This is a genomic window from Lactobacillus sp. ESL0261, assembly GCF_003693025.1.
In the GTDB taxonomy this organism is placed as follows: Bacteria; Bacillota; Bacilli; order Lactobacillales; family Lactobacillaceae; genus Lactobacillus; species Lactobacillus kullabergensis.
Genome location: NZ_REHN01000002.1, coordinates 1 through 57,671 on the forward strand (window position 1 = coordinate 1; position 57,671 = coordinate 57,671).

General features: G+C 36.3%; 57 protein-coding genes, 3 tRNA genes, 1 rRNA gene and 1 riboswitch. Of the genes, 31 read left to right on the top strand and 30 right to left on the bottom strand.

The features are described 5' to 3' along the window. Positions 1-8 precede the first annotated feature (8 nt). Both rrf and F5ESL0261_RS00415 read left to right on the top strand, forming a co-directional pair. Positions 9-125 (top strand): 5S ribosomal RNA (gene rrf / locus F5ESL0261_RS00410). 10 nt (positions 126-135) lie between these two features. After that, positions 136-208 (top strand) — tRNA-Asn (locus F5ESL0261_RS00415). A 57-nt stretch (positions 209-265) separates the two neighbouring features. On the opposite strand, the gene F5ESL0261_RS00420 is transcribed toward F5ESL0261_RS00415, so the two are convergent. Further along, positions 266-1,192, bottom strand: a complete 927-nt coding sequence (locus F5ESL0261_RS00420; RefSeq protein WP_045927340.1) for a LysR family transcriptional regulator — start codon at positions 1,190-1,192, stop codon at positions 266-268. Positions 1,193-1,310: 118 nt separating this feature from the next. Here F5ESL0261_RS00420 and F5ESL0261_RS00425 point away from each other — a divergent pair, with 118 nt between their 5' ends. After that, on the top strand, positions 1,311-3,191 hold the full coding sequence (locus tag F5ESL0261_RS00425) for a flavocytochrome c (RefSeq protein ID WP_122051952.1): 1,881 nt from the start codon (positions 1,311-1,313) through the stop codon (positions 3,189-3,191). 44 nt (positions 3,192-3,235) lie between these two features. Here F5ESL0261_RS00425 and F5ESL0261_RS00430 read toward each other — a convergent pair whose 3' ends face one another. From F5ESL0261_RS00430 to F5ESL0261_RS00440, 3 genes are read right to left on the bottom strand one after another with little or no spacing between them, the layout of a single operon-like run. Then, a complete protein-coding gene (locus tag F5ESL0261_RS00430; protein WP_122051754.1) occupies positions 3,236-4,057 on the bottom strand; it encodes a triphosphoribosyl-dephospho-CoA synthase in 822 nt (273 codons plus the stop codon). A gap of 10 nt (positions 4,058-4,067) precedes the next feature. Beyond that, positions 4,068-5,063, bottom strand: a complete 996-nt coding sequence (locus F5ESL0261_RS00435) for a nitronate monooxygenase (protein ID WP_122051755.1) — start codon at positions 5,061-5,063, stop codon at positions 4,068-4,070. Positions 5,064-5,086: 23 nt separating this feature from the next. Beyond that, complete coding sequence (locus F5ESL0261_RS00440) at positions 5,087-6,001, bottom strand: LysR family transcriptional regulator (protein WP_122051756.1); 915 nt, start codon at positions 5,999-6,001, stop codon at positions 5,087-5,089. Between the two features lie 361 nt (positions 6,002-6,362). Between F5ESL0261_RS00440 and F5ESL0261_RS00445 the strand changes: the two genes are divergently transcribed. The 12 genes from F5ESL0261_RS00445 to F5ESL0261_RS00500 all read left to right on the top strand — a co-directional run bounded on the left by F5ESL0261_RS00445 (position 6,363) and on the right by F5ESL0261_RS00500 (position 19,974). Next, the gene (locus F5ESL0261_RS00445; protein WP_199699932.1) at positions 6,363-7,613 is read left to right on the top strand and encodes an acyl-CoA dehydrogenase family protein; all 1,251 of its coding nucleotides are present in this window, start codon (positions 6,363-6,365) and stop codon (positions 7,611-7,613) included. Between the two features lie 102 nt (positions 7,614-7,715). Next, complete coding sequence (locus tag F5ESL0261_RS00450; protein WP_122051757.1) at positions 7,716-8,960, top strand: CaiB/BaiF CoA-transferase family protein; 1,245 nt, start codon at positions 7,716-7,718, stop codon at positions 8,958-8,960. A gap of 8 nt (positions 8,961-8,968) precedes the next feature. Beyond that, the gene (locus F5ESL0261_RS00455) at positions 8,969-10,114 is read left to right on the top strand and encodes an acyl-CoA dehydrogenase family protein (protein WP_122051758.1); all 1,146 of its coding nucleotides are present in this window, start codon (positions 8,969-8,971) and stop codon (positions 10,112-10,114) included. A 12-nt stretch (positions 10,115-10,126) separates the two neighbouring features. Then, positions 10,127-10,867: a hypothetical protein gene (locus F5ESL0261_RS00460; protein ID WP_122051759.1), complete on the top strand. Its 741-nt coding sequence runs from the start codon at positions 10,127-10,129 to the stop codon at positions 10,865-10,867. A gap of 4 nt (positions 10,868-10,871) precedes the next feature. Next, the gene (locus F5ESL0261_RS00465; protein ID WP_122051760.1) at positions 10,872-11,795 is read left to right on the top strand and encodes an electron transfer flavoprotein subunit alpha/FixB family protein; all 924 of its coding nucleotides are present in this window, start codon (positions 10,872-10,874) and stop codon (positions 11,793-11,795) included. 9 nt (positions 11,796-11,804) lie between these two features. Beyond that, a complete protein-coding gene (locus F5ESL0261_RS00470) occupies positions 11,805-13,334 on the top strand; it encodes an AMP-binding protein (RefSeq protein WP_122051761.1) in 1,530 nt (509 codons plus the stop codon). Then, positions 13,324-13,773, top strand: coding sequence for an acyl-CoA thioesterase (locus F5ESL0261_RS00475; protein WP_122051762.1), 450 nt, complete (start codon positions 13,324-13,326; stop codon positions 13,771-13,773). Before F5ESL0261_RS00470 ends, F5ESL0261_RS00475 begins: the two co-directional genes overlap by 11 nt. A 298-nt stretch (positions 13,774-14,071) precedes the next feature. Continuing rightward, positions 14,072-15,271 (top strand): MFS transporter, encoded by a 1,200-nt coding sequence (locus F5ESL0261_RS00480; protein ID WP_122051763.1) that lies wholly within the window; start codon positions 14,072-14,074, stop codon positions 15,269-15,271. Positions 15,272-15,292: 21 nt separating this feature from the next. Continuing rightward, complete coding sequence (locus F5ESL0261_RS00485) at positions 15,293-17,062, top strand: FAD-dependent oxidoreductase (protein WP_122051764.1); 1,770 nt, start codon at positions 15,293-15,295, stop codon at positions 17,060-17,062. A 46-nt stretch (positions 17,063-17,108) separates the two neighbouring features. Beyond that, on the top strand, positions 17,109-18,023 hold the full coding sequence (locus F5ESL0261_RS00490) for a shikimate dehydrogenase (RefSeq protein WP_122051765.1): 915 nt from the start codon (positions 17,109-17,111) through the stop codon (positions 18,021-18,023). Positions 18,024-18,038: 15 nt separating this feature from the next. Continuing rightward, complete coding sequence (gene aroD / locus F5ESL0261_RS00495; protein ID WP_122051766.1) at positions 18,039-18,797, top strand: type I 3-dehydroquinate dehydratase; 759 nt, start codon at positions 18,039-18,041, stop codon at positions 18,795-18,797. 151 nt (positions 18,798-18,948) lie between these two features. Then, on the top strand, positions 18,949-19,974 hold the full coding sequence (locus F5ESL0261_RS00500) for an alpha-L-fucosidase (protein ID WP_122051767.1): 1,026 nt from the start codon (positions 18,949-18,951) through the stop codon (positions 19,972-19,974). A 108-nt stretch (positions 19,975-20,082) separates the two neighbouring features. On the opposite strand, the gene F5ESL0261_RS00505 is transcribed toward F5ESL0261_RS00500, so the two are convergent. The 11 genes from F5ESL0261_RS00505 to F5ESL0261_RS00555 all read right to left on the bottom strand — a co-directional run bounded on the left by F5ESL0261_RS00505 (position 20,083) and on the right by F5ESL0261_RS00555 (position 27,448). Further along, complete coding sequence (locus tag F5ESL0261_RS00505; protein ID WP_046331422.1) at positions 20,083-20,403, bottom strand: type II toxin-antitoxin system RelE/ParE family toxin; 321 nt, start codon at positions 20,401-20,403, stop codon at positions 20,083-20,085. Continuing rightward, positions 20,403-20,636, bottom strand: coding sequence for a type II toxin-antitoxin system prevent-host-death family antitoxin (locus F5ESL0261_RS00510; protein WP_046331423.1), 234 nt, complete (start codon positions 20,634-20,636; stop codon positions 20,403-20,405). The genes F5ESL0261_RS00505 and F5ESL0261_RS00510 overlap by 1 nt, the downstream gene beginning before the upstream one ends. A 166-nt stretch (positions 20,637-20,802) precedes the next feature. Continuing rightward, entirely contained in the window at positions 20,803-21,033 is a 231-nt protein-coding gene (locus tag F5ESL0261_RS00515; RefSeq protein WP_034981697.1) for a cytochrome b5 domain-containing protein, read from the bottom strand. 70 nt (positions 21,034-21,103) lie between these two features. After that, positions 21,104-21,991: a lysophospholipid acyltransferase family protein gene (locus F5ESL0261_RS00520; protein WP_122051768.1), complete on the bottom strand. Its 888-nt coding sequence runs from the start codon at positions 21,989-21,991 to the stop codon at positions 21,104-21,106. Beyond that, on the bottom strand, positions 21,988-22,935 hold the full coding sequence (locus tag F5ESL0261_RS00525) for a glycosyltransferase family 8 protein (RefSeq protein ID WP_122051769.1): 948 nt from the start codon (positions 22,933-22,935) through the stop codon (positions 21,988-21,990). The genes F5ESL0261_RS00520 and F5ESL0261_RS00525 overlap by 4 nt, the downstream gene beginning before the upstream one ends. Before the next feature lie 20 nt (positions 22,936-22,955). After that, entirely contained in the window at positions 22,956-23,795 is an 840-nt protein-coding gene (locus F5ESL0261_RS00530) for a glycosyltransferase (RefSeq protein ID WP_122051770.1), read from the bottom strand. 10 nt (positions 23,796-23,805) lie between these two features. Then, entirely contained in the window at positions 23,806-24,570 is a 765-nt protein-coding gene (locus F5ESL0261_RS00535) for a 1-acyl-sn-glycerol-3-phosphate acyltransferase (protein ID WP_122051771.1), read from the bottom strand. A 229-nt stretch (positions 24,571-24,799) separates the two neighbouring features. Further along, entirely contained in the window at positions 24,800-25,636 is an 837-nt protein-coding gene (locus F5ESL0261_RS00540) for a PTS system mannose/fructose/sorbose family transporter subunit IID (RefSeq protein WP_045927366.1), read from the bottom strand. 15 nt (positions 25,637-25,651) lie between these two features. Next, positions 25,652-26,497, bottom strand: coding sequence for a PTS sugar transporter subunit IIC (locus tag F5ESL0261_RS00545; RefSeq protein ID WP_045927367.1), 846 nt, complete (start codon positions 26,495-26,497; stop codon positions 25,652-25,654). A gap of 18 nt (positions 26,498-26,515) precedes the next feature. Further along, positions 26,516-27,010, bottom strand: a complete 495-nt coding sequence (locus F5ESL0261_RS00550; protein ID WP_045927368.1) for a PTS sugar transporter subunit IIB — start codon at positions 27,008-27,010, stop codon at positions 26,516-26,518. 24 nt (positions 27,011-27,034) lie between these two features. Then, on the bottom strand, positions 27,035-27,448 hold the full coding sequence (locus F5ESL0261_RS00555) for a PTS sugar transporter subunit IIA (RefSeq protein ID WP_045927369.1): 414 nt from the start codon (positions 27,446-27,448) through the stop codon (positions 27,035-27,037). Between the two features lie 160 nt (positions 27,449-27,608). Here F5ESL0261_RS00555 and deoC point away from each other — a divergent pair, with 160 nt between their 5' ends. Both deoC and F5ESL0261_RS00565 read left to right on the top strand, forming a co-directional pair. Further along, positions 27,609-28,316, top strand: a complete 708-nt coding sequence (gene deoC, locus F5ESL0261_RS00560; RefSeq protein ID WP_045927370.1) for a deoxyribose-phosphate aldolase — start codon at positions 27,609-27,611, stop codon at positions 28,314-28,316. 128 nt (positions 28,317-28,444) lie between these two features. Then, positions 28,445-29,164 (top strand): GntR family transcriptional regulator, encoded by a 720-nt coding sequence (locus tag F5ESL0261_RS00565; RefSeq protein ID WP_122051772.1) that lies wholly within the window; start codon positions 28,445-28,447, stop codon positions 29,162-29,164. 55 nt (positions 29,165-29,219) lie between these two features. Here the strand turns inward: F5ESL0261_RS00565 and F5ESL0261_RS00570 are convergent, their stop codons facing one another. The 7 genes from F5ESL0261_RS00570 to F5ESL0261_RS00600 form a co-directional block, all read right to left on the bottom strand. Then, entirely contained in the window at positions 29,220-29,954 is a 735-nt protein-coding gene (locus tag F5ESL0261_RS00570; protein ID WP_122051773.1) for a DUF4097 family beta strand repeat-containing protein, read from the bottom strand. 205 nt (positions 29,955-30,159) lie between these two features. Continuing rightward, positions 30,160-31,050, bottom strand: coding sequence for a DUF4097 family beta strand repeat-containing protein (locus tag F5ESL0261_RS00575; RefSeq protein WP_122051774.1), 891 nt, complete (start codon positions 31,048-31,050; stop codon positions 30,160-30,162). Positions 31,051-31,137: 87 nt separating this feature from the next. Next, positions 31,138-31,947 (bottom strand): DUF4097 family beta strand repeat-containing protein, encoded by an 810-nt coding sequence (locus F5ESL0261_RS00580; protein WP_122051775.1) that lies wholly within the window; start codon positions 31,945-31,947, stop codon positions 31,138-31,140. A gap of 2 nt (positions 31,948-31,949) precedes the next feature. After that, complete coding sequence (locus tag F5ESL0261_RS00585) at positions 31,950-32,594, bottom strand: DUF1700 domain-containing protein (RefSeq protein ID WP_122051776.1); 645 nt, start codon at positions 32,592-32,594, stop codon at positions 31,950-31,952. Next, the gene (locus F5ESL0261_RS00590; protein ID WP_122051777.1) at positions 32,578-32,901 is read right to left on the bottom strand and encodes a PadR family transcriptional regulator; all 324 of its coding nucleotides are present in this window, start codon (positions 32,899-32,901) and stop codon (positions 32,578-32,580) included. The genes F5ESL0261_RS00585 and F5ESL0261_RS00590 overlap by 17 nt, the downstream gene beginning before the upstream one ends. Positions 32,902-33,055: 154 nt before the next feature. Further along, positions 33,056-34,141, bottom strand: coding sequence for a DUF4097 family beta strand repeat-containing protein (locus F5ESL0261_RS00595; RefSeq protein WP_158595173.1), 1,086 nt, complete (start codon positions 34,139-34,141; stop codon positions 33,056-33,058). Positions 34,142-34,235: 94 nt separating this feature from the next. Then, entirely contained in the window at positions 34,236-35,114 is an 879-nt protein-coding gene (locus tag F5ESL0261_RS00600; protein ID WP_122051779.1) for an alpha/beta hydrolase, read from the bottom strand. Positions 35,115-35,257: 143 nt separating this feature from the next. Here F5ESL0261_RS00600 and F5ESL0261_RS00605 point away from each other — a divergent pair, with 143 nt between their 5' ends. Continuing rightward, positions 35,258-35,767 (top strand): zeta toxin family protein, encoded by a 510-nt coding sequence (locus tag F5ESL0261_RS00605; RefSeq protein WP_122051780.1) that lies wholly within the window; start codon positions 35,258-35,260, stop codon positions 35,765-35,767. A gap of 73 nt (positions 35,768-35,840) precedes the next feature. On the opposite strand, the gene F5ESL0261_RS00610 is transcribed toward F5ESL0261_RS00605, so the two are convergent. Both F5ESL0261_RS00610 and F5ESL0261_RS00615 read right to left on the bottom strand, forming a co-directional pair. After that, positions 35,841-35,916 (bottom strand) — tRNA-Lys (locus F5ESL0261_RS00610). 359 nt (positions 35,917-36,275) lie between these two features. Continuing rightward, positions 36,276-36,348: transfer RNA gene (locus tag F5ESL0261_RS00615), tRNA-Lys, on the bottom strand. 140 nt (positions 36,349-36,488) lie between these two features. Between F5ESL0261_RS00615 and yycF the strand changes: the two genes are divergently transcribed. The 8 genes from yycF to F5ESL0261_RS00655 all read left to right on the top strand — a co-directional run bounded on the left by yycF (position 36,489) and on the right by F5ESL0261_RS00655 (position 46,114). Then, on the top strand, positions 36,489-37,205 hold the full coding sequence (gene yycF / locus F5ESL0261_RS00620) for a response regulator YycF (RefSeq protein WP_045927377.1): 717 nt from the start codon (positions 36,489-36,491) through the stop codon (positions 37,203-37,205). Between the two features lie 61 nt (positions 37,206-37,266). Next, a complete protein-coding gene (gene walK / locus F5ESL0261_RS00625) occupies positions 37,267-39,120 on the top strand; it encodes a cell wall metabolism sensor histidine kinase WalK (RefSeq protein WP_122051781.1) in 1,854 nt (617 codons plus the stop codon). Beyond that, positions 39,110-40,444, top strand: coding sequence for a hypothetical protein (locus F5ESL0261_RS00630; RefSeq protein ID WP_122051782.1), 1,335 nt, complete (start codon positions 39,110-39,112; stop codon positions 40,442-40,444). Before walK ends, F5ESL0261_RS00630 begins: the two co-directional genes overlap by 11 nt. Before the next feature lies 1 nt (position 40,445). Next, complete coding sequence (locus F5ESL0261_RS00635) at positions 40,446-41,273, top strand: two-component system regulatory protein YycI (RefSeq protein ID WP_122051783.1); 828 nt, start codon at positions 40,446-40,448, stop codon at positions 41,271-41,273. A 14-nt stretch (positions 41,274-41,287) separates the two neighbouring features. Then, positions 41,288-42,085 carry an MBL fold metallo-hydrolase gene (locus F5ESL0261_RS00640; RefSeq protein WP_122051784.1) on the top strand — a complete coding sequence of 266 codons (798 nt, stop codon included), beginning with the start codon at positions 41,288-41,290 and terminating at the stop codon, positions 42,083-42,085. A gap of 66 nt (positions 42,086-42,151) precedes the next feature. Next, a complete protein-coding gene (locus F5ESL0261_RS00645; RefSeq protein WP_122051785.1) occupies positions 42,152-43,357 on the top strand; it encodes a S1C family serine protease in 1,206 nt (401 codons plus the stop codon). A 491-nt stretch (positions 43,358-43,848) separates the two neighbouring features. Next, on the top strand, positions 43,849-44,328 hold the full coding sequence (rlmH, locus tag F5ESL0261_RS00650) for a 23S rRNA (pseudouridine(1915)-N(3))-methyltransferase RlmH (RefSeq protein WP_122051786.1): 480 nt from the start codon (positions 43,849-43,851) through the stop codon (positions 44,326-44,328). A 370-nt stretch (positions 44,329-44,698) separates the two neighbouring features. Then, a complete protein-coding gene (locus F5ESL0261_RS00655) occupies positions 44,699-46,114 on the top strand; it encodes a sucrose-6-phosphate hydrolase (RefSeq protein ID WP_122051787.1) in 1,416 nt (471 codons plus the stop codon). 39 nt (positions 46,115-46,153) lie between these two features. On the opposite strand, the gene F5ESL0261_RS00660 is transcribed toward F5ESL0261_RS00655, so the two are convergent. Together F5ESL0261_RS00660 and F5ESL0261_RS00665 are read right to left on the bottom strand one after the other, a co-directional pair. Continuing rightward, positions 46,154-46,807, bottom strand: a complete 654-nt coding sequence (locus F5ESL0261_RS00660) for an energy-coupling factor transporter transmembrane protein EcfT (RefSeq protein WP_122051788.1) — start codon at positions 46,805-46,807, stop codon at positions 46,154-46,156. Between the two features lie 9 nt (positions 46,808-46,816). Beyond that, a complete protein-coding gene (locus F5ESL0261_RS00665; protein ID WP_122051789.1) occupies positions 46,817-48,175 on the bottom strand; it encodes an ATP-binding cassette domain-containing protein in 1,359 nt (452 codons plus the stop codon). A 40-nt stretch (positions 48,176-48,215) separates the two neighbouring features. Continuing rightward, positions 48,216-48,306: riboswitch (TPP riboswitch) on the bottom strand. 141 nt (positions 48,307-48,447) lie between these two features. On the opposite strand from F5ESL0261_RS00665, the gene F5ESL0261_RS00670 reads away from it, so the two are divergent. Continuing rightward, a complete protein-coding gene (locus F5ESL0261_RS00670) occupies positions 48,448-49,386 on the top strand; it encodes an AraC family transcriptional regulator (RefSeq protein WP_122051790.1) in 939 nt (312 codons plus the stop codon). A gap of 35 nt (positions 49,387-49,421) precedes the next feature. Here the strand turns inward: F5ESL0261_RS00670 and htpX are convergent, their stop codons facing one another. The 3 genes from htpX to F5ESL0261_RS00685 form a co-directional block, all read right to left on the bottom strand. Further along, entirely contained in the window at positions 49,422-50,318 is an 897-nt protein-coding gene (gene htpX, locus F5ESL0261_RS00675) for a zinc metalloprotease HtpX (protein WP_122051791.1), read from the bottom strand. Positions 50,319-50,335: 17 nt separating this feature from the next. After that, positions 50,336-50,896 (bottom strand): LemA family protein, encoded by a 561-nt coding sequence (locus tag F5ESL0261_RS00680; protein WP_045927388.1) that lies wholly within the window; start codon positions 50,894-50,896, stop codon positions 50,336-50,338. A gap of 107 nt (positions 50,897-51,003) precedes the next feature. Beyond that, the gene (locus F5ESL0261_RS00685; protein ID WP_122051792.1) at positions 51,004-52,104 is read right to left on the bottom strand and encodes an SLC13 family permease; all 1,101 of its coding nucleotides are present in this window, start codon (positions 52,102-52,104) and stop codon (positions 51,004-51,006) included. Between the two features lie 189 nt (positions 52,105-52,293). On the opposite strand from F5ESL0261_RS00685, the gene F5ESL0261_RS00690 reads away from it, so the two are divergent. From F5ESL0261_RS00690 to F5ESL0261_RS00705, 4 genes are all read left to right on the top strand, one after another. Beyond that, on the top strand, positions 52,294-52,653 hold the full coding sequence (locus F5ESL0261_RS00690) for an iron-sulfur cluster biosynthesis family protein (protein WP_045927390.1): 360 nt from the start codon (positions 52,294-52,296) through the stop codon (positions 52,651-52,653). A 178-nt stretch (positions 52,654-52,831) separates the two neighbouring features. Continuing rightward, a complete protein-coding gene (locus F5ESL0261_RS00695) occupies positions 52,832-52,972 on the top strand; it encodes a hypothetical protein (RefSeq protein WP_122051793.1) in 141 nt (46 codons plus the stop codon). 120 nt (positions 52,973-53,092) lie between these two features. Next, entirely contained in the window at positions 53,093-54,010 is a 918-nt protein-coding gene (locus F5ESL0261_RS00700) for an HNH endonuclease (RefSeq protein WP_122051794.1), read from the top strand. A 47-nt stretch (positions 54,011-54,057) separates the two neighbouring features. Next, positions 54,058-56,016 carry a BspA family leucine-rich repeat surface protein gene (locus F5ESL0261_RS00705; RefSeq protein ID WP_158595174.1) on the top strand — a complete coding sequence of 653 codons (1,959 nt, stop codon included), beginning with the start codon at positions 54,058-54,060 and terminating at the stop codon, positions 56,014-56,016. Positions 56,017-56,085: 69 nt separating this feature from the next. Here the strand turns inward: F5ESL0261_RS00705 and F5ESL0261_RS00710 are convergent, their stop codons facing one another. Then, a complete protein-coding gene (locus F5ESL0261_RS00710; protein WP_122051796.1) occupies positions 56,086-57,609 on the bottom strand; it encodes an SLAP domain-containing protein in 1,524 nt (507 codons plus the stop codon). Positions 57,610-57,671 lie beyond the last annotated feature (62 nt).

Consider the following 57,671-nt stretch of genomic DNA (forward strand, 5'->3'; position numbering starts at 1 on the left):
AGAAAAAGTACGGTGGCAAGAGCAAGAAGGAAACACCTGTAACCATGCCGAACACAGCAGTTAAGCTTCTTCACGCCGAGAGTAGTTGGTGGGAGACTGCCTGCGAGGGTAGGACGCTGCCGTGCTTTTTAGCAATCCGGCTTAGCTCAGTTGGTAGAGCGCTTGACTGTTAATCAAGATGTCGTCAGTTCGAGTCTGACAGCCGGAGCGAGCAAAGAGAGAAAAGAGGACCTGCGGGTTCTCTTTTTTTGCTTAAATTTAATAATTAACTTATATTTGGTTCAATCTTTAGTTTCTTAAATGCTGAAATTAAATTCTTAAGCCCGGGTTTCAGTTTTTGCCCATGTTTAACTGCAATAAAATATTTAATTTGAATCAAATTATGATCAACTGGAAGTAAGTTAATAGGTGTTTGAGCCATTCGCTTGATAATGCTGGCAGCTGAAATAGTTAGTCCTACTCCTTTTATTGCTAAATTAGTTGCAGTAATAATACTGCTGCTTTCCAATATAATATTAGGTTTGATATGAAATTTCTGAAATGCACCATTAACTTGATGACGGATTGCAGAATTGCTTGAACTAACAACGAACGGCTCTTGTAAAATGTCTTTAATATCATATTCATTTGGCTCAAGTATAAATCGACCTTTTTTAAAGTATTTTGATCTTGGTGAAATGATTACAAAATAGTTTTCTCCACCGTTAACATAAAAATCCAATCCTTGATTAAGAGACTCAGGTGTTTGACCCAGATAACAATCAATTTGCTCATGTAAAAGATGAGCTTCACTTACTCTAGGAAAGTTTTCTGATAGCTGAATTTTAATATTTGGATGTGTAAACATAAAGTGAGGTAAAAGCTCTGGCAATAAAAATGTTCCCAGGCTTTCTAAAACTCCAATTCGGATTAATTCTTTATTCGGTGATGCATAGGGAATTAACTGTTCAGCTAACTTTTGCTTGTTACTAATTTTTGTTTCCAGATAATTGTAATAAATTACCCCAGCTTCCGTTAATGTAAATGGGATCGTCTCACGATTAATTATTTCAGTTCCCAATTTATGTTCAATTCGCTTAATTAGTTGAGTCAAATATGGCTGTGATATATATAGTTCACTAGCCGCTCTGGTAAAATTACTTTCTTTTAATAGCACATCAATAAAATGTAGGACGGTTTCAGGATTGTTCATATTTTGCCTCCAATAACAATTTTATTATAGCCCGTTTACTAGAAAACTATTTCATTTTAATCAGAAAAGTTAGTAAAATTTAACTAATGAGCATTAAAAGAAAGGAAGTATATTAATGATGAAATCAGGAATTTATGAAGTAAAAGCTAAAGGTCATGGTTCTAGTTTTATGCCTATGAAGGTGTCACTTTCTGAAGATAAAATCAAGGAAATAGATATTGATTCCAGTGGTGAAACTGCTGGAGTAGCAGATGAAGTCTTTAAACGTCTGCCCAAGCAAATTATTGCTAATCAAACTTTAAATGTTGATGCTGTTAGTGGAGCTACAATTTCCAGTCATGGCGTGATAGATGGTGTGGCTCAGGCGATTACAAAAGCTGGTGGAGATGCACAAGAATGGCTTAACAGACCAAAGCCAAAAACTGCTAATGCTTCTGACAGAGAATACCAAACTGACGTTGTAGTTATTGGTGCCGGTGGTGCTGGTCTGACTGCAGCTGCTAGAACAATTCAAAATGGTAAAAAAACAATTGTACTGGAAAAATTCCCTCAAATTGGTGGTAATACCACCAGAGCGGGTGGACCTTTAAATGCTGCTGAACCTGAGTGGCAAAATCAATTTAAAGCTTTGCCAGGTGAAAAAGAAAGTTTGGAAAAATTAGCTGCAACTCCAATTGATGAAATTGATCCAGAATATCGTGATGACTTTAAAGAACTGCAAAAGCAAATTAAGGCTTATGTAGATTCTGGTAAAAATTATCTGTTTGATTCAGTATTATTGCATGAAATACAGACTTATATAGGTGGTAAAAGAACTGACCTGAATGGTAATGAAATTCATGGTAATTATGCCCTGGTTACTGAACTTGTCAATAACGTACTTGATTCAGTTAAGTGGTTGACAGATCTAGGCGTAAAGTTTGACCGCTCTGATGTTACCATGCCGGTTGGAGCCTTGTGGCGTCGCGGTCACAAGCCAGTTGAACCTATGGGCTATGCCTTTATTCACGTTTTGGGTGATTGGGTAAAAGACCATGGTGCTACAGTTTTAACAGAAACCCGGGCACAGCACTTAATTATTGAAAATGGTAAAGTTACCGGTGTTGTAGCTCAAAGTAGTGAGGGCAATAAAGTTACCATTCATGCGCAAAAAGTGATTTTAACTTCTGGCGGTTTTGGTGCCAACACTAAAATGGTGCAAAAGTATAACACTTATTGGAAACACATTGATGATGATATTGCTACTACTAATTCACCAGCAATTACTGGTGACGGTATTGCCTTAGGTCAAGAGGCTGGTGCTGATTTAGTGGGTATGGGCTTTATTCAATTAATGCCTGTTTCAGATCCTAAGACTGGTGAATTATTTACTGGTATTCAAACTCCGCCCGAAAACTTTATTATGGTCAATCAAAAAGGTGAGCGCTTCGTTAATGAATTTGCTGAGCGTGATACTTTAGCTAAGGCCGCTATTGCCAATGGCACTTTATTCTACTTAATAGCCGATGAAAAAATAAAAGCAACAGCTTATAACACAACTGAAGAATCACTTGCTGCTCAGGTAAAAGCTGGTACTTTGTTAAAGGCAGACACTTTGGAGGAATTAGCTGAAAAAGCCGGTATGGATCCAGCCACTTTGGTTGATACTATTAAAAAATATAATTCATATGTTGATGCAGGTAGTGATCCAGAATTTGGTAAGAGTGCGTTTAACCTTAAATGTGAGGTTGCGCCGTTTTATGCTACTCCGCGTAAGCCGGCCATTCACCATACAATGGGCGGCTTGAAGATCAATCCGAAAGCGCAAGTAATAAACAAAGATGGACAAGTAATTACTGGTCTTTATGCAGCAGGGGAAGTCGCTGGCGGACTACATGCTGGTAATCGTCTTGGTGGTAATTCACTAGCTGATATCTTTACCTTTGGTCGGATTGCTGCTGACACTGCTTGCAGTGAGATTGCAGATAATGATGCGGTGACAGGTGCATCAAAAGAATAAATATTATTTTGCTTTTAAAAAAGGAAGGCCCAGGTCTTCCTTTTTTATATGTATCCACGTTCTAGAGCTACAAAAATGGTAACAATTAATAAATCTGCACAGCCACCTAAACTATAATTGTGGGCCAAACAGTCATCATTTAATTTTTGCAGGCATTTTTTACCGGCTGGAGAAACATAACCACCTAAATCTAAATATTTTGTGGCCATTTGATGCAGCCAATCAATTACATCATAATTTCCAGCTCGTTTAATCAAATTACTGTCAACCGTAACTGTTGCTATCTTCATTAAGGTATCAAGGAGTCTCGTTTGGAGCGTTCCCTTAGTGTTTTTTAAAAAGGGTAAAGCAACTTCACGTACAATGGGATAGCCTTGTTCCGCTTGAGCACGAGCCCCACCAATATGATACTGTTCAAATTCTTTTTCACCGGCTGTTTGTAACTCATTATTTTGAATCAGATCATGTTGCACAAGTCCTTTACACATCTCGGTGATAGTAAGGAACAATTCAGTATTGTTTGTCATACTGTAGCTTTCAGCACAGACAAAAATGCCTAAAGCAAAAATTGCTCCTTTATGTGTATTAGCACCGTGCGTTGCAGCAAACATTTCTTTTTCAGCAGTGATGCCTCTTTGTCTTAATTGCTGAAACATTTGCGTTAAATCAGTCGACTGAAAGTTTTGCCCAATTTCAACAGCAGCAGCAAAATATTCCTCTAAACTTAAACTGCTGTCAATAAAAGTATAAATATTCATATCGGGATGCGGGCCTTGGCTGATAGGATCTACTAAACCAGGTTTTGGTGCGGTAACAACTTCATATAAGAGTGAGCGTAGAGCATTTTTCGTAATTGAATTAGTCATATGTATAAATTTAATTGTTATTAGTTAATTCTGCAATAATTTCGTGAGCAGTTTTAATAGTTTTGATGTTATAACTGTCTGCTGCAATATCAGTATACCCCATTTCAAGATCGCCTTCTGCCATACCGTTTATTAATCCCTGATAACCGTCTGCAGCAGTAAAAATTTGCTTTCCGTCTTCGTTATCCTGTGTTAGTTTTGCCAGTTTCTGGGGCAATTTTCCAGATAAAGAATAGATAGTCCGCGAGTTCATTTTAAAACTAATTATTTCATGTTTTTGCGCATTTATAATTTTGTCTTTGATTATTGGTGAAGTTGGAGCTTCTTTAGCAAGTGCAAAAACTGTCTTAAGAAAAACCCCTTGTGCACCTTTTGTCAATGCGTCTTTCAAAACATGCAAGTCAGTAGTATCATACCCAGCTAAAACCGGTGTTTTTCCTGCTTGATGAACAAAATTTGCCAGCTCGATGTTACTTTTGCAGATTAAAATGTCAATACCATTACTTTGAGCTGCACGAATATTATTAATATTATTAATAACTTGCATAATTTTAATGCCACTATTATGTAGTAGATTTACCCATGCTTTAGATGCAACTCTTCCAAAACCTTCAAACAGTGCAATAGTCAACCTTCTTTTTCGCATTAATTCTACTAATTCGGTTGCTCTATGATCATCTTCTGGGTTAGATGAGGTGCTAGCAATTTCCACTCCAAAAGACCTAAAGGTATTAGATAGAGTTTGATCAATTTGCTCATTCATCAAGTTTCTTTCTGTCATGGCATCAAGCAAAGAATTGTTGCTAATAGTACCTATTTTATTTGAATTAGAAATAGAAGCGCTTGATGTCGCGTCACTTCTAACCTTATAGCCTGCATTAATACCTAAAATGCCCAGTGCACCAGATTCTGAAATAGCAGCAACTAGTTTGCCATCTGTTAAGGTGTGGATAGGTTCGTGAACAATAGGGTAATTTGTTCCCAATAATTGACAAATTTTATTCATTAGTTTTATACCTTTTTAAAATCTTATTTGACAGGAATATTATCGACAATTTTCTGAATATCTGGTTTATGACTTTTAAGAAAGTCAATAAAATCAACTATTTCTGGTGAAAAGTTTTGACTTGAATCATATACCAGGTAAACCTGACGAGTATTTTTGGGCAAGTCAAGTTTGATGATGTGGATGTCGAAACCGCTCAAATAAATAGTTTTTGCCACTACACCAACGATATCGTTGGTCAAAACTTGTCCTGCAATTGCCAGCTCATCATGAAGCCTGTTCGTAATATTCAGATCAGAGGCATTGGCCAGTAAAGCATTAGTGATGTCTTTTCCAATCTGAATTTTTTTAGAGTAGGTAATAATTGACTCACCTTGTAATTCTTCGGGCGAGATTTCATTTATTTTTGCCAGGTTATTTTCCTTTGAAACAATGGCAATGATTTCTTCAGTGTAAAGGGGAATATAAGTAAAATAGCTAAATTCAGGTACAAATGAAGAAATTCCAATATCATACCAGCCATTTTTGATGCCTTCGCAAATCTGATATGAAGGGTTATCGTGGTATATAAAATGAGGTGAAATATTACTTTCTTGTTGATATTGCTTAGTTAAGTTAGGCAAAATAGTTCCAATTGCAGTGGGTATACCAGCAATATGTATATTGCCTTCATCCTGACTGATACGCTGTTCAATTTTCTTTTTACCACGATCTAAAGAGTCTAAAGACTTAGTAACAGTATCGTAAAAGATACGTCCATATTCAGTTAATTGCACGTAATGACCGTTGTGTTTAAACAGTTTGCAGTGTAATTCTTTTTCAAGTTGTTTAATCGATACTGAGAGGGTAGGCTGACTGATAAATAAGCTATCTGCTGCTTTAGTGTATTGTTTTTGATCTGCCAATTCACGAAAATAGTAAAGTTGATTTAGATTCATGATATTACCTCAAAAATTATTTTAATATTCAATACCTATATAAATAAATGCTATACCTATTTTTTATAAAACGCTTACAAAAATTATTTATAATAATATTGATAAAATTAATATTAGTTTATTAGTGTTGATTTTATAGTGATTTGACTCCCGATATTTGGTGAGTCTTTTTAATTTGTACAGTTAATAATGCTAAGAATCCCGCCTTTTTTAATATATTTAGCCATAAAGGTATTTATAAAATTAATAGTTATGACTTTGTTATCAATTTTACAATCTAAACTTTTTAAAACATAATACAACTGTTGATAGAAAAACGCTTTCAGAAGCATTTACTAAAAGTTAAAAAGGAGATTGTATTATGACAGAACAAAAGAAGTTGCATGTATTACCAGCATATGAAGAAACTCCAATTATGCACAAAACTAAACCCGGTGAATCAATGCCTGAAGAAGACTTTGAAAACTACTTAAAAGAAATTCGTCACTTGGCACAAAACGAGTTTGACAGGATGACCCCATACATAGAAGAAAATCGCAAGTTTCCGCAAGACTTTTTCCCAATTGCAATTAAGCATGATTTATATCGTTTTGCACTACCTAAAGAATACGGCGGCTGGGGTCTTAGTGAAAAACAAATTCTGCAAGTTCAAGAAGAATTTTCAAGAACTCAGGGTGGAATTAGAATGCACTTGCACCATGCTTCAGATATGAACTGGCGGATTTTGGATAATTTTGGTAGTCAAGAACTTAAAGATAAGTATATGAACAAGTTCCAAGACAAATCAATCTATGCTAATTTTGCTTTAACCGAAAAGAGTGGTGGTACTGGAGCAGACCTTCATACTTTAGCTGTTAAGGACGGCGATGACTGGGTAATCAACGGTGAAAAAACATTGATTTCTCATGCAGATGTTGCAGACTTTACCTACTTAATTGTAGTTACTGACCCAGATAAAGAAGGAGATGAAAGATTATCAGCTTTCTTTGTTCCAACAAATACACCGGGATTTGAATCCAACGAAATGCCTTTAATGATGGGCTGTCGTGGTGCTGGACACGCTGATTTGAAGTTCACTAATATGAGAGTACCTGATAAGTATATGCTTGGCAAGAGAGGAGAGGGTATGAAAGTAGCTATTTCTTCGCTTTCACTTTCTCGTGCCCATATTGCTGACTCCAACTTAGGTATGGCTCAACGGATGTTAGAAATGTCCATTGCTTATTCTAAGGATCGTGTAACTTTTGGTAAGCCACTGTGTAAACGGCAATCAATCATTTTTGAAATTGCTGACATGGGGGCACGCATTCATGCTCTTAGATTAATGCTGTGGGACTTGGCAAAAGATTATGACGAAGGAAAGGATATTACTAAGAAAGCTTCTCTAGCCAAACTGGAAAGCATCAATACTGTCAAATTAGTTTCTGATTACATGCTTGAAATTTTCGGTGGTATTGGCTACTTCCAGGACAATCCTTATGGACCTGCTGAAAGACTTTACCGTGATTGTCGTGCTATGTGGTTAGAAGAAGGACCTCGTTCCGTTCAAAGATTAACTGCAGGTCGTTTATTAATTAAAGACGGTGGCAATACACCAATAACAAGTCTTTAAGGCAATCAATTAAATTAATTTGAGTAAATCAGGGAGGGCTGAATCTAAAACTTACTTTGCAAGGTTCAATCCTCTTTGTTGTATATAGTTTTGGAGAAAAAGATGGCTAACGAAATATTATCAGGAATAAGAGTTATTGATCTCACACAATTTTTGGCAGCTCCAACCGTAGGACGAGTCCTTGGCGAATGGGGAGCTGATGTAATTAAAGTTGAAGCTCCTAAAGGTGATGCTGGACGGACCCAAGGTGCAGTTTTTGGCATGAAGTATGAAGATGATGAAAATTTGGGCTTTGATGTTTCTAATATGAATAAAAGATTCATCACTTTGAACATGAAAACTCCTGCAGGGATGCAAGCCTTTAAAGACTTATTAAAAACCGCAGATGTATTTTTAACATCTGTGAGGACAAAGAGCTTAGCTCATATGGGAATCACTTGGGAAGGACTGCATAAAGAATTTCCTAAATTAGTGTTTGCACAAGATCGCGGCTATGGCGAATTTGGCCCTAAAAAAGATTCTGCTGGCTATGATGCAACTGCTTATCAAGCACGTGGTGGAGTTCAAGGAACAACGGTAGATAAAGGAGGAAATCCATATAATCCAGTAAATGGCTATGGTGATTTCCAAGTATCAATGACCTTAGCCGCAGGTATTTGTGCAGCCTTACTGAGAGCTCAAAGAACCGGGAAGGGTGATAAGGTTGTTGTTAACTTGAATCACGCAGCGATTTTTATGCAAAATATCGCTATGGTTTCTGCACAATATGGCAATGTATATCCTAAGAGTCGTAAAGAGGTTACTAATCCATTTAATGATACCTATAAAACTTCTGATGATCGCTGGTTCGTACTATGCGTTCCTGAATATGATCGTGATTTTGACAAAGTAATGCATGACATTGGTCGTGATGATGTCAAAGGCGATGAAAGATATAACAAAATGGACACTTTGAATGCTAATGGTACCAGCAATGAAGTGATTGCCATTTTAGAAGACGCTTTTAAGAAAAAACCGTTGCAGTATTGGATAGACCTCTTTAATAAGGAAGACTTACCGCTTGAAGCTTGTCAGATACCGACGGAAATATACCAGGATCCTGAGGCTTTGGATAATGACGAAATTAGACTAATGGAATTTCCATCTGGAAATAAGAGATTTATTCCTACTAATCCAGTACGTTTTTCGTCTCAAGGCAAGCCTACGCTAACTCCTTCTCGTGCTCAAGGATCTGATACACGTGAAGTACTCAAAGATGAGTTAGGCTACAGCGATGAAAAAATAAGTGAGATGTTTGCCAGTGGTGCTGCCAGTGGCCTGCGTCATATAGGAGACCCAATTAAATAGGTATTAAAATGACATTACTTTATACACAAGCACAAAAAGAATATATTCATTTAGCACAAGAATTTGGTAATCGGTATCTAACCCCTGAAATTATTAAGAAATACGATTTAAAAGGTGATTGTCCTTCCAGCTTGTTTGAGCCTGCAATTAAAATTGGCCTTCATATGCTTGAGATACCCAAGGAATATGGTGGTGCTGGCCTTTCTTATGAAGATTCTGCCCTCGTTTTTGAAAAACTGGCGGAATATGATGCAGGCTATGCACTGACTCTAATTACTTCATTTGTTGCACTGCGGTGCGTAATGCTGGCCGGTACTGAAGAACAAGCACAAAGATTTGCCGATGTCATCAGACCTGGTCGTTTTGCTGCCTTTACAATGTCAGAAGCAGATGCTGGTTCTGACGCAGGTTCTGTGAAAGCAACAGCTGTTCGGCAAGGCAATGAATATATTTTAAACGGAAATAAAGCTTTTGCTACTAATGGTGGAATAGCAGATATTTTTATTGGAATTTTTAGAACTTCTAATAATGGTAATCACGGCTTATCTGCTTTCATGATTGATAAAAATACGCCAGGTATTTGGGTAGGAAGGCATGAAGATAAAATGGGGCTGCGTTTATCAAATACAGTACCGTTAGGATTTAAAAATGTACACGTGCCAGCCGAAAATCTGATTGGTCAAGAAGGAAGAGGGATTAATATTGCGTTAAACAGCCTTAACCTTTCACGTGCGTATGTTTCTACTTTGACCGTTGGTGTTATGCAACGGGCACTTAATGAAGCTGCCAAGTATGCCAATCAGCGTGAACAATTTAATCAACCGATTTCTCAATTTGAATCTGTGCAAAATATGCTTGCTAATATGGCAACGGCAGTAGAAACAGCCCGCTTATTAGTCAACAACACAATGAAAATGATGGATAAAGATTTATCTGTACGTCAAGAAGGTGCAATGACCAAGCTTTATGTGACTGATGTAGCACAAAAAGTAACTTCTGATGCAGTTCAGATTCTTGGTGGTTACGGTTATACCCGAGCTTATCCGGTTGAAAAGCTAATGCGTGATGTCAAAGGATTTCAAATTCTGGAAGGAACTAATGAAATTCAGAGAATGACAATTGCACGTGAAGTTAGCAAAAAATATCAGGACTAGGAGGGTACCATAATGAAAATCGCATTAATTGCCAAGGCTGAAGCAGATAATCCTAAAACTTATACTTCTCATAAGAATAAAGTAACTTATCATCCAGAAAATTTATTTCTGAGTGATGAAGACAAAAATGCCCTCGAGTTGTCCCTGCAATTAACAGAGTTAAAAAAAGGTGCTATTGATGTCTTTACTTTTGAACAAGGTGAAGCAGCCGAACGGATTTTGCATGAAGCACTGGCTATGGGAGCAACAACAGCTACTAAAATTTCAGCAGGTAATGTCAATGATCCTTTACTGCAAAATCAAATTGCAAGTGAATTTGTCCATTACTTAAAAGAAAATAATGAAAATTATGACTTGATTTTAACAGGAAAAACAACATCTTCAGCTTTTCCGGCTACTATTGCTACAGGATTGGGAATATCATTTTATGACTATGTTTCTATGATTGATACTTCCCTCAATTATGAAATGAAACTTGAAAAAGGCAAAATTACTGGGCAATGTGCTTTGCCAGCTGTAATTGCCACGTTAGATTCAATCAATGTGCCACGCCTTGCTAGTTTTACGTCGTTAAGTACAGCAATTAATTCAAGTATTAGTAACGTAAGTTTTAAAACTAGTTATGAAGGCGTTACAAGTGAAATTGTAGCTAAACCAGTTAAAAATGAAAAAACTATTTTCAATCTGGATCAAGATCCTAAAGCTACGCAAAAACTGGTTGAAATACTTAAGCAAAATGGGATGTTGAGGTAGAAAAATGGTACCAATTTATTATATTCAGTTAGAAGATAAGAATATTGATGAAGGTCATAACAGTAATAACTTAGCAGGTCTTGACAGCAATTTTAAAGGTAAGAAAGAAGTACTGGTTTTCAGTAATCATGCTACTGAAATTAAGGATAAATATGCTTCTTCAGGAGTCAAGACTACCATATACCAAAATGAGAATTTTAGTGTGACAAACTTGCCAGCTGTGACTAATACCCTTAGAAAAATTTTTGTCGATAAGGCAAATAGTTTAATAGTATTTGATAAGAGTAATTTAGGTAATAGTCTTGGCAGTCAATTAGCTGCTGTACTAAATGTCCCATTTATTTATAATGCCAAAGATATTTGCTGTGATCAAGATCATATAATAGTTAACCAGGATATCGGCAAAACACAAGCCTTAAGAAAAGTCACACTGGATGACAAGGCGGTAATATCGCTTTCTTGTAATGGTGTCGTGAGTCATAGTAAGAATGAAGTTGACATAATTGACTGGGAATGTGCAGAAACTAATAGAGCAGCATATGTACCCGAAGCTAACTCTGACAATGATTTGGCATATGCAAAGGTAATTGTAGCTGGTGGCAAAGGTCTGGGTTCCCCAGATAAATTTAAACCTTTAGCTACTTTAGCCCAAAAATTAAATGCCAGCGTGGGAGCAACTAAAGCAGTTACAGATCAAGGCTGGATTGATAAGAACCGCATGATTGGAATATCGAATTTGTCTGTTGCACCAGATGTTTACTATGCTTTCGGCATTTCGGGAGCCGTCCAGCACACTGCGGGAATGACTAAATCAAAATGTGTCATTGCTGTCAATACTGATGAAGCAGCACCAATTTTTAAATTAGCAAATTATGGCATTGTTGGGGATGCTAACCAAGTAATAAAGCAATTAAATGAGCTTTTGTAAGGTATAAAAATGACTTCTAGCAAAAAGGTGCAAACCTTAAATGATTTATGGCAGGAGCGCTTAAAGCAAAGTGCTCAAAGTACTTTTGTCACTGAAGATGGTCGTAAATACAGTTATCGAGAAATAGATTTTTTAGCCAATAAGCAGATGGAGTTGCTTCGGAATAATGGCATCAAGAAAGGTGATTTAATTGCAATTCAGTTCGAACTGGATCTAGCAAATATTGTAACGATTATTGCCTGTATCAAAATGGGAGTGGTTATTAATCCACTAAACCCGCATTTTGATATTGATGAGATTAATAGCATGATTAACAGGTTTAAGCCATATGCTATCATTTCGCAAAAATCCGTGCGTGGGCGTGACACTCTTAGCAATATTGCTAATTTGGATAATTATCAGACTAAAAAAATCGCGGACCTGGTATTCTTTACCAGAAAAAAGCATTTACCATCTGAATTTATTGGAGGTGACGGATCAGATACTCCTGCACTGGTTCTCAATACTTCGGGTACTAGTGGACTTTATAAAGGTGTAGTTTTAACCAATAAAAATATTATTAGTGCAGAAAGTGCATATAACGACGCTTTTGGCATCACTAAAAATGACATGACTTTAATTCTTTCGGGAATGTATCATGCAATTGGATTTCATCATGGCTTAATATCAACGATTATGGCAGGAAGTCACTTGGCAATAATTAAACATTATAATATTGAACAAGTGGCAAAAATGCTTGAAGAAGAGCCAATTACATATATTGATAGTTTGCCTACAATTATGTATGATCTGCTATTTAAAGTTCAAAATTTGGGTAAGCTGCGGATGCTCATTTGTGGTGGTGACAAAATTAAAGAAAGTATTTTAGTTCAGGCTAAAAAAAGAAATATTCCCCTTTACAACTGTTATGGTCTGACAGAAGCAGTTCCATTTAGTTATACTCCTCAAGATTATTATTTAAGTAAAGGTGCAATGACAACGGCAGTCAAGCCAATGGCCAATATTAAAGTCAGACTTGTAAAGAACAAAAATATAATTACAGATAGCAACAAACAAGGACAAATTGAAGTTGCAGGACCGATCATTTTTAAGTGTTATTTGGCTGATCCTGAAAAAACAGCTAAAGCATTTGACGGTGAATGGTTTGTTACTGGAGATGTTGGCCATTATAATGAAGATAACTTATTGGAAATAGATGGACGCAATAGCGATAAAATTATTCGTGGTGGTGAAAATATTTCCGCTCATATGGTAGAAGACAAGATCAAGGGTTGCCAAAATATTGAAGAAGTAGCCGTTTTAGGAGTCCCAGATGTTCGTTTAGGACAGAGAATTGGTGCCTTTATTGTTCTAAATCATGGTCAAAAAGTATTAACCAAAGCGGAGTTGATTTCAGAATTAGAAAAGCAGCACGTTGATAAGAAATTATGGCCTGAAAAGTTATGGGTTGTTGATTCATTACCAAAAACGTCAAATGGCAAAATAAAGAAGTATCTTTTAAAAAATTGGCTGGAAGGTAAAAAAGTAAATGAAGAATAAATTTTTTAAACGTCAAATGGCAGATTATTTTGTAACCCCAAGGATGCTTAACCATATGGAAATTACTCATGGTGGTACGCTCTTAGATAATGCAGACTCAGCAATGGGCTTGTTTGCAAATTCATATTGTCATACACGTACGTTAACTGGCCGAATAGATAAATTTATTTTTCACAAAAAAAGTTATGCAGGTGATCATATTTGCTTTTGCGTAACTTTATTAAAAACGACAGCAAAGACAATGACTATTTATGCGGAAGTGAATAGAATTTCTCTTGATAATTCAAGTTCAGAATTAATCGGTGAAGCGGTATTTACCTATGTTGCAGTTAATGCAAACTTGGAGCCGATCTCAGGCTCTATTGAGCAATACCGTGTTACTGATGCAGAAGAAAAAGAATATATTGAGTCAGTCAAAAAGAGATTTGGCATTAAATAGAATTGTTTTGAGTTAGGGTCCTTGTTTAATTTTGATTAGCATAACTATTAATTTTAACTATTTAAGTATTAAATTATTTAATAAATGATGAGCCGAGTTAAAGCTATTAATTTTAAATTAAACACCAAAATCTAGATTCTAACTTTTTTATAAAGCAATAAAGAATTGATTTATCAGTGCTTGTGATTATAGGTATTTTTTATAATTGCGCAATCATAAATAATTATTCATATCCATTTTAATAAGATATATTTATTTATGAAATTATTAGCAAATCTTAATTTTGAAAGGTAAAGCTATGAAAAAAGAAAAAAGTTATGTTGGCGTTGCTGCCTCTGTGTACATCCATTTTGCGGTTGTAGGAGCAGCTACCTTATTTATTAGTCAGTATAGAGAAATTCTGGCACATTCCTGGAATGCCAGTGCGACCCAAGTTTCACTGGTAATTGCAATGGTAGGCTTGGGTAGAATTATTACAATTTTATTTGCTGGCGCTATTTCAGATAAAATTGGTCGTAAAAGGACTTTGTTAATTGCATTGCTAAGTGACGCAATTTTCCTTCTTGGCGCTGTTTTTGCTAACAATGTCTGGGTAGCCGGCTTAGCGGCAATGTTTTTCGGTGCAACTAATTCATTTGGTGATACAGCTGGTTATCCTGCGCTTGCAGATGCTTTTCCAGATAAAACAGCTACAATGAATTCATTTGTTAAAGCCGCAATGCAAGTAATGCAGATGCTGTTTCCTTTTTGTGTAAAACTAATTAAAAATCCAAAGATTACAGCATTTATATTAGTCATTATCATTTTACTAGACGTTGTATACACAATGAAGACGGCCTTTGCTCCTCAAGCTGAAGCAAAAGAGACTACTGAAACAGTAGAAGAACCAGAAACCAGCGTAAGTGGTCAAAACCAACCTAAATTGGCTGTTGATGGTCTAATGATCATTGGGTTGGGCTTTACGCTTTGCTTCACATTTTATATTTTTTCACTCTATGCTCCTTACTATGGACAGTATGTTTTAAATGAATCTGCTGCTAATGCCAATCAGCTTGTATCATGGTATTCAATCGCTTCCTTAATATCTGTATTTGTTACATCAGCTCTAGTTACTAAGGTAAAGAGATTGAATTTAATTATGGTTTATTCAGCTATTACTGCTCTTGGCCTGCTGTTTATGGTCCTAAAGCCATCCCTATTAGCTGGGGAAATAGGCGCATTAGCTGTTGGCTTCTTTACTGCAGGAGGAGTATGGCAAGTTGGACTTTCAGTTTTAACTTCTTATTTCCCCCAAAGTCACGGAAAGATTACATCATACTACAGTTTTGCACCAGCAGTAGTTTACTTCGTAGCACCACTTGTAGCAGCATTTGTGTTAAAGGCCAATGCTACAAGTACATTAATGGTATTTTGGATAACTACAGTGATAACGATTATTTCTGTAGTTCTGTGTGTTGTCTTAATTAGTCGTGGAAAAAATTTCAACATCAAAAATTAATATAAAGCAGAAGGTGGAGTTATGTCAGAAAAAACAATTAAAGCAACGGCAGAAGGAAGAAATGGTCAAATCGACTTTGACATCAAAGTTGAAAATAATCAAATTGCAGATATTAATGTAACCAAAACTGCAGAAACGCCAGGTATTTTTAACCAGGTGGTAGGTAAATTAAAAAAGAATATTATTAATAATCAAAGTTTTGATGTCGATGCTATTTCTGGTGCTTCGATTATGACACAAGCCATGCTTGATTCTGGAAAGAAAGCCTTAAAAGCAAATGGTGTAAATATTATTTCTCAGCCTAGCGAGCAGTCACATCAAGATATAACTTATGATGTGGATGTAGCTGTAATTGGTTCGGGTATGGCTGGCTTGATGGCAGCCTCTCGGGCACTATCAATGGGTAAAAATGTTCTTTTAGTTGAAAAGAATGGCTATCTCGGTGGAGCTACAATTCTTAATGGTTCAAATGTCGTTGGTACAGGTTCAAAATTAGCAGCTGCTTTATTTGGTGAGGAAGCAAAAAAAGATTCTCCGCAGCTTTTAGTCCAAGATATTGTCCGTGAATGTCGGGGGACAAATTATCCGCTACTTTCAAATATACTTGCTCAAAATATTGGTAAAGCAGTTGATTTTATTACTGAATTTGCAGACCTAACTTATCAAAAAGCTGAAACACAAACTATTGAGCATTCTGTTGACCGGCAAATTGAAATGCCAACTGAAAGTTCTTATGAATTGATAACTAAAGTGGCAAATGCCTTTACCAAAAAGGGTGGCAAAATTTTACTTGAAACTCGGGTGGAACAACTTAATAAAAATAAACGGGGCCAGCTTGTCTCATTAGTTGCTGAAAGCAAACATGAAACAGTTACAGTAAACTTTAAGTCCTTAGTTATGGCAGCTGGTGGCTGGGGCGCTCGTGATTACCGACAGCATAAGACCAATATTCCTTATTACGGTCCGATGACTTCTACTGGTGATTATTTCGATTTTGCTAAAAATATGAATCTGGCTACACGCAATCTTGATTGGTATAAAGTTTACCCCCATGGTTTAGAAGTTGAACCTGGCATTGCCAAATTAACAACTTATTCAACAAAAGAAGCAACAGACATGGGTGCTATTTTTGTTAATACTAGTGGTAAACGAATTGTAAATGAATCAGCTCCGTACACTCATTTTCGGGATGCTATTGCAGAACAAAAGGATAAAATTGCCTTTGTGGTGATGGATGAAAGAACATGGAGCAGATTCTATGAATTGCTGCTTAAATATGGTTTTAGCAAAGATGAAGTTCAAGGTTTCTTTGATCTTGATGGTAAGAAGAGTCCGATTTTAGTAAACGGAGACTTGCAAACAGTGGCTAAAAAAGCTGGCATTGATTATGAAAACCTCAAGAAAACTTTAACTGACTACGATAAATATGTTGCCTCAGGTAATGATCCTGAGTTTGGTCGCCCTTCTCAGTTCATGCATAAATATGAAGGCGATACATACTTTGTGATTGAACAGAAATTGCGCTTCTGTACTACTCTTGGTGGCTATGAAACTAACCGGCATATGCAGCTTTTAGACCAAGACTTTGAAGCACTAGACAATTTCTATGCCGCCGGTGAGATTGTTGGTGGTGCTAATGGTCATGATTCAATGCCAAGTATGATGAATTCTTGGTCCTATGCTTCAGGTTTTGTGGCCGGAACTGAGGCTGCTGATAATTCTAATTATCAAAAGCTGGCAAAAACTGCGTCCAATTCAACTGATACAGTGTCTGGTGCTTCTAAAAATTAACGTTGATTAATTATTTTATTTTTAAATTTAATAAAGGAGAAAAATGATGGCTAATAAAATTACTGGTGTTAATGGTCCGATTACTGGCTGGCTAGATGGCCATACCTACTTAATTGGCTTAATGGCATATCCTATTCGGCATTCAATGTCACCAACTATGCACAATAATGCTTTTGCTAAGTTGGGCTTGAATTATACTTATCTCTGTTTTGAAATTGGCAATGATAAATTAAAAGGTGCAGTTGACGCTATCCGCACTTTAGATATGCGTGGCTCAAACGTTTCAATGCCCAATAAAAAAGAGGTAATCCAGTACCTTGATAAATTATCACCAGCTTCTGAAATGTGCGATGCGGTTAATACCATTGTGAACGACCATGGTGTTTTGACGGGCTACACTACCGATGGCATCGGCTTTGTCCAATCGCTTAAGGATGAAGGCATTGACATTAAAGGCAAAGTGATGACTTTGACTGGTGCCGGCGGTGCTGCAACCCCAATAGCTGTTCAATCTGCTTTAGATGGTGCTAAAGAAATCAGATTGTTTAATATTAAAGATGACAAGTGGGCTCAGGCTGAAAAGAACGTCAAAACTATTCAAGAAAAAACTGATTGCCAAGTTTCTTTAACTGAGCTGACTGATCAAGAAGCATTTAAACAATCAATTGCAGAAAGCGATATTTATTGTGACGCCACCAGCGTTGGTATGAAACCACTTGAGGATAAGACGCTAGTTTCAGATCCTTCCTGGTTCCATGAAGATATGGTGGTGTTTGACACAGTTTATGCTCCTAGAACTACCAAATTAATGAAAGTGGCTCAAAAAGCTGGAGTCAAGCATGTCTTTGATGGCATTGGCATGATGATTGATCAGGGTGCGGCCTCCTTTAAGTTATGGACTGATAAAGAGATGCCAACTGATTATATCCGTGAAATTATGTTCTCAGATGATAATAATTAGTTGAGGTATTGAATAATGGCTACTGTCAAGATTAGAAATGTTGTTTTAGGTGCAGGTCTGCCTAAAATTGCTGTGCCAAATGTCGGTTCAACTGAAAAAGAGATTATGGATTCAGCTAAGAAAATTAAGGCTGCCAAACCGGATTTAATGGAATGGCGTATTGATTATTATGCTGCAGGGATTAAGGATTTTAATACACTAAATACTACAGCCAAGAAATTGCGCCAAGAAGTCGGCGAATTACCAGTTTTAGTTACTTTTCGTACCAAAAATGAAGGTGGAGTTTGTCAGCTCGACGAAGATCAGTATTTAAATTTAGTAGAATATGTAATTACTAACAGGTTGGGTGATGCTGTTGATATTGAACTTTTTCATGATGAAAAAAGAATAAAGTCCTTGGTGACTTTAGCTCATAACTACAATGTTGTTGTAATTATGAGTAACCATGATTTTGAAAAGGTGCCAGCTAAAGATGTAATTGAATTTCGCTTACGAAAAATGGCACAACTTGGTGCTGATGTGCCAAAGTTAGCCTGCATGCCTCACAGTGCCTCTGACGTTTTAACTCTTTTAACAGCAACGACAGAAATGAACAAAGAGATTGCTAATCCCCTGATTACTATGGCCATGGGCGATATAGGTAAAGTCACTAGAGTAGCAGGCCAGGCTTTCGGCTCAAGTCTGTCCTTTGGCGCTGTTGGTCAAACTTCTGCACCTGGTCAGTTGTCAATTGAGGAACTGCGTAATGCGGAAAATTACTTAGCATTACAGTAAATTTTATTAAGATAACAGATATTTTGAGTTAGTTTTAAGTATTAAGGCTAACTCTTTTTTGGTTAAATCAAATTTATACTAAAAATAAGTGTTAAACTTTTTAATGACAACACTATGTATTTCCAGCGTAAGTTTAGTAATGGAGAAATGTATGACTGCAAACGAGAATATTGAATGGTTTAAAAATGCTAAATACGGCATGATGATTCACTGGGGCTTGTATTCACTTCTTGCAGGTGAGTATGAGGGAAAATCTGCAAGCAATTACGCTGAATGGATTCAGTCTAAACTGCAAATACCTGTTGCAAAGTATCGCCAGCTTGCTACCGCTTTTAACCCAATATATTTTGATGCCGAAAAAATCGTAGCATTTGCTAAAAAATGTGGTATGAAATATCTGGTAGTTACAACTAAACACCATGATGGCTTTGCAATGTACCATTCACAAGTGGATTCATATAATGTGTATGATGCAACACCATTTCAGCGGGATGTAATCGGTGAACTTGCAGCAGCTTGCCAAAAATTCGACTTAAAGCTGGGTCTTTATTATTCCCAAGACTTAGATTGGCATGAACCAAATGGGGGAGGCTACCTTTCAAATGATATTGAATCCTCTGGCACTACTTGGGACAATAGCTGGGACTTTCCTCAAAAAAATAAGAATTATAATCAATGCTTTACAGACAAAATTCTGCCCCAGATTAAAGAAATAATGAGTAATTATGGGGAGATAGCTGTTGCCTGGTTTGATGTACCGATGACATTAACTGCAAGCCAGAGTCAGGAAATTTATGAGACAGTGAAAAAATTGCAGCCAGATTGTCTAATAAATTCACGTCTTGGTAATGGCAAATATGATTATGTTTCCCTTGGTGACAATGAAATTCCAAGTGAAAAAGAAGAGGAGCAAAAAGATATTAATTTTAACTCACTCAATGGCCTTAAACCTTCACCATATGGTTTATATGAGTCAGCCGGTACCACTAATGATTCTTGGGGCTTTTCTTATCGCGATCAAAGTTGGAAATCTCCTTCAACTATTTATCACAACCGCAAATATTTAAATAGCTTAGGAATAAATTATTTATTAAATATTGGGCTTGATGGTTTAGGAAGGATTCCCTTGCCCGCACAGCAAAGTATTGCAGCTGCAGCGAAATTGGCTGAGAAATAATAAAAATTCAATAATTCATCATTGATTTTTTGGCTTTTACTAAATAGAAATTGGAATATTGTGGTTTAAGACTACAAAAGAGGCGCATCGTAAATGGATGCGCCTTAATTAATGAAAGTAATTTTGGATTTTTTTAATGAGGTCTTCTTTGGTACTTAATATAAGTTCGATATAAATTATTTTCTCTTTTTCATCTACACGGTAGAAGATATATTCATATTTATCAATTAGAACATAATAACCATTAAGTAATTCAGAAAACTTAGCTGCTTTAATGCCCAGATATGGAAATGACTTTAAATTATCCAGTTTTTCTTCTTCCCTAGCTAAAACTTCTTTTTTTACTTTTTCACCAAACTTAGCCAATAAGTATGTTTTTAGGTTTTCAAAATATTCTTTAGACGGGCTAGATAATTTTAATGAGAACATTAGCTGAATAGTTTTCCTTTAATTTCATCAAAATTATAATGCTTTGACTTTTCAGCTTTTTTCAGCTTAGTTACCAGCTCAAGAGCAGTAGTAAATTCATCATAGTCCCCAATATCTATGAGAGCAAATTTGCCATAGCCGTTTTTGGTAAGAAAAACTGGATTATCTTTTTTAACTTTGTCAAGGACTTTATTGTAATTTCTTAATTCTGAAACAGGTCGAATTTGTAACATGAGCATCACTTCCTTTGACAAATATTGTACATTATTTTTCTAATAATTTACAGTATAATAATGAGCAATAAAGTAAACCAAGATCAGATTGGCAAAAAAGGTAAAAGAAAAGAACCAAGCAGTTTATTAGCTGCTTGATTCTTTTCTTTTTATTTATATTATCTAATTAATCTTCGTAGGTACCGACTTTTTTCAGGTTGCCTAAGACACTTTCACCATGAGGTGATTGTCCTATTGCAACAGTCAGGTCACGACCAGCTAAATTGCCATGGTGTTCGCCATCAGTCCAGTGTGGATTGCCAGTGACATCATAAACAACACCTTTAATAGCGACATAAGCTGGGTTGCCATTTTTACCATCATATTTTGCTAAAGATTCTTTTGTAAACTTCTCCATTGGAAAATATCCCCTTTCCAAATACACTTACTTATTGTCACCTATATTATAGCTCAAAGAATCAACAAGTCTAACTTTTACTTTGATTTTTTTGATAGTTAAAACGCCAGCCAGCAATATCCCAGGGGGTAAAAGCCGAATCTAATTTACGCTGGTAAGCCTTTTCATAGGCTGCTACTTTTTGCTGGTAATCGTGCTTCATCATCTGCTTAGAATTTTCATTGGCATTCAGTTTAACATCAGGGAAAATAGGTGGCAAAACGTGAACTACATATTTAGTTTGGTAAAAATCAGGGTGGTCTTTTTCTAATTTGTCAGTTGTTTGAATTTCAATAAAAGTTGAAATAACCGGCACATTTTGCTTGGCAGCAAAGTAATAGGCGCCCCGTTTTAATACCCGGGGCTTGCGGTAATTCCACCACATTTCTTGTTCGGGATAAATTAGGACCCAGCTATTTTGCTCTAACGCATCATGCAGGTGACGTGGAAATTCATTACCGACATAGCTAGGGGTTTCTATTAAAGGAATAGTGCCCACATAATTCATTAGGTAACGTAATATTCCAGGTAATTTTAAGTTGGTGTCCTCAATGGCAATAGTTAAGGAATGGTGGGTTTTATTTGCTAAATGCTTAATGGGTAAAGAGTCAATTTGGTTAAAATGATTAGCAGTAATAATCGCTCCGCCTTGTGGCAAATTAGCCAAATTTTCCAGTCCGGTAAATGTCGTGGACGATGTAAGAACGTGCATCAAAGAATTGAAAAGCAAATGGCCAATCCGATTGTTAACTTTTCCCTTAATAGTTTTTTGCTCTCGCCAAAAAGCGTTGACTAATTCTTTACTTTCCTTTATAGAAAGAACAGGATCACCGACTTCAACTTTGGCATCCCACTTGCCACTATTAACTGCTTCTTTAATGTTTTGAATAACTTGTTCACGATTGTCGCCTATAATCATAAACTGACAGGTCCTTGCTTTTTCACATTAGCCCAATTATAAGGGTCATTAATAGTTTTATCTTCTTTAGCCAGCATATGATCTAATTTATGCCGGTCTTCAGCACGTTGCTTATCAGTGTATGTATTTAGTTCAGTCAACAGATCATTATAAAACTTAGTTTCTTTTGCACTCTTCCAGAAATATTCTTCATATTGAACGTTTTTAAAATGCCAGGGTTTAAAGAAAAGGTTGTAATGAATCAAGCTGGGATTAGTTAAAGGTTCAGTATTATCATTTGGCATTGCATCCCATTTGGGATCTAAATGTAAAATTCTTTTATCGCCAATTTCATTTAAATAATCTTGATCTGGGGCAATACAGTCAAAATGATATTTACTGAGTAAACGCATGAAATGATCAATAAAATTCTCATCGCGAAATGCTTTACAGTTTAAAACCAGCATACCGGAATTAATGTATTTTTTAGGATCAAGAACTAATACTTCTTTAATATAGGCAACCATTTTTGTTACAAATTGAATGGAGGAATCAGTACAAGCTGCAAAGAGATTATTGCCAAGTTCTGTATCATACAATTTACCAATATCATCATTTACGATTGTGTCACTGTCGATATAAATTGCCTTATCATATTGGGGAAACAGATCTGGAATAAATAAGCGGTAAAAAATGGACATTGTAAAGAAATCAGCTCGTAAATAGTTTTCAGTACGATTTTGAATTGGTGCAACTATTTCATCGTTAATCTTAAAGAATTTAACATGAACATTAGAAGAGCCTATTTCTAATAAATCTTGTTTGTGCTGTGGTGATAAGTCCTGACTTAAAAAATAGATAGTATAATCTTTATCCTCAGCAGCATTCTTTACTAAAGAGTTCAGCGAAACTGCTGCGTATTTTGTAAAATCATCACTAATTGCATAAAAAACTGGAATTGTCATATATTTATTTTCTCCAAACATTATTTTTGTACTAAATTGCTTTTCACACTGAGATAGTAATTCAGAATGTCATCATATTCGTGCAATTTTAGTACTGTATGTACCCGCTCAACATCCCATGGCTTAACTGTTAAAGTATGAAACACGGGCCAGAAACGGAAACTGGTAGTAAAATGCTGAATTACGGTGTCCGACTGTAATTTATACTGTTCATTATAACGACGCGGGGCAATTTTCTTATTTCTGGCATAACGGTTAATTGCAGTTTGATCAGGCATTAATACGGTTCTAGTCTGCAGAAGGTGCCTGATTCTAGCGAATAACTTAGTTTTTCTAATTTCTGGGAGATTGAGCAGCAACACGCCGGAATTAATATAATCAAAAACTTTATGCTCATGCAGGTTGTGAAAGAAGAACCGTCCCCAGTAATCAAGAATGCCAGCGAATTCGTAATTAGTTAGATCTTGTTGGTAAAAGCTAACGAGGCTTCGCCTGACTATTACATCAGCATCGAGGTAAAGTATTTTATTTGGCAGCTGGGGTATTTCGTCAGCGAAGAGCCTGAGCATAGCGTAAGGAGTAAAATGGGTACTCATGTTAGCAATTAGCGGCTCTCTGACAAATAGCCCCGTGCAGTCCATTAATTTTAACGTATTATGCGGATTTTGCTTCACCAAAAGGCCTTTTAAATAGTCTGCTGCATGTTTGCTGAAAGGCTTAAATTTCTTGTGATAGCTTTGAGTGTACATTGTTAGAATGTAGATATGGAGTTCCTTTGCGCCACTATTTTTTATTAATGAAAGCGTAGCGATAAGAATGCCATCTTCTGCGTTATGATCACCACAAAAAAGAATATTCATTGAGAACTCCTTAATTTATTTTTTGATACATGCAATATTCGAAATCACTTGTTAAGGCACGTTTTTGCATTGTCTGATAAACCTGCTTATGCAGCTTTTCTTGCGCCTGCTTTTTAGTGAGACGTTTATCTGGATAGAAGGGTCCATCGATGTAGACGGTTATCTGCGGTTTCTTACCCCACTTGGGCTTAGAATAAGTTGTAGTCATAGTAAAGCTGGCAGAGTCAAGTGCAACAGGGAAATGCATGCTGTTCACTGGAAAAGGCCTGATTTTAGTGTAATAAGGCCAAACATGTGATTCAGGATAAATGACGACTACTTTTTTGGCTTTAATAACAGTGGTGATTGCTTTAATCAATTTTGCGGATTGCTCTATGTTTTCACCAACAGGAAGTCCGAAATATGGTAAAACCAGTTTGCCTAAAACAGGGATGCCCCAATTTGATTGTGCTGCAATAGCATAATATTTGTTTGCAGGAACAATGCTGAGCGGCAAAACCACATCGCCAAAAGTTTGGGTATGATTACCATAGATAAAATACCCCTGATCGTTTATTGCTTGCAACTTTTCCTTACCAATTATTCGTACTCTCAGGATTAAATTAATATAGACCATACTAATTAGATATCCTAAAGGGCGTACAAACTTGGACCAGATTTTCCCACTTAATGACTTCGGAAAAATAGCATAACTATTTGGTAAATGATAATCTTGGTTCAGGCTAACTATCAAATCATCTGTTAAATTATGATAGAAGTATTTTCGCTTACCCATCGAACCCTTCTTTCAATAAAGTCAATAAGTAATTTTATCATGAATTGCTTAAGATTAAAAAGGTTGCTAAAAAGCTTGATAAAATAGTATAAACTGCTATTTAATCTATCAACATATATAGAAATAAAAAATGATTTTTTGTAATTTTAAGTAATTATATATAAAAAGAGCACACTAATCAAAGTGTACTCTATTATCTGCCAAAAAGCAGAGTAAAAATGAACTTTTATTAAAATAACCCAATCAAACAGCCGATAGTTACAATCACAACCATGATGATAATTACTTTAGTAGCTGTCATTTGTTTACTAGAAACAAGCCACCAGCCTAAAATAACCATAGCTAGTGGTAAAAGTCCTGGAAAGATACCGTCTAGGACTGTTTGTAAGGGTTGCGATTTGCCTCCCAAAGGAATTTTAGCCACAGTTTTGAGAACAATTGTATTTGCGGCTAAAGCTCCTACGACCATTACGCCTAAGATGTTAAACGCATCAGTAATTCTCTTGGAATTTTCGCCCACAATAGTGTCGATTGCACCAACACCCAATTTATAACCGCTGTGAAAGGCAATATAGGAAATTGTGGGTCCGATTATGCCATAAGCAATAATGTAAAATAAAGGTCCGACGGGACTGCCGCCTTTAGCCAAGCTCATTGCAATTGATAACAAAATAGGAACGATAATGCCTTGAATAATTGAATCACCAATACCGGCCAAAGGACCCATTAAAGTAGCTTTAATGTTAACGGGCATTTCTTCTGAAACATCGTTGCCCAAAGCAATTTGCTCTTCCAAGGAAGCAACAATCCCATTAATAATTTGACCTGTTTGCGGTTCGGTATTGTAAAACATGGAATGACGCTCAAGCAAGCGTCTCTTTTTCTCAGGATCATTTTTATAATATTTGCGCGCAAATGGTAAATAAGAATATGCCCAAGCGTGTCCCTGCAACTTTTCATAACTCATCGAACTGAGGTGTGTAAAACCCCACCTATACCATATTTGATTAAGTTCATGTTTTGTTAGTAGCTTTTGTGGTTCAGTATTATTTTCTTTTGTAGCCATTTTTAACACCTCTCTTTAAAATAAGTCTTCATCTTCATATTCGTCATCATTATCAACCGCCTGTTCTGCATTATTTGCAGAGCTAGTAGCAGTAGGAGTAGTGCTTTTACCAGTTGACATGTAATACAAATATGCGACTAAAGCAGAAATAAAGACAATTGCAATCATGCTTAATTTGGCAAAAGCAAGTAAAACAAAGCCAACAAAGAAGAAAATAAAGTGTGATTTGTTTTTGATCACTATGCTCATTAACATGGCAATACCCAAGGCTGGCAAAACGCCGCCCAAAACCTGAATAATGTGGGTTACAATAGCAGGAATGCTGTCGATTAGCCAATTGACTAAACCTTTACCATAGTAAATTGCCAGAAAAACTGGTACAGCACGTAAAAGGAAGGTAGTGATTTGCGGATAAACTAAATGGTTCAGGACAATACCACGGTCATCATTATTATGAGCGGCGTTTTCGGCACGGGTATTCCAGAAAGAATAAAGGGCCATTCTGCCGTTATAGAAAATTAAGCCAAATGTCTGACCAATGAGAATAGATAAGGTAACAGCGATTGCAGGATTTTTAGTGGTCGCCATGGCTAAGCCAATTCCGCCATAAGCTGCATAAGTAATTTCACTGTTAGTAGCACCTCCAGTTGACAGGTTGGCGATGAAAACCGCTTGGACAGCTAAGCCACATAAAATACCATTTTTAATGTCACCAAAGGCCAGGCCGACCAGTAGACCGGCTACTAAAGGTCTACCAACAATGTAGAATCCCCCAGACATACCAAATAGCCAAGGGGTTTCAATCGCTCCTAGGTAACAGAAAATTCCTGTTAAAAGTGCGGGAAAAAATAAATTATTCATTTTTATTGCCTCCAAAAATTAGGACATAGAATCATATTTCTTTTTCATGGTTGACCAAGGCTTAATTTCATCATCAGGTAATAGCTGAAATTGAATATCAATGCCATGTTTAGCAATATCTTCAAAAGCGTTATAGTCATCCTGATCAATGGCTACAGTCCGTCCGAGCACCTTAGTTCCTGGACGGGTATTCATCGGGCCAACATTTAATACTTTGCCAAAATCAATTCCCATGTCTGCCATTTGTGCAAAAGTCTTGGGAGAGTCACTGATTAAGAAGAATTTCTTCTTAGACTCAATTCCTTTTTTAATTTTGTCGCCAGCTTCAGCAACCGTATAAATACCAACTTTTAAATCGTTAGCAGCAGCTTTTAAGACCTTGCGGCGTAACTTGTCATGGGCAATATTATCACCGACAACTAAAATGCCGTCCACAGGACGTGCTTTTGTCCAACGGGTCATAGTTTGGCCGTGGATTACCCGATCATCAATTCTTACTACTGAAATACTCATTATTAATACACCTTTCTTATTTTTTTAAAATTCAATATCGTCATCATCATCTTGCTGGTCTTGAGCAACTTCAATACCATTGGTTCCTGCCTGTAGAACTGTCTGTACGGCTTCATCAAGCGTTGTATTGTCAGATAACTGAGGGACAAGTTCTAAAAGCATTGGTAGGTTCAGACCACTGACTACCCGGGTTTTTTCTGTATGAGCCAAGTAGTACTTATAGGACTCATTGTATGGAGTTCCACCTTTTAAATCTGCCAGAATTAAGACTGGTTCTGTCTCACCGTCAAGCAGCTCTTGTAGACGGTCGCAATATGAACCAATTCCTTTTTCATCTAATTCAAGTGTCATGATATGGTCTGATTTGCCGGCAATAAATTCAAAGCCAGAAGCGATGCCTTGTGCTAAATGTCCGTGTGAAGTTAATAATATTTTCACTAAAATCACTCCTTTTGTAAATACATATTAATTTACAACACAATTATATGTAATCGCTTTATATAAGTCAAACACTATTTTTAAATAAAAAGTAAGCGGTTGACATTATAACTTTCTGTGGTTAAAATCAGTTTATGTAAATACAAAAAGGAGAATAACAATGAAATATACAATAGATGACTTTGCACGACTAATTGATCATACTAACTTACATGCGGATGCGACTGAAGAAGACATGAAAAAGTTATGCGATGAAGCTAAAAAATATCATTTCAAGATGGTAGCAATTAATGAGGTTCAATCTGAATTTTGTGCCCAGCAACTAAAGGGGACAGATATTGATACAGGAGCAGCAATTAGTTTTCCTTTGGGACAAACTACAATAACTTGTAAATTGGCAGAAACTAAAGATGCGTTACAAAACGGTGCCAATGAAATCGATTATGTTGTTAATTTAACGCAAGTGCGGGTTCATAATTGGTCTTATATTGAAGATGAAATGACTCAAATGGTTAAACTTTGCCATGATCACGATGTGCCATGTAAGGTCATTTTTGAAACCTGCTACTTGACTAAAGCTGAAATTAAACAGCTGGCCTTGATTGCTAAAAAGGTGAAACCAGATTTTGTCAAAACTTCAACTGGCTTTGGCACCGCTGGCGCAAAAGTAGAAGATGTAAAACTGATGAAAGAAAATGTTGGTTCGAATGTTAAAGTCAAAGCTGCAGGTGGAATTCGCAATACCGATGATTTTTTAGCAATGATTGCAGCCGGAGCAGAACGGATAGGCACGAGCTCTGGTGTAAAAATCATTGAAACTCTTAAACAGCGGTTTGAAAAAGACGGCATTAACTCAATTGAAATTTAAGTGTAAATAAAAAATAGTGTCAAAAAAGCCGGTGTAAGTAGGGATTATTTAGCTCTTTACACCGGTTTTTTGCATGGTATAGTATTCTTATAATGGTATATTTAACAAGATGAAAGTGGTGGAACTAATTGGTAAAAAAAGAACTCCCTAAATATCAAGTAATTGCCAACGATCTTTTGAATAAAATTCAAACTGGCATTTATGCGCAAAATACAATTATTCCTCCAGAAACTGAATTAGCGGATAAATATCAGGTAAGTCGACCAACAATGAGGCAAGCGATCTCATTGCTGGTCAATCAAGGTTATTTAGAGCGGCGTCGTAAAAGGGGCACCTTGGTTAAAAAAGTTAAAATCGAGCAGGAATTTACCCATTTGATTGAAAGCTATAGCGCAGAAATGAGTGCCAAAGGCATCTACCCTAAAACCAATCTGCTTTATTTTGATGAAGAAAAAGCTACACCCGAAGTATGCAAAAATTTACAGCTGCCTGAGAAAGCACCAGTTTTTAAATTAGTGCGGCTGCGCTATGCTAATGATCAACCGATTGTTTTAGTTACAACTTATGTGCCTAAACAGAGGATACCTGAGTTGATTAATTATAATTTTGCCCAAGATTCTTTATACAGCACACTTGAAAAATACCATTTAAAAGTCACCCGGGTAATTAGAAAATTGGAAGTAATGGAAGCTGAGGAAACTACCGCCAACTTATTAAACATTGCAGTCCATAAGCCGGTGTTCTACTTTCACACTCAAGGACTGACAAGGGATGAACGGCCAATTGAATATTCGATTGCCAAATATCGGGGAGATATTAACTCATTTATAATTGATGTTCAGCGCTAATTTTATATATAAAAAAAGTCTTACTTTGCCTGTGCAAGTCGAAGTAAGACTTCTTTTATTGAATTTTAATTGAGCCAACCGAACTGATAGCAGTTAATTGGTTGGCACTGCCTTCATGCTTGTAAAAATGCTTGCCCATTCTACTGCCGTGAAAGTAGATCGAGCCTAAAGTGGCGAATAAATCGTAATCTGTCTTATGCTCTTCATCATCTATCATTTTTAGTGAACCAGCGGCTAGTTTAAAGTGGTTTTTCCCTTGCAAGCTTGTGACCCTGATAGTTCCGGCAGCCAAATTTGCATGGGAATTCATCTTACAGTGATTGATGGATAAACTGCCAGCATCTAGCACCATTTCGGCTTTATTTTGGATCGTGACGTCCTGTAATTTTAAGGAACCGGCATTTGCTCTGACTTCAAGTTGCTGCATGTTAAGTCCAGTTAGATCAATGCTGCCAGCAAAATTATTTAGCTGGACTTCATTGAGTTCTGCAGCTTGTGGTACTGTAATTGTTATTTTAGGTTTAATTCTGCTAATATAAACTTTTTTGTGAAATTGAGGCTTTCGTTCACGAATAAAAAGGGTTTGCTCTGCCACACGAATTTTTATTCGATTAGGATTAATGTCATGAGTTGATATATGAAAACCAGCGCCCACTTGAATAGTGACACTAGCGGTGGATATTTCGGCACCTATGTTAATAAAATTTTCTAAATCAATTTCTTGCGATTCTACTTTTTCATCATGAGCTTCAAATTCTTTGTCGAAGTCTCCGTCAATATATATTTTCATGATTAAGCTGTCTCTTATCTTTTTAACATGAATTTAATTTTTTCTTTATCTTATGATATCACGCTAGCTTAAGTGAAGCAATAAAAAAATAAAGTATTAGATTTAGTCAGCTAAAATAACCATTTAAAAAGACTAGGATTAATTTTAAAAATCAATCCCAGTCTTTTGCTTTATGTGGGTTAATCAGTTGCAAGATGTATAGAAGTTAATTTATGAGAATGTCACCATCACCACAAGAAACTTTGAGTAGAGGCGCATCCCTTAATTTTCTAGCAAAATGTCTGTGATAGTTATTACCGTGAAATATAAGCTCATCCTCTGAAGAAGTTGCCAACTGGTAACTGATCTTAGGCGGTCTGCTCATTTGGAAATCTCCTTCACTCAAATTAAAGGAGCTGTCAGCCATTAACTTGGAATCATTGACTCTGACATCACCGTCACCCAAAGTTGCCTTAATTTTAAATTGACTATTTGTAACAGTTAAATCACCATCACTCAAGTTTAAGATACCACTGGTTAAAGTTGAATTAGTAATTTTTAAGTCACCGTCAGCAAGGTCAAAATTGGCTTTGTGAGTTGTCATATTTTCAGCGCTAACATTACCATCTTCAAGCTGTAAATTGAGGTCAGCAACAGCTAAGTCGGCTAAATGAATATTACCTTCAGAAGATGATCCAGTTATTTCCTTTAGCGAGTCTGCTTCTGGAACAGTGACAATTATTTTATAAGTCCCGTCTTCATATGCGTTATCATCAGATATGGTCAGTTGGTCGTCTTCAACTTTAGCACTGATCTTTTTTACATTAGGACCGCTAACTTTAACTTGGAAGTTGTCTCCTTTAGCAATTTGGATGTTGGGTTCTTCAGCGTCAATATTAATTTTAGAGAACTTGCCTACGTTGAAAGTACGGGATTTTGCTGGTACATGATGTGAGTATGCGTGAGTTTGATTACGATTAAAAAAGTTTTCAATATTGGTTGTTATGCCTGAATGGATATTATTGATATCTTCTCTGCCACCGTTAGTTTCACCAATACCAAGCAAAATTATACCGATAGTAATGATGGCAACACTGATTAGGTAAAACTTTTTCATTTTGATTCTCCTTGTTTTAGATAAGTTTTTAATTTTAAAATGGGTATTACTAACCAAGAAAACATCTAAGTAAAGTTTACTTGCCCACTAATCAATTAGAATATCGCCATCCATACTAGTAACTTTTAATACGGGTTTATTTTTAACTTTTTTTGCAAAATGATTGGAATGGTAAGAACCTTTAAAAATGATTTTATCATCCGAGTGATTTGTCAATACATAGTTGATCTTAGGGGCGTTTGACATTGAAAAGTCACCGTCATTCAATATAATTGAGCTGTTATTTAGTATTTGAGAGTCGCTAATCTTAACATCGCCATCATTTAGTTTTAGTGAACTACGTGAAAAAGTCGACTGGTTTACTTTGAGGTCACCGTCATTTGAATTTAGGTCAAGGCTTTTCGCAGTAAGCTTATTAATCAAAACGTCGCCATCTTCTATTGTCAAATTGATGCGGGGAACGTTTAAACTATTGATATAAAAATCACCCTCTTCACAAAAACCAGTTATCTTTTTTATGGCGCTTTTAGCAGGAACATAAACATCAACGCTATAATAACCATCGTTATAATCATGTTCAGGCTGATCCGAAATAGTGAGCATATTATGATCAACTTTAGTTTTTATTTTTTTGATGTCTGCACCGTGCCCCCCTCTAACAATCACTTTAAACTTGTTAATATCCTTAAGTGAAATTCGGATATCAGGTCTGTAACAGGCTAACTTAATATTGTCGAACTTGTTCACGTAAAAAGTTTTGCTTTCATTATAATGAGCGTGTTTACCATTATAATCATGTGACGGGTTATCATTTAATCTAAATACGACTAGTAGGATCAGCCCAATAAGTAATAGCAGTCCAAAGATTAGCCCACAAATTTTATAAAACTTTTTCATTTTTATTTTTCCTTATCTGTATTTTTTCCGGTATTAGTTTGAAAATAATTTTTCTTTAAAATATTTTTACCAAGGTTACGCATAAACTGGGTACACTTGGCAATTAAAATTTTGCCTAATTTGATAATGAATGGGAGTAATAAAAGAATAATGCCAATGCAAATTAAGGATTTACCCAAGTAAAGACAGCCGACTGGCCAGTTGTGAGTGAATAGCAGGGTTAATGACTTAAGAAAGTTTAAGCCACCACCGACAAAGAATTTAAACAAAAAGGCTATTATAGTAAAAAATAAGCCAAAGAAAACTGCGAGTATAAAGAAGAGCACGAATAAAATTGCTAAAACGAGTGGGATGCCAATTGGAGCAGCACAAATTCCTAATAAAATGTACCAGCTGGCCTTTAAGTTTGACTTCGGAGTCTCCTTTCTTGGAGAAACAGAATCATCTTTGCTTGAATAATCGGCTAAAATATTGATTGCTAATTGTTTGGGCGTTCCTAGTTCAGCTTCGATGGTAGAACGTCTGATGAAGTCACCGTCCAATAAAAATTCGTGGTAAAATTCGACAACATCTTCGCGATCTTTTTCAGGCAAATCATCTAAGTTTTGTTCTAGTTCGGAAATATAATCATCAATTACTTTGGTCATTTTGCCCTCCTAATACTTGATTAACTCTTGCACTAAAATCTTGCCATTCATCTTGAATTGTATTTAGCAACTTTATCCCTTCGTCAGTAATATGATAATAGCGCCGGTTGCGTCCCTGATAAGGCTCATCATAAGTTGTTAAGCAGTTATTCTTTTTTAATCTGCGTAAAACAGGATAGATAGTTGACTCGGAGATAGAAAAAATCTTTTGCACATTTTGTGTCAAAGCGTAGCCATACAGATCATCTTGTTTTAGAAAAGCTAAAACCGCACCATCTAGCAAACGAGTTGGTATTTGGATTGCCATGCTTTGCCTCCCCTAATATTATATGATATATAATATTTTAATTTAGGTTTAGGAAATTAGCAAGTACTGAACCTAAATTTTCCATAAATAATACAAAAAATAAGACCCCCGAAATTGTCTTAATCTCGGGGGTCACATCAGCTGCGTCCTACTTTTATTTAATGATTATATCTCCATCCCTTAAGGTTGCTATTAACGAGTCACTTTGCATACTTTGACTGTTAAAACTATTGCCAATACTGGAATTACGATAAATAATGTCGCCACCGTTTACTTTAAGCTGCACACTGATGTCATGGGCAAGTTGACCTAACTTCAAATCGCCATTCGTACTCTTAACAATATTTTGATCGGTTAGCTGGCTTTTCCTGATCAGAACATCTCCATCCTGTGCTTGTAAACTGATGTTAGCATGGCATTGGTTAATTTCTATATCTCCATCATCTGTTTGGGTAATTATTTGCTTAAGGATGCTGCGTTTAAAACTGCCGTCTCCGTTTTGAACTTTACTGGATAACTGAGCAATTATTGACTGAGTAATGAAATAGTCCGCGTTTCTGCCGGAAAAATTTAACTCATCTGAGACCTGAACGTTATTGATGTATATGTCACCATTATGAAGGTTAAGTACGATGTTTTTAAGTTTTAGATTTTGCAACATGATGTCACCATTGTGACTTTGTCCGCTAATTTTAGTTAAAGAATCTAATTTAGGAACAGTGATTTCCACGCGACTGACAGCGGTGAGCCTGTTGAACATGATTACACCGTTTTTTTGCTCGATAGGAGTCTCTTTAACAACCAACGTTTGCTTGACTAAATTAGTTTCTATGGGTCTGCTACTGTAATCTGCTACGGTTATTTGAAATTGACTGCCTTGATGAATAATTACGTCTGTAGTCTTAACTGCCAATTTTACTTGATTGAAGTTTTCAAGGGCAATGGTACGCTTTCTGCGAGGATATCTTTTGACACGCAAGCCATTAAAGTAATTATCACTGGCATGGGGGTCATTAGCAGAGGCAGTAACTGCTGTTAAAAATTTAACATAATCCTGCTTGATTTCTTTTGCCAGGTCATCTGGCGTACCTAGTTCTTTAACTATTTCTTCTTTTGTTTGAAAATCACCGTCCAGCAGAAAATCACGGTAGAAAGCGAGCGTATATTTTTGCTCTAATTTAGATAAAGATGTTAAATTCAGAGCCAATTTTGAGATGAAGTTTTCAATTAGTGGAGTCATCATTCTTCTCCTGTCACTATAAAATATCCTTTTTCTTTTTATTATACGCTATAATTTATGAAAAAAATATTAAAATAATTTATAGAATTAATAGTTAATTAGCCCACAGAAACTGACCGATAATCTGATCTACTTTGGAATTATCGTGCAACTTACTGTGTTGTCCACCTGCACCTTTAATTTCAATTTCATGGTAATTTACTTTGCCACGCAACAAATATCGTAAAGACTGGGCTGAAACGCAACTGACGTCATCATCAGAATTGGTACCATTTTCTTTATTGCCAAAAATATTCAACACTGATACATTGTTTGGAAAGTTATGACGATGCGTTAAAAAATACTGATAGGATTGGGTCATATATTTTGGTTTCCCATTTTTAAGCAGATAATTGTGATTGGGCTTCTCATCTAAACCAATAATACCATTAAATGGCGCACCAAGATTGACCTGCTTTTTTAATCGAGGCAAATTGCGATCCTGTCCGTATTTTAACTGATAAGAGAGAGTCATGATATTTCCCATAGAATGAGCTACGGTATTATATTGCTTAATATGGTATTTTTGTTTTAAACATATTATCAAGTTGTGAAACCACTCTCGCGTTGTGTAATAGTTGCTGTTTTTATTATCTTGCAAAATTACTTGAATAAGCGGTCTTTTAGTTTTGCGGGGCCAATTTCCCTGTAATTCAACATTACCTGCAGGAGAAATTTTAGCTGTTAATACCTTGTGTGCATCATTATGCTGTTCTGCATATGCAATCATTCCTGCACTCGAGCGAGCACCAGCACCATAGCCATGCAAATAAATGGTAGGCGTAGCTTTAAAATGAGCTTTTTTCGTATTGCCAGAATTGACTTCTTCCGTATCCGTATGCGAACTTTTTTGTTCATAAGTGTGAAACAGGACAATTGTAACTAAGAGCAAGCCTAAAATGCTGCTTACTCCTATTAACCATTTTTTCTTCATTAATATTGCCTACTTTGATAATTTAATGTATTAATTATATCTTATGTGCATTATTCTAATATTAAAAATATAAAAGCTTAATAATATAATTTAAATAGTAACGTTAATTCTTTAGTCACCGGTATTGAAAGGAAAAATATTCAATGACACCAATTTTTATTTTAATTAGAGGAAATTCTGGCAGTGGCAAAACTGTCCTAGCCAATTGTTTACAAAATCATTTCGGCTACCAAAGATGTTTGCTTTTACATGAAGATTTATTGCGCCTTGATATTTTGCATGTTAAGGAAAAGGAGACGGCACCAACTGCCAGTCTAATAGAATTAATGATTGAATGGGGCAAGCAATACTACCCTATAATTATATTGGAAGGGATACTGCCCAAAAGGATTTATGGCACAACTTTAACTAAAATAATTCATGAATTTAGTGCAGGAGCATTCGTTTATTACTTAGATATTTCTTTTGCGCAAACCGTAAAAAATAATGAAGAAAAAGAAAGTCCTTTTCCGCTTGAGACTCTCGAAAAATGGTGGCTTGAACAAGATACACTTGGCGAAAAAGAGCGCAAGCTGACAAGTGCCACTGTCAAAGAACTGGCAGAACAAGTTCTAACGGATATTGCAGATTATGAAAACAAAAAAGGGGACTAGAAAGTCTCCTTCAAACTGAATTTTTTAAAAGCAATAAAAAAAGCACCGACTACTTGCAGTGCTATTTTTATTATGGTGGGTGGCCAGGGGCTCGAACCCTGGACCCACGGATTAAGAGTCCGTTGCTCTGCCAACTGAGCTAGCCACCCGTCACCATTTCTGTTGACAGTTAATTATGATAACAATTAATTCGGCTTTTGACAAGGCTTTTGTATAAAAAAGTATAAAGAATTCTGCTTAACATTTGCTTAGGGCAGAATTTGTAGTTATAAAGCTATAGTTTGTTGCTTTTATTTGTTAATTTCATGAGGTTTTGCAAAAGTAAAGTGAGTAGATAAAATACTGTTGAATCAATGCTTTTGCTGAAAAAGTGCTGGATTAATTGTTTAAAACAATAACAAATACAATAGAATTGACAAATAAAACTGATCTGATATTATATAAAGGTTTAATATTTTTTGAAAACAAAAAAGGTAGCAACCAAGTGATTACTACCTTTAATTATCAATGGGTGGCCAGGGGTTCGAACCCTGGACCCACGGATTAAGAGTCCGTTGCTCTGCCAGCTGAGCTAGCCACCCATAAGCGTTATTACAAATAACCAACGGAGACTATTATGCTATTATTTTCACTGAAATGCAAGTTTTTTTATTAAATTTTGGTGACTTTTTTGGCTAATAAACTAAAAACCAGTATAATGATCACAAAAGGGGGCTTTTCGATGTCAAAGAGAATTCTCGTTGTTGATGATGAAAAACCAATTTCTGATATTATTAAATTTAATTTGACAAAAGAAGGGTTTGACGTCGACACTGCGTATGATGGCGAAGAGGCTATCAAGAAAGTTGACGAATATAATCCTGACTTAATGATTTTAGACTTGATGCTACCCAAAAAAGACGGTTTAGATGTAGCACGTGAAGTAAGACAAACTCATGATATGCCTATCATCATGGTGACAGCAAAAGACACTGAAATTGATAAAGTTTTAGGTCTGGAAATGGGCGCAGACGATTATGTGACTAAGCCTTTTTCTAACCGTGAATTGGTAGCGCGGGTGAAGGCTAATTTGCGTCGGCGCAATATCGTCAAAAAAGATGAAAGTGCTAGTGATGGCAGTTCCACGAAAAATATTACCATTGGCAATCTAGTTATTATGCCAGACGCTTATATTGTTGAAAAAGAAGGCAAAAAGATTGAGCTGACTCACCGTGAATTTGAGTTGCTCTATTATTTAGCACAGCATATGGATCAGGTAATGACCAGGGAGCATCTTTTACAGACTGTTTGGGGCTATGACTACTTTGGTGATGTCCGGACAGTCGATGTTACTGTACACCGTTTGCGTGAAAAAATTGAAGATAATCCAATCCAGCCGCAGATTTTAGTAACTCGGCGTGGTGTTGGCTATTACGTAAAACAGCCTAATGAAGACTAGCAAAGAAAGCCCCGCAATGTTTAGCAAGCGCGGCTTTCTTTTTATTTAATTTTGTAAAATTATGAAAAAAATCAAGAATAAGTTTAAACATTTAACTATTTCTATTAATACTACTTTAGCCATCGTGTTTATGGCCATGATCATTGCCACAATTGAGGTTATTGGTGCTTATTTTACCCGCCAATTAGAGCAAAACAGTATTGAAAATTTTCAATCTTCAATTCAGGTTTTGCCCATTGTATCAAACCAATTGTCAACACAATTACTAAAAGACAATAAGCATACTGACAGTAATTTAAACAGGATTGTCAATGATTATAGCAATGGTATTGGCACAATTAGTGAAATTATTGTTGTAGACAATAAGGATATCATTCGTGCGGTTTCAAATTTAAATGATAAAAACCGAATTGGTCAGCGAGTCAATAATACGCTGGTAAAGCAGGTAACTTCCACTGGCAGGCAGGCAACTAAAGTAGTTAATAATCACGGCGATTATATGGTGCAGGTTACCCCTTTGAATGCAGGCAACGGTTCCGCTAATACTGTTGGTGCGATTTATGTGCGCGCGTCGATGCAGGGAGTTTTCAATGACTTGCGTAATATTTCACTGATGTTCTTAGTTACTTCTTTAATTGCGGCGGTAATGGGTGCCATTTTATCGCTAGTTGTTTCCCATGCGATTACTAAACCGATTGAGGAAATGCAAAAGCAGGCTCTTAGTATTGCTGACGGTGACTATTCAAGCCAAGTAAAGATCTATTCAAATGATGAGTTGGGTCAATTGGGGCAGGCTTTTAACACATTATCTGTCAGAATTGAACGCTCACAAGAAGAATCTGAAAGTGAGCAGCGCAGACTGGACAGCGTCTTGTCCCATATGAGTGATGGCGTTCTTGCTACTGACAGGCACGGTAATGTTAACGTTGTTAACCAGATGACGCTCAACTTTTTGAATCAAACAGAAGATAAAATTATTAATAAGCCAATTGCTCAAGTTCTAGGTCTGAAAGAATCTTCGCAGGATTTAATTGGCAGCCAAAAGGGAATTGTGATTACAATCGGTCAGGGAACACGCGACGAAGTCATTTTACATGCCAGCTTTTCTCTTATTAAAAGGGTGACAGGTTTTGTTTCCGGTAGTGTTTGTGTTTTGCACGATATTACTGAACAACAGAAAAATGAAAATTCACAAAAGCAGTTTGTTTCTAATGTCTCTCATGAGTTGCGTACCCCGCTTACTAGTCTGCATGCATACATTGAAACTTTAAATGAAGGGGCCTGGAAAGATCCCAATGTTGCTCCTAAATTTTTACAGGTAACGCAAGAAGAAACCGAGCGCATGATCCGAATGATTAGTGAACTTCTCAGCTTGTCACGCATGGACAGAGGAGTTTCTAAAGTTGATGTGGAATGGGTTAACTTTAATGACTTTGTAGCTCATATTCTTGATCGCTTTGACATGATTGTCAAAACGGATAAAAAAGAAAACAAAAAATATACTATTAAGCGTGAGTTGGGCACACAGGCATTGTGGGTAGAAATCGATACTGATAAGTTTGCTCAAGTAATTGATAATATTATGAATAATGCAATTAAGTATTCGCCTAATGGCGGGACAATCACAGTTAAACTTCATTCTGAACAAAAGCGGATTGTTCTCAGTATTGCTGATCAAGGTTTAGGCATTCCACGTGAAGATCTGACTAAAATCTTTGATCGCTTTTACCGTGTTGACAAAGCTCGTTCTCGGGCTCAAGGCGGCACCGGTCTGGGTCTTGCGATTGCTAAAGAGATTGTGGAGGAACATCACGGTCATATTTGGGCCAATAGTAGTGAAGGCAACGGCTCTATTTTTTATATTGCACTGCCTTATGAACCAATGAGCGAAGGGGATGATTGGGATGAAGTCTAAATTTAAGCTCGGCGATGCGCTGCTTTTACTGGGAACAGTGGCTGTTTTCGTTCTCTCGATCGTTCTCTGGATTTTTATCATGACTAATGACCAGTACTTTAATCATATTAATCAAACGGGCAGAGTAACTGAACAAACAAAAAACAGGCGTGACCGCATTGTTTCCAACCTTTACATTCCTACTAACTCATACGGATTTAGAAATGGTCAGCTATATCGTTTATATGATGCTAAAAAGAATTTGCCACTGGAATTTGTCAAAGAAGTGAAAGGGGTAAAATACCGCAGTATTAATAAAATCAGTACCGGTAAAACGCAGTATGAAAAAATGCTGCATGATGAAAATTGTATTCAGTTAAGCTTTCCTAAAGAAGTTAGCATCAATCTGTTTACTAGAAAAAACGTAAAAAAGGATGATGTGCAATTTCGACGCGTTTTTGTGTCAGACAGCAATAATTACCTTTATCTCGGGAATGATAAGACTTATACGGTTTACCGCGTTCGTTTAATTAAAGGCAACTTTTCTAAACTACGCAATTATGCCAGCAGAGCTCAAGGAAGAGTTCCAGTGGAGTTCGTACGTCTCAAAAATTGTTATGAGGTATTCTTTACTAAACAAGACCATTGGAAAATATACAGCTACCTTACTAATACCCAAACTGATTCATATTTTGTCTCTCGGCTGCTTGGTACTACTAACGTGACAACCCGCTCTAATAAAAAAGGCTGGACTACGTACTCGCTTAATTACTATACCAATTTACGAGCTCCTAAGGCTAAAACTGAACGACATGATTTTCACTATACTCGGTATGAGAAGCGTAAAGGCATATCCCTTAATGATCAGCTTTTAGAGAGCGTAGATTTTGTTCATAAACTAGGTTTAAGCGAGCAGGATTTGCGTTACTTTGATACTGTGAATGATTCTATAAGCTATATTAACTATATTGAAGGCATACCAGTCTTTTGGGATGAAAGCAGTCCACAGGTTGCAACCACTTTCACTGAAGATGCAGTAAAAGTTGATTTTAACAATACAGATTTGCAAATACCAATACCTTTTGATGGTCAGACGAAAACTTTGCCAACAAGCGCAGCAGTAATGCAAAAATTAATAAATGCCGGTATGAGAAAAGATGAAATTCAACGTATAATAGTGGCTTTTAAGGTTGAAAAGGATAATTCACACGACCACTTAGTTAATCTGGTACCAGGATATTATGTTAAAGCATATGATGAGTGGAAGAGTTTAGCTGAATGGGAGAAAATAGATTTTCTGGCCCTGAATAAATATAGGCAGACATTAACGGAAGAAGGGAAATAAGATGGACCGTAAAAGAATAGAATGGTTATTTTTCGTCATTTTCTTGTTAATCGATATTTATTTAGGAATTGAAATTTGGCGTTCGCCTATTAGTTTGAGCAATACTTCCGGTTCCACTGCAACAAGCATTCGTGCCGAGATGCGAGCTGACGGAATTGACGTGCCCCTGCATATTTCACATAAACAACAATCCGGTTATTATTTAGCTGTTAAAAAGCGTGATTATCTTTCTGGTAAAAGCAGTAGTCTTACACAAGTTACAACACATTATTCTAAAAGTGACAATTCTTTGACTGGGACGCCTAAGTCTATGATTTTACTTAGTGGCAACCGTAAAAATAATATGCAGCAGCTGGAAGATTTTAAAAACGATCCTAAAAATGTACCCTATGGTAAAACTTTTAAGTTTGAACCCAGCATGTCTGGTGACAATACATATTGCTATGTGCAAAATACCGATTATGGTCGCATTTACGACAGTGATGCTCAATTAACAATTAATGTGCGCAATGATCAAATTATTAACTATACTATTTCCTATATGGGCCCTATTAAAGCAGTTCGTGAACCGCAATTAATTATTAGTGCTTGGCACGCTGTTAAGGCAATGTATACTGACAGGGAAATTGCCAACAATTCACGGGTAATGCGAGTTAGTTTAGGCTATTCTAAATTAACAGATGTTCGCGGCAGTACGATTTTGCTGCCTACATGGCTGATTCAAGTTGAGAATAAGACGACTAAGAACATCACTGTTAAAAGAGTTAATGCATTTACAGCACAAATCTTGCAAGGCAGCTCATATAATGTTAATGTACAGAAAAATTAGGAAGGGATAATGCGGTGCAGGTTTCTGTTTTAGCCAGTGGTTCAACTGGTAACACCAGCTTAATTGAAACTGGTCAGCATAAAATTTTAATGGATGCAGGTTTATCAGGTAAAAAAATCAAGACCCTGTTAGGTGAAGTTGGCGTTGACATTAAAGACATTGACATGGTCTTTTTAAGTCATGATCATTCAGATCACAGTAAAGGACTAGGGGTTTTAATGCGCCGTTACCCTAGAATTGCGGCTTTTGCCAACAGTGGCACTTGGGAATATTTAACTGAAACACAAAAAATTGGGCAAATACCGGTTGAACAAATTAATATTATTGAGCCGGGGCAAACCAAGACTTTTGGCGATTTGGATGTGACAGCATTTGCGACTAGCCACGATGCAGCACAGCCTCAATATTACGTTTTTACCAGTGGTGGCAAGAGAATTGCTTTTTTGACAGATACCGGCTATGTCTCTCGTAAGGTAAAAAGCGTGATTGAAGATGCGGATGCCTATCTCATGGAGTTTAATTATGATGATATGATGTTGCGCAATGGTCCATATTCTTGGAGCTTAAAGCAGCGCATTTTGTCAGATGTCGGACATTTATCAAATGATGATGCCGGGCAGGCTTTGCTCGATGTGGTGACAAGTAAAACCGAACACATTTTTTTAGCACATAGAAGTCAGCATAATAATACGGCAAAATTGGCTTATAATGCTGCTAAAAAAATAATGGTTGATGGGGATGCTAATTTGCCCAGTGATGTTAAAATTGTTCTGACCGATCCGATCCAGCCAACTAATTTAGTACAAATTTAAGGAAACTTTTTATCTTTTTTCAAGTTTTGTTAGTATAGTAAAAAGATATGCAAAGGAGATTAAATAATGAATAATCAAAACTCTGGTCATCAGCAACATGGCATTATGAAAACTGCTATTGTTGGTGTTGTAGCCGGACTAATTGGTGGAGGAGCTTCATATGTAGCCTTAGATCAAATTAATAACGCTAATATGAATAACACTGCTCAAACGACTATTAGCTCCAGTAGCGCGAAAACTTCCAGAAACAGTGCTAAAACCAGTGGCACAATGACACCAGCTTATAACGACGTTAAAGGTGCCGTGGTTTCAGTTATTAATATGAAACGGCAATCAAGCAGCAGTAACTCTATTTTCGATATTTTTGGCGATGACGATAATGATAATAAGGGTAAGGGAAAACTACAGACATATAGTGAAGGTTCTGGAGTAATTTACCAGAGATCTGGTAATAAAGGCTATATTGTAACTAACAATCACGTTGTTTCGGGCAGCGATAAAGTGCAAGTCATGCTGTCTAATGGCAAAACTGTTAATGCACGTATTGTGGGTACGGATGCAACAACAGATTTAGCTGTTCTTTCAATTGATAGCAGCTATGTAACTCAAACGGCTGAATTTGGTGACTCTAAGAGTTTACAGGCAGGACAAACAGTTATTGCAGTCGGTTCGCCACTTGGCAGCGAATACGCTTCAACGGTTACTCAAGGGATAATATCAGCACCAGCACGTAGTATTACAACTTCTTCTGCTAATCAGCAGACGGTTATTCAAACTGATGCTGCTATTAACCCGGGTAATTCGGGTGGTGCGTTAGTCAATTCTGCAGGGCAAGTAATTGGTATTAACTCAATGAAACTTTCTCAATCAAGTGACGGCACATCAGTTGAAGGTATGGGCTTTGCCATTCCATCAAATGAAGTGGTAACCATAGTTAATCAGCTGGTTAAAAAGGGCAAGATTGTTCGCCCGCAATTAGGAGTTAAAGTGATTGCTTTGCAAGGCATACCTTATAGCAACAGAAAGCAACTTAACATTAAGTCTAATCTGAAAAATGGTATTTATGTCGCTTCGGTTTCCAAGCATAGTGCTGCGTCTGCGGCCGGAATTAAGACTGGTGATGTAATTATCAAAGTTGACAACAAATCTGTATCAGATGTTGCTTCGTTACACAGCATTTTGTATAATCACAAAGTCGGAGATACCATTAATTTAACCATTAATCGTAACGGCAAAGATATTAATTTACGCGTAAAATTACAATCCGATTAAACAAAGAATATTCTAGAATTAAGTAATAAAAAGGCTATACTATGCGATTTGAAACATAAGTATAGCTTTTTTCTTAACATTGTTGTTGAGAAACATAAAAAAGTTCGCGAATAATTATTGTCAAGCAAAAAACATGCTAGCATATTTTGTTGGCAACTGTGGATAACTTTGTGGATTGTGCATAAAATGCGCAAAAGCGGTTGGGATAAATTGTGGACAACCTGTGAATTGTGTGTAAATAATAGTGAAAATTAATTAGCTCAAACAGTTGTTCAAGGCTCAATAACAGTATTTGAGGGCAAAAAGTTTGTGAAAATCAACTATGAAAAATATTTATGTGGGTAAATCAGTGATGATAAATATAAAAAATTTGGCAAAACACAATTTGTTCGCTTACTAAAGGTAAAAACCACAAAATGTGGTTTTGAACTTTACACAGCTGTGGAAAAAGCAAGTGGAAACTTTGGGAATTGGGGGATAAAATAGCAATTATGAATATTAAAATTATTTGTGTGGGTAAGTTAAAAGAAAAATACTTTAAAGATGCAATCGCTGAATATCAAAAAAGGCTGAGCCGTTTTGCCAAGGTACAAGTAATTGAAGTACCTGATGAAAAGGCACCGGAAAAGTTTAGTCAAGCAGAACAGGATAATGTCAAAGAAATAGAAGGGCAAAGGATCTTAAATAAAATTAAAGATAAGGAATACGTTTTTGTAACTGCAATTAAGGGTAAACAGCGCAGTAGTGAAGAGTTTGCTCGTGAACTAAAGGATTTGGCAACTTATGGGCATTCTGATTTAACTTTTGTAATTGGTGGCAGCTTAGGTACTAGTCCAGCAGTAAACCAGCGTGCCAATGATCTGCTGAGTTTTGGCAAGTTGACTTTGCCACATCAGTTAATGCGGGTCGTTTTAATTGAACAAATTTATCGCGGCTTTATGATTAATAGTGGCAGTCCGTATCATAAGTAGACCAAATTGTCTTAATGCTGTATTTTAATCATTACGCAGGTCTAATTTTTAAAATTATATTTAAGATGGAATTTTAGCATGAAAAAAATTGGAATCCGCTAGGTTACCGAAGAAGCACAAGTTTTAACGGCTACGGCTTCACAATTTTGGTAAAAGATGGTCAAGAATTGCAGCAGTTGACCCACAGGCATAGATGGATTTAAAAGCTATTTAAGCAGCTGGTAAGCAAACTGCTGTCATGGTATTATTCCCTGAATATAAAAATGGCTTTGCCATCAAGAACAAGGATACAGAAGTAAATCACGGCTATTTAATTTTGCAATTAAACAAGTAAGCGAACTAAAATTTATCAAATAAGGAAGAAACAAAAATGCGAGTTCCAGCAAAAATTACTAATGAGCGTTATCGTCTTAATTATCACGTTTCAACGCCTTTCGGATGGATGAATGATCCTAATGGCTTTTCGTATTATCAAGGCTACTATCATATTTTTTACCAGTATTATCCCTATTCATCTGAAAGAGGACCGATGCATTGGGGACATTATCGTAGTCAAGACCTGATTCACTGGGAAGAACTGCCAATTGCGTTGACACCAGACAGCCCTGAAGATGACAATGGCTGTTATTCTGGCAGTGCGATTGCAAAAGATGGTCGTTTATATCTGATCTATACTGGTAATCATTATTATGATGTGAATGATCACAGTCATTTTTGCCAAACGCAAAATGTTGCATATAGTGATGATGGTATTCATTTTACAAAATACAGTGGTAATCCAGTGATTGCCGTACCACCGGCTGATAACTCACAGCACTTTCGTGATCCGAAAGTCTGGCAACACGGGGATTCATATTATATTATTGTTGGCAGTCAAGATAAGGCAGGTTTGGGTCGTGCAATTACTTATAAGTCAACCGATTTATTGCACTGGGAATATTTAGGACCAATTGCAGTTTCTCAGGGAAGAGATAATGAAGGATATACCTGGGAGTGTCCGGATCTTTTTTCACTTAATGGGCAAGATGTTCTGTTGTGTTCACCACAGGGGATTGCAGCAAAGAGTAAAAAGTATCTTAATCTTTATCAAACGGGATATTTCATCGGCAAGATGGATTATCACAAAAACCAGTTTGAACACGGAGCGTTTCAAGAACTTGATCATGGTCATGACTTTTACGCAGCGCAAACCATGTTAACACCTGATAACCGGCGCATTGTTTTTGGCTGGCTTGATATGTGGCACGCTGACTTTCCTGAACAGGCTGATGGCTGGTGTGGTGCCTTAACCTTGCCCAGAGAAGTGACTTTAAAGAATAATCAGCTATATATGAAGCCAGTTGAAGAATTAAAACAGTTGCGGCAAGAAAAAGTAATTGATGAAAAGTTGATGACTTCGTTAAAGCAGATTAATGTTTCCGATTCGCAGCATTTGGAATTGCTTTTGACAGCTGAAACTGAAAATTGGTCTGGCAGTGAGATTAATTTTGTACTCAAAAATGAGCAGGAAAATTTGGTAACACTAAGTTGGAACAAAAGGAATAACGAAGTAGTTTTAACTCGAGCTGATAAGCCGGCAGATGATTCTCAACGTTATGGCAGATTGAGACCAAAGCCCAATTTGAAAATTCAGGTATTTATTGATACCAGTTCAATTGAATTTTTCTTAAATGACGGTGAGCTGGTATTTTCAGAACGGTATTATACTTCTGAAAAACCTCAGATTTTCGTCAATGCAGATCAGTCAGTCAAAATAAATGTCACAGGCTATACTATGGCAAAATAAATTAGGCTAAAGAAAAAGTGGACCTGCAGGTCCACTTTTTTATTTTAATGTAAATAATGCCAGGTTAACTAAAAACAGGATAACAATCGACTTAAGCCAGTCACTTTTTTGAACGGGCACAGGCACGATAACTGACCGCTGGGCGTTCTCACGGTAGCCGTGAGAAGCCATGCCCTGTGCTAAATTTTCTGCCGAATTAAGCGCAACAAGAATAGCTTTAAAATATAAAACAGGTGACCAAAAGCTTAAATAAACGCCCCTCATCATGCCGGCAGTGCGTATTTGTTTAACTGCTTCCTTCATTCTGGGAACGATATTAAGAGCTGCTAAAACTCCATAGGCAAACTTACTGGGTAAATGAAAATTCTGCTCAAAAGAACGTGCTAATTCCGTGGCAGTAGTTCCTATTGATACACAGTAGATAGTCAACGTATAGACGTAAATACGACTGGATAAACTCAGTGCATTTTGCAAATTAGGCTGAGGTGCAAACCAATATAAAGTAGCAAAAACCGTAAATGCAGCAATTAAGGGCATTAATAACGTTAAAAGCAGGTTCTTCAATTTGATGTGTTTGTAGATTAGATAAATTATGGAAAAAAAGATGATTAAAAGATTGGTTAACAAGCTTGATTTAAGAGATATTTCTATCGAAATAATTAGTGCTAGAAAAAATTTAAAACTGGGATTCATGATTACACCTCATTTATTCACATAGGTTAAATGCTGGTCTTTAAAGATGAGATGATAGTCACACCAATCTGCCAGATTCCTTAGTTCATGACTAATAATTAAAAGCGTTTGACTGCGTGCTTTCTGACTTTCTTTTAATAAAGCCATTACTTTGTTAGCGGAGTCCGCATCTAACCCATTAAGGGGCTCATCAATTAGCAATACATCCTGATCAGAGATCAACATTAGTAAAATTTGCAGTTTCTTTTGTTGCCCGCCAGATAATGAATAAACCACGTGATCGAGCAGTGAATCAAGCTTAAGGGTGGCTAAAGCCTCATTTATCCTATCATCAGTGAAATAATTATTGGTTCGTTGCTTTTTGCTTAAATTGATTTCATCCGCAACGGAAACATTGATAAACTGATCGGTCGCATTTTGAAAAATTTGCCCTACTTTAAGGAGATACCTGCGAGCTGATAATTTACTAATTTCCTGCTTGTGATAAGTTAAACTGCCTGCATATGGGATCATTTTGGTCAGTGCGTTAAAAAGTGACGTTTTGCCAACCCCGTTTGCCCCAGTAATAAGAGTAGTTTTACCAGAAAAAATGTTTAGGTGTTCCTGCTGTAAAAGCAAACGATTTTGTGTAATCTCTGTATTTTTGAGTTTAAAACAAATTTCTTTGTTTTCTTCAGGTAAGGCAAAATTATAAGAAACGGATTCCGTATTTTTTTGTAGCAGTTTTTCTTTTTCACTAGCAGAAAGTTGCACCAAATCTTTACCTTGAAATTGAAACAGATTATCACAATGGCCTTCATAGTCAGTTAATACGTGATCACTTAAAATAATTGTTTTCCCTTGATCACGCAGGTAAGCTAATTTAGCAATTAAGAATTTGCGAGCAGCTGGATCACAGCTGGCAAAGGGTTCATCAAGTAAAAAAAGATCGACATTCATCGCAACAAGTACAGCTAAAGCAACTCTTTGCTGCTCGCCGCCAGACATTGTATTAATTTTTTGATCAAGCAAATAATCAATCTGTGTGAACTGAACAGCTTCATTCAAGCGTTTTGTATATTGAGTTTTATTAAGACACAGATTTTCTAGTGCAAAAATAATTTCTTCACGTGGCGTTGTCATCGTAAACTGTTCACTGGCATTTTGAAACATCATAGCTGATTTTAATCCGCCTAAATCTAGGGTACCGGTTAATTGGCCCGCAAATTCGGGATATAAATTCGCTAAAATTTTTAATAAAGTAGATTTACCACAGCCGGTTGGACCAACTAATAGTGAAAGTTCTCCAGTGGGAATAGTGAGATTAATATTTGATAAAATTTTGTTTTGCTTATCGTATGAAAAATTCAGGTTGTTTAATTTAATCAATTTAGTTACCAAAAAAAATCGTCAGGACAATGCCTGACGATGTAAAATCTTTCGTTTTCCCTTCGCTGGCATTATCCATAGCAGGTTCGACGGGTCTGTTCTCAGCCTTTGCGGCACCCCGATGTTAAATTCATTATACATAAAAGAAAAATTGATGTCTACATTTACTAGTATTCTCTCCTTAATTTAAATAACAAAATTCTATTAGTAAGATGAAAATTTGCTATATAATAAATCTATATATTCTAAAATTTGAATAAGAAGGTGAAATAATGGCAGCAGTTAAACTTGAACAATATTTAGCCAGTATTTTGGATTCAACTAAGTCCGACACTAATGAAGTAAAAATCAAACCAAAAAATATTAATTTTGATTTATTTAGAGTATTTTTGGAAAATCGCAATACTGGAGTTCATCGCTACCAAACTACAGCTTCAACTATTTTATATGAAGCTCGGGGATCGGTAAAAGCCAGAATTAATAATCAGAATTTTTTGCTTAAGGCTGGCAATATCGTTTTTTTACAGAGAAAAAGTAATTATGAAATATTGCAGCAGGGCGAAAATGATATATTAGTTAAGTTGGAATTCAACCGTAATTTTAAGATGCTGGATTTTCTGGGAAACTATTCTGTCATGGATTCACGTGAAAAAAAGGTCTTTAAGGCAATTACTGACGCTTATAATCAAAAACGCTTATTATTTTTGAATAGTACAGCACTGTCTATATCTGCAAACGCACTAAAAAAAGTAATTGATGAATATCTTAATCAGGATCTTTACACCCGTCAGGTAATTTTAGCAGAGTTAAACTTGTTATTAATTGCTGCAGTTAGAAATCAAGATTTAGCGACAGCACCTGTGACCAACCATCAATTTGTTCAAACTGATTTAGAAAATTATATTGATGCGCACTTTACTGACATAACACTTAATGACACTGCTAAACATTTTGGCTTTAATCCTAATTACTTTTCAAGTTTGGTTAAACAAAAAACTGGTAAAAGTTTCGTCGAACATGTTGATGAAAGGCGTATGCAAGAGGCGCGAAATTTGCTTGCCCGACCAGATATTTCCGTAAAAGAAATAATTGCACGGGTAGGTTACAGTGGCAAGTCCTTCTTTTATAAAAAATTTAGTGAATATTATCATGAAACGCCAGTCCAAATGCGGGCCGAATTATTTAGACAGGCAAACATCAACTTAAAATAAAAAGCAACCTTGACTAAAAAGGTTGCTTTATTTTATTACATTTTTTCTAAGCGGCTAATCCTGTCAGCTGTTGGCGGGTGACTGTCAAATAAGTGAGCAAAACTGCGCTTTTTACGTACAGGATCTTCAATATACATGCCGGCACTGCTAGGGTCGGCTTTTTTCATGGGCTCGGAACCGTCAATCTTTTCTAAAGCAGAAATCAGTCCTTGCGGGTTGCGAGTTAATTCTACTGAAGAGGCATCAGCCAGATATTCCCGATTTCGCGATAATGCCATTTGCGCTAAACTGGCACAAATAGGACCCAGAATTAACACAAATACAATAGCCACGATCTTAAAAATGACAACAATAGTACCACCATTGTCGTTATCGCTGTCGCGATCATCGTCAATCCACCAAATATAGCGACTGGCAATACCTGACAAATAAGAAATGACACCAACTAATACTGCGGCAATAGTAGAAACTAAAATATCATAGTTTCTAATGTGAGAAATCTCATGACCTAAAACGCCTTCCAGTTCTTCGCGGTTCATCATGTCAAGTAAGCCCTGAGTAACTGCCACAGCAGAATGGTTGGGATCACGTCCGGTTGCAAAAGCATTAGGACTAGGATCATCAATAATAAAAACTCGCGGCATTGGCACCCGACCGACCAGTGCCATATCTTGTACAACGTGCCACAGTTCAGGATTATCTTGCTCTTGGACTTCTTGAGCATGATTAAGACTCATAACCATATTGGCCGGGTTAGGCAGGACAATTAGCATGTAAATCAAGCTAAAAACCACAGCAATAATTAATCCTAAAACAGGCCGGTTGCCAAAAAGATAACCAAGTCCTGCCCCTACAAGTGCCAAAATAATGATAAATAATCCCATAATCCCAACGGTTTTACGTTTATTGCTGGCAATTTGTTGAAATAACATAAAAGTTGACCTGGTATTTAAAACTTAACTTTAGGTACTTCTTTTTCAGATTCACTGGTTTGTAAGTAGTCAACTTTCTTAAAGCCGTGAATGTGAGCAACAATATTAGACGGGAAAGTTAACAGCTTTTGGTCGTAAAGTGCAGCAGAAGAATTGTAAAGTTGTCTTGAATAGGCAATTTTGTTTTCAGTGTTAGTCAATTCTTCTTGCAGTTTCAAGAAGTTTTGGTTGGCTTTAAGGTCCGGATAGTTTTCTGATAAGGCAAAAATTGATTTAAGGGCATCAGAAATTTGATTAGAAACCTTTAAGGTTTGGGCGTGATCATCGCTGGGAATATTTGTTAACTGATTACGCAATTGTACAACATTTTCCAATGTTTCTTTTTCGTGTTTGGCATAGCCCTTAGTTGTTTCGACTAAGTTAGGAATCAAGTCGTTACGCCGCTTTAGTTGTACATCAATCTGACTCCAAGATTCATCGGTGTATACTTTGGCTTTTTGTAAACTGTTGTAAACTGTAATATAAAGTGCAATTAATAAAACAACAATAATTACAATTACCCAAGTTAAACTGTTCATAGTATTCCTCCTTATATGTATCTCTTAATTATAACTGATTAAGGACCTTTTGAATATAAAAAAGAAGCTTATACTATCTTTCATTAGCAAAGCTTTACTATTGTGTCTTAAATTAATAAAAGTCCCCAGCCCACAATGGTTAAAACAATCAGACCGATGAACTGCATTACTGACCATTTTTTGAAGAATTCTCCTCTTGAAACGGTGGCATTTTGAGTAAAAGTTTTTAAGACCAGCATATTGGCCATTGAACCGATAGGAGAGCCAAAGCCGCCAATGTTAGAACCTAAAAATAACGCTTCAGCATAAGGAGTAAACTTACCGACTAAAATAGTCGCAGGCACATTGCTGATAATCTGACTGGAGATAATCGAAGTGAAGTAAGTTGAGCTTTCCGAATTAATCATCGTATGTATGATGCTGACAATCAGCGGGATCTGTTGAATATCACTAATGAAGATGAAGAAACAGGTAAAGGTTAATAGCAGAGCAAAATCTACTTTAAGCAAAATTCTGGGATTGATTAATAAGGCTAAGATAATTGCAACAATCATCGGAATTACCACATTAATGACCTTAAATACACCTAAGAAAAATAATGCAAATACTGCCGTAGTAATGATTGTAGGTCTTAAACTGATATTGATCTGTTTAATATCTTGTCTGGGAATTTTTTTACGAGGGATAAAGTAAAAAATAATAAACGTAATGACTAAAGCCATTAATAAATAGGGCAAAGACCAGGAGAAAAACTGCAGGGCATTAACAGAATATTTACTGACCAAAAAGATATTATGGGGATTACCCCAAGGAGTAAAAGCAGCCCCAATATTTGCACCCATACCAATTAAAGTGACAGGTAAAATTTGTGGCAAGTTACATCTTTTGGCAATATTTAAATACAGGGGAATCAATGTAAGCGCTGTTATGTCATTGCCAAGAAACATCCCAGCAATAATCGCTAGAAGCGTAAACAAGATGTTTAATTTCTGCATATTGTCGGCAATACTGGTCAGTTTATACGCCAACACGTCCAGAACGTGCAAGTAAGCGTATATTTGAATAATGATTAGCATCGCGGCGACTGAAAAAATCGTATGTAAGTTGATATCCTCAAGCCGCGGTCTAGCAAAAAAAAGACTGATAATCGTTATTACAAAAGTAATCTGCAGGATTTTATCACTAAAAACCTTTTTCAAGACGGTCATAAAATGTCCCCTTTCACAAGTTATAATCATCTATAATCGCTATATACATTTTGACCTTTTTTTCTGTTATACGCAATAATAAATTTTTCATGGTGAAAAGCACTTTTACTATAAACATAATTTTTGACACTATAACTTAATATATCCTATACTGGAGAAAATTGCTAAGGATTAGGAGGAAATATTAAAATGAGTAATTCCGAATCAGTTAAAATGAATGTTAAAGCAGGTGCAGCTGAGAAAATCAAGAAAAGTGTGAAAGACGGACAAGTTGTTTTGCTTTCATTAAATGACGGTTCCAACAAATATTCTAACATTGCCGGTAGCTGTGCTGCCGGGACTCGTTTTCAATTTGTAGTCTTGGATCAGCAAGACCCAGACTTTTCACTTAAAGTTGAAAATAATATTGGCTTAAATTTATACACCAGTCCTGCAGAAATGCAATATTTAGGCAACGATTTGGTAGTAGATGAAAAGAATGCGGCCATTAGTTTAGCCGATGACAGTGGCGTAATTGATGCTGCCATGACAGTTAGTGAAAATAATTAGTGCATTTAACTAATAATATGTACTCAAAAATAACTTTATATTTAGCGTTCCAGAATGGAGCGCTTTTTATTTTAAATGGCAAAACAGAACGGTTCAGTATGAGCGCATCTTGCTTCAAAAAGTCCTAAGTGTTAAACTATATAAGATTTTCGAAAATCTTGAAAGGAAGTATAGTACTATGCGTAAAGGTGAAAATTACAACACTGGTTGTGAACCAAACCAAAGACCTAAGAACAAGAAGAACGGCAGAAAACGCGTTGCGCACGTGGCAGCAGTCGTTGCTTTCTTGAACAAGGCCAAAGCAGACGAAAATAAATAGTTTGTTTTTAAACAAAACTAAAAGGTGGATGAAGTTTTCGTCCGCCTTTTTTTATTGCTCTAAATTGAGTAGAATTAGATTAATGATACATACATTTTGCTCTAAGGAGAACGCTTAAAAGTGAAATTTCAATGCAGTGCATGCGGTTTGCGCATAAATGCCAAACATTTTAAACAAACGGGCTTGATTAACCCTAAATTAACTAGTATTTGCGATCTGTGTATCCAAAGAGGAGAAGCACCGGAGAATTTTGCTAATATTGCAGTGAAAGTCTTTGCGCAATGTCTGCTGTTTACTTTTGTCGGAAAAGATGAAGACTCAGATAATCCTACGTTTTTAATTGCCAAAAATGACGTGCGCAAGCGTTATGAAGCCTTTATTCAGGATTATGACGGCAATGAATTAGCCCAGCAACAACTATCAGCACAAGATTTTAATCAGGCAGTAATTGACAGTGAGACGGGTCAAACTGGCTTTATACCCAGCAGCGAATTTACTTTTGCTGAAAACCTAAGTAGATTAGGCTTAAACGTCGACTTTAAACTCAATGAAGTGGATTATATTGACCGTGAGCGTATTCGGGCCAAGTACCATTACCGCTGCCAATATTGCGGCAGGCGCGGCCGCAGCGTTGATCACAAAGATCCGGTTTCACTGTCACATAATAATGATTTTGACAACCTGATTTTATCTTGCACGGAATGCAACCGTATTAAGTCCAACATGCCCTACAAATTATTTGTCAGTTTGAATAATGAAATTCCTGAAGTTAACCAAAAACTGGTCAAATATGAAGACGCTCTTGCTACATTGAAGGGTGAATTTGAGGAAAGACGACGCGAATTAGCCGCTAAAATGCACCTGAAGGGCGTTGTTAATGATCCTGAACTTGACCAGATCCGTAAGCAAAACAAAAAATTGCAGGATGCAATTGATAGCTTGGAGAGCGATTATTCTGACTTGCGTTCTTTGCGCGAGCAGCATTTTATGACTGGCTGGAAACTAGCGCAAGTAAACGCAAAAGAAGATATTATTTAACTTTTAAAAGGCTTACAATGAAATTAAGAGGAAAAGGAGGTCAGAAAATGAAGTTAACTAAATTCAAGCAAAATATTTTAGCAAAAATGGGTATCAGTATGGCTGCCATAGTCTTGGGCATGATGAGTGGCGCTAATCTGGTGCAAAATGTTTTGGCAGCTTCTGCAACACCTGCTGCTAAAGATCAAACTGCAAAAATAACACCGAATGCACCCAGTACTAGCAATAATCAGCTGGGCTTTTGGACTGGCACTGATGGCAGCTGCACGTGGCAATATGATGTCCTTACCAATACGCTGACTGTTAGCGGCGCTAAAGGAGCACAATTGTCAAGCACACCTTTTACTAAAGAATTCAAATGGGCTGGAAGTATTGAACATATCGTTTTTGAAAATCCGTTTAAGTTACCTGCAAATTCAAAAGAAAAATTTGCTAATTTGAGATATTTGTTTGATATTAAGGGTTTAGAGAACGCTGATACCAGTGAGGTAACCGATATGTCTGGTTTATTTGCCGGTGATATGAACCTTAATAGTTTAGATATTAGTAATTTTGATACTGATAAAGTTACAGATATGAGTAACATGTTCTTTAAATTAGGTATGGATAATGTTACTGCCATAGCAATAGATTTGAGTAAATTGAATACCGCAAATGTAACCACTATGAACAGCATGTTTGCGGCGGCCAATTTTAAAAAGCTGGATTTAAAAAACTTTAATACTAGCAAAGTAACCGATATGGCAAATATGTTTTCCAGTTCCAAGGCAGAAACGATTAATGTAGATAGCTTTGATACCAGTAAAGTACAAAATATGAGCGGAATGTTCAATAATTGCCTGATTAAACAGCTCGACTGCTCAGGCTTTAATACCAAAAACGTCACGGACATGAGCAGCATGTTTTCTCATAGTGAGAACATAACAACTCTAAACTTGAACAATTTTAATACTATTAATGTCCAAAATATGAAAACTATGTTTTTTGGGGATGCAAATTTGACCAGTTTGGATTTGAGTAATTTTGATACTAGTAAAGTAACTAATATGTCAGGCATGTTTTCAAACGATACAGCATTAAAACAACTTAATTTAACGGGCTGGAATACTGCCAATGTTACTGATATGAGCACTATGTTTGCTGGATTAAAGAATATGGTCAGCTTGGATATTAAGCACTTTAATACCAGCAAGGTGACTGATATGTATAGCATGTTTAGCGATGCTGAAAATTTAACTGATTTTGATATTAGTCATTTTGATACCAGCAAGGTGACTAACACCAGCTATATGTTTTCTGGTATGAAAAAAATTACCAGCTTAGATTTAAGTCATTTTAATACTAAGTCTAATACGACTTTGTTTGGCATGTTTAGTGATGATGACAACTTAAAAACGGTTAATTTGAAAGGCTGGAATACCAAACGGGTCAGGAGTATGAGTCGCATGTTTAAAAATGACCCGCAGCTGGTCAATATTAATTTAAGTCATCTTAAAACTAATAGTCTCACTGAAGCATATGAGATGTTTAAAAATGATCGGAGTCTCAAAACTGTTGATTTACATAATTGGAACACCCGTAAATTAACTGAAGTAAGTGAGATGTTCGCTCAATGTCCTAATCTTACTAATGTTAATTTACACGGCTGGCACATGCCTAAACTGACTGATTCGACAGATATGTTTATGCAGGACAAGAAATTAGCAGGGGTTGATCTGACTAATTTTAATATTCATAACAGCAGGATTTTAAATCAGGCAGGAAATCCTAAAGGATTTGCTGTGAAGCTGGGCCACTACCGTTTGCGTAAAAGTTCAGGTGTAGGTCAAGGATTTAAGCACATTCAAGCTGTAGGCAAAGGAACAATTAGAAAACCTAAAGGCAAAAAATATACTGCAAAGCAATTATTTAAGCTATATAATCACTCTGCCAAAAAGAGCCCTAGAGAAACCTATGTCATGTATAACGGTAAAAAACCACAGTTACCAAAATCATTTCATTTTTGATTTTTAGTAAAATAAAAGGATTAGCTCATTTCAGAACTAATCCTTTTTAGTTTGTCTTTCTAGTAAACTTTAGGCAAATTCAGGGAAGTTTAAAGTTTTTATCTGTGTTTTAGTGGTTTTTAACAGCCAGATTGCCTGATCTACTTGTGCCAGCGTTGCTTTGCTCGACCGTAAGACGACAGCAGCATTAGCTAAAGCATAGTCATAGCTCTGCATAAGTGCATCATAGTGAACACTCTCATTAATAGTTTGCTGTCCAGAATCAAAGTCTTTCTGGAGCTTCACTTTATCGCTGTCGGTTGCTACTTTTTGTTTCTGCTCAGCTGCTAATGAAGTGTTTACAGGAGAAAGTTTTATGCCCCTGCTAAATTTCACATCACTTGCTTTGACGAAACTGTTAGCTGCTATTATTTTTTCATTAGTGGTGAGAATGATCGGACCATATTTTTTGTCAGTCGCCGGGGCCTTTAATTGTGTGCCATCATTATTGATAAGGGCTTTTCTATCTAAATTGTTACTCAGAAGGTGGTAATACAACTCAGCTTTGTTTGTAGCCGTATTCCAAATATAGAATAAGCCGTCAACATTAAAGTCAGACTGCTTTGCAGTGTTAAAACTAATCCCAACGGGTTTTCCTGTGGCGTCATAAAGCTTAACGTTTGCAGTAGTCTTTGCAGTAACAAAACTATAGGTTAAATCAGAGTAGTCGGTCGTTGGTAAATAATTTCTCAGGTTGATACAGTTTTCATCTATGTATTCATCATGATGATTATGCAGGCGGAAAATATAGCCTTCAAAATCTTCTGCCCAAGGCGTAACGGCTAAGTCAACTTTTATTTTCTGCCCCTTTTTTAAAATATGTTTGGTTTTCATTTCGTTTAAAGTCTGAGTGGCTGTCTTTTTAAGAACGGTGGCCGTTGTAACCCCATTGTAAGTTAAAGGATAACCATCTAAACTTGCAACATTATAGGCTTTGACATAGCGATTTTTACCAATGGCATAATAATTTTTCCCTTTAATTTTTGTGAGTGGCAGATAGAAAATATGCTCATTGTTATCTGAGTTAAAGTACTTAGTATAATAGTATTTTGGTTTTGCTTTAACTTGCTTAACTTTGCCTTGATATTTAACAATAGCGCGCTTAGGTAAAGTGTGGCCAGTCTTGTTACCGGCTTTAGTATATACAGCTGATTTTTGTAATAAAACCAATTTGCCCTTTTTGCTGTTTTTACCGTTAACTTCCATGACATCTGCGGCATTAATGTAGCAACCATTACCAATATTATAGAATTTTTGGTCCTTAATTTTTCTAGTGCCGTAGTATTTCATAACATCTGCATTAAAGCTATAGATATACTTATAACCACTGGCATCATCTTGAGCATAGGGCAGATATTTGTTCTTGTTTTTAATTTTATGCCCATATTTATTATAAAGATGGGCACCATAGATTAAAGTGATTTTACCCTTTGCGGTCTTTTTACTGTTTTTGGCAGCTGCAACCGTTTGTATTTGATTGCAATTTACTAAAAAAGGTGTGACGACCAATGCCAAAGACGTGATCGCCAAACAGATTTTTTTGGTTAATTTCATGATTTACCTCCTTACTAATTCTTTCTACTAAATTTATTATAACCTAATATAGGTGCAGCAAT

Coding starts and splice junctions, on each gene's coding strand:
- F5ESL0261_RS00485 (WP_122051764.1), top strand. CDS start 15,293: ATGTCAGAAAAAACAATTAAAGCAACGGCAGAAGGAAGAAATGGTCAA.
- F5ESL0261_RS00490 (WP_122051765.1), top strand. CDS start 17,109: ATGGCTAATAAAATTACTGGTGTTAATGGTCCGATTACTGGCTGGCTA.
- F5ESL0261_RS00435 (WP_122051755.1), bottom strand. CDS start 5,063: ATGAATAAAATTTGTCAATTATTGGGAACAAATTACCCTATTGTTCAC.
- F5ESL0261_RS00480 (WP_122051763.1), top strand. CDS start 14,072: ATGAAAAAAGAAAAAAGTTATGTTGGCGTTGCTGCCTCTGTGTACATC.
- F5ESL0261_RS00670 (WP_122051790.1), top strand. CDS start 48,448: ATGGCAGCAGTTAAACTTGAACAATATTTAGCCAGTATTTTGGATTCA.
- F5ESL0261_RS00695 (WP_122051793.1), top strand. CDS start 52,832: ATGCGTAAAGGTGAAAATTACAACACTGGTTGTGAACCAAACCAAAGA.
- F5ESL0261_RS00450 (WP_122051757.1), top strand. CDS start 7,716: ATGGCTAACGAAATATTATCAGGAATAAGAGTTATTGATCTCACACAA.
- F5ESL0261_RS00440 (WP_122051756.1), bottom strand. CDS start 6,001: ATGAATCTAAATCAACTTTACTATTTTCGTGAATTGGCAGATCAAAAA.
- F5ESL0261_RS00535 (WP_122051771.1), bottom strand. CDS start 24,570: ATGGGTAAGCGAAAATACTTCTATCATAATTTAACAGATGATTTGATA.
- F5ESL0261_RS00420 (WP_045927340.1), bottom strand. CDS start 1,192: ATGAACAATCCTGAAACCGTCCTACATTTTATTGATGTGCTATTAAAA.
- yycF (WP_045927377.1), top strand. CDS start 36,489: ATGTCAAAGAGAATTCTCGTTGTTGATGATGAAAAACCAATTTCTGAT.
- F5ESL0261_RS00515 (WP_034981697.1), bottom strand. CDS start 21,033: ATGGAGAAGTTTACAAAAGAATCTTTAGCAAAATATGATGGTAAAAAT.
- F5ESL0261_RS00575 (WP_122051774.1), bottom strand. CDS start 31,050: ATGAAAAAGTTTTACCTAATCAGTGTTGCCATCATTACTATCGGTATA.
- F5ESL0261_RS00690 (WP_045927390.1), top strand. CDS start 52,294: ATGAGTAATTCCGAATCAGTTAAAATGAATGTTAAAGCAGGTGCAGCT.
- F5ESL0261_RS00540 (WP_045927366.1), bottom strand. CDS start 25,636: ATGGCTACAAAAGAAAATAATACTGAACCACAAAAGCTACTAACAAAA.
- F5ESL0261_RS00680 (WP_045927388.1), bottom strand. CDS start 50,896: ATGAACAGTTTAACTTGGGTAATTGTAATTATTGTTGTTTTATTAATT.
- F5ESL0261_RS00580 (WP_122051775.1), bottom strand. CDS start 31,947: ATGAAAAAGTTTTATAAAATTTGTGGGCTAATCTTTGGACTGCTATTA.
- F5ESL0261_RS00430 (WP_122051754.1), bottom strand. CDS start 4,057: ATGACTAATTCAATTACGAAAAATGCTCTACGCTCACTCTTATATGAA.
- F5ESL0261_RS00605 (WP_122051780.1), top strand. CDS start 35,258: ATGACACCAATTTTTATTTTAATTAGAGGAAATTCTGGCAGTGGCAAA.
- F5ESL0261_RS00505 (WP_046331422.1), bottom strand. CDS start 20,403: ATGTTCTCATTAAAATTATCTAGCCCGTCTAAAGAATATTTTGAAAAC.
- F5ESL0261_RS00460 (WP_122051759.1), top strand. CDS start 10,127: ATGAAAATCGCATTAATTGCCAAGGCTGAAGCAGATAATCCTAAAACT.
- F5ESL0261_RS00470 (WP_122051761.1), top strand. CDS start 11,805: ATGACTTCTAGCAAAAAGGTGCAAACCTTAAATGATTTATGGCAGGAG.
- F5ESL0261_RS00455 (WP_122051758.1), top strand. CDS start 8,969: ATGACATTACTTTATACACAAGCACAAAAAGAATATATTCATTTAGCA.
- walK (WP_122051781.1), top strand. CDS start 37,267: ATGAAAAAAATCAAGAATAAGTTTAAACATTTAACTATTTCTATTAAT.
- F5ESL0261_RS00595 (WP_158595173.1), bottom strand. CDS start 34,141: ATGACTCCACTAATTGAAAACTTCATCTCAAAATTGGCTCTGAATTTA.
- F5ESL0261_RS00520 (WP_122051768.1), bottom strand. CDS start 21,991: ATGATTATAGGCGACAATCGTGAACAAGTTATTCAAAACATTAAAGAA.
- F5ESL0261_RS00570 (WP_122051773.1), bottom strand. CDS start 29,954: ATGAAAATATATATTGACGGAGACTTCGACAAAGAATTTGAAGCTCAT.
- F5ESL0261_RS00645 (WP_122051785.1), top strand. CDS start 42,152: ATGAATAATCAAAACTCTGGTCATCAGCAACATGGCATTATGAAAACT.
- F5ESL0261_RS00475 (WP_122051762.1), top strand. CDS start 13,324: ATGAAGAATAAATTTTTTAAACGTCAAATGGCAGATTATTTTGTAACC.
- F5ESL0261_RS00425 (WP_122051952.1), top strand. CDS start 1,311: ATGAAATCAGGAATTTATGAAGTAAAAGCTAAAGGTCATGGTTCTAGT.
- F5ESL0261_RS00585 (WP_122051776.1), bottom strand. CDS start 32,594: ATGACCAAAGTAATTGATGATTATATTTCCGAACTAGAACAAAACTTA.
- F5ESL0261_RS00685 (WP_122051792.1), bottom strand. CDS start 52,104: ATGACCGTCTTGAAAAAGGTTTTTAGTGATAAAATCCTGCAGATTACT.
- F5ESL0261_RS00660 (WP_122051788.1), bottom strand. CDS start 46,807: ATGAATCCCAGTTTTAAATTTTTTCTAGCACTAATTATTTCGATAGAA.
- F5ESL0261_RS00545 (WP_045927367.1), bottom strand. CDS start 26,497: ATGAATAATTTATTTTTTCCCGCACTTTTAACAGGAATTTTCTGTTAC.
- F5ESL0261_RS00500 (WP_122051767.1), top strand. CDS start 18,949: ATGACTGCAAACGAGAATATTGAATGGTTTAAAAATGCTAAATACGGC.
- rlmH (WP_122051786.1), top strand. CDS start 43,849: ATGAATATTAAAATTATTTGTGTGGGTAAGTTAAAAGAAAAATACTTT.
- deoC (WP_045927370.1), top strand. CDS start 27,609: ATGAAATATACAATAGATGACTTTGCACGACTAATTGATCATACTAAC.
- F5ESL0261_RS00630 (WP_122051782.1), top strand. CDS start 39,110: ATGAAGTCTAAATTTAAGCTCGGCGATGCGCTGCTTTTACTGGGAACA.
- F5ESL0261_RS00635 (WP_122051783.1), top strand. CDS start 40,446: ATGGACCGTAAAAGAATAGAATGGTTATTTTTCGTCATTTTCTTGTTA.
- F5ESL0261_RS00705 (WP_158595174.1), top strand. CDS start 54,058: ATGAAGTTAACTAAATTCAAGCAAAATATTTTAGCAAAAATGGGTATC.
- F5ESL0261_RS00600 (WP_122051779.1), bottom strand. CDS start 35,114: ATGAAGAAAAAATGGTTAATAGGAGTAAGCAGCATTTTAGGCTTGCTC.
- F5ESL0261_RS00710 (WP_122051796.1), bottom strand. CDS start 57,609: ATGAAATTAACCAAAAAAATCTGTTTGGCGATCACGTCTTTGGCATTG.
- F5ESL0261_RS00550 (WP_045927368.1), bottom strand. CDS start 27,010: ATGAGTATTTCAGTAGTAAGAATTGATGATCGGGTAATCCACGGCCAA.
- F5ESL0261_RS00525 (WP_122051769.1), bottom strand. CDS start 22,935: ATGACAATTCCAGTTTTTTATGCAATTAGTGATGATTTTACAAAATAC.
- F5ESL0261_RS00445 (WP_199699932.1), top strand. CDS start 6,363: ATGACAGAACAAAAGAAGTTGCATGTATTACCAGCATATGAAGAAACT.
- F5ESL0261_RS00590 (WP_122051777.1), bottom strand. CDS start 32,901: ATGGCAATCCAAATACCAACTCGTTTGCTAGATGGTGCGGTTTTAGCT.
- F5ESL0261_RS00465 (WP_122051760.1), top strand. CDS start 10,872: ATGGTACCAATTTATTATATTCAGTTAGAAGATAAGAATATTGATGAA.
- htpX (WP_122051791.1), bottom strand. CDS start 50,318: ATGTTATTTCAACAAATTGCCAGCAATAAACGTAAAACCGTTGGGATT.
- aroD (WP_122051766.1), top strand. CDS start 18,039: ATGGCTACTGTCAAGATTAGAAATGTTGTTTTAGGTGCAGGTCTGCCT.
- F5ESL0261_RS00655 (WP_122051787.1), top strand. CDS start 44,699: ATGCGAGTTCCAGCAAAAATTACTAATGAGCGTTATCGTCTTAATTAT.
- F5ESL0261_RS00530 (WP_122051770.1), bottom strand. CDS start 23,795: ATGAATATTCTTTTTTGTGGTGATCATAACGCAGAAGATGGCATTCTT.
- F5ESL0261_RS00510 (WP_046331423.1), bottom strand. CDS start 20,636: ATGTTACAAATTCGACCTGTTTCAGAATTAAGAAATTACAATAAAGTC.